Genomic DNA, 57,671 nt, shown 5'->3' on the forward strand with positions numbered 1-57,671 from the left:
TGAACTATCGGTTCAATAGTTTTTTCCTAACGAGTCGGATAGTTATTATTCAACGGAGCGGGCATCCGCGGTGCGGGCATCCGGCTGCGGATGCGATGCGGCGCACTGCGCCGCCGATGCGGCTCACGCGCCCTTGGCGAGCGGGAATTCGATGGTGACTTCGAGGCCCGGTCCCGGCGTTCTGTTACGCAGGCGCAGCGCGCCGCGATAACGCCCGACGAGCCGCTGCACGATGGCCATGCCGAGACCGGTGCCGTTCGCCTGCGTGCGCGCGGAATTGACACGATAGAACGGGCGTGTGACGAGCGCGAGTTGGTCTTCCGGAATGCCGGGGCCTTCGTCGACCACCGACAACTCGACGCGCGAGTGCGACACGCGCGTCTCCAGAATGACGTTCGGGATGCCGTCGCCGTCGCTCAGACCGTACTTGCGCGCGTTTTCCAGCAGATTGCCGACGACCCGCCGCATGTCGGTCTCGTCCGCCTCGATCACCGCCGAGGGCGCGAGGCGCGTGATGAGCCGCATGCTGTCTTCGCTTTGCATGCGCGCGGCGAGTTCGCTCGCGATCACGGACAGATCGACCGGCTCCGGCACGCGTTGCACCGGGCGCGCGTAGTCGAGGAACCGGCCGATGATCATGTCCATCTGCTCGATGTCGTCGACCATGGCGTCTTTCGTGCTCTGGTCGGACGGACTCATTTCCGTTTCGAGCCGCAGCCGCGCGAGCGGCGTGCGCAGGTCATGCGAGATACCCGCGAGCATCAGCGCGCGGTCGGCTTCCAGTTGCTCGAGGTCGCGCACCATCTGGTTGAAACTGCGATTGGTTTCGGCGGCTACGCCCATGCCGCGCTCGGGCAGCGGTTCGGGCGACTGCCCCGAGCCGACCTTGCGCGCGGCCATTGCGAGGCGGGCGAACGGCCGGTTCACGAGACTCGTGATGAAGGCCGCGCCGAAGAGCGACAGCGCGAGCGCGAACACGCCCCAGCCGGCCCACTGCAGACCTGTCGCGTTGTCGAGCTGATCGCGGTCGAGCGCAACCCAATAGTCGTCGTCGTCGATCTTGAAGCTGATCCAGACGCCGGGGATATCGTTCACGCTTTGCGCGATCACGGTGTCGTCGCCGAGACGGCCGCGAATGTCATGTTCGATCAGCCGGTTCAGCGACTCGTCGGGCTGCAGCTTGAACTTGTCGGTGGTTTCGCGCGGATACACGCGCACCCCTTCATTGCTTTCCAGGTCCTGCAGCAGGGCGCGCCGCAAGTCGGGATCGGAATAGAGGAGTGCGGTGCGCGTGAGCTTGACGATGGCGACGAGTTGCAGCGCCACGCGCTGTGCGCGCGGCTCGCGTTCGATCACCCGGAAGCTCTGGAACCAGGCAGCGAGACTGACCGCGATCAACAGCGCGATCAGCAGAAAGGTCCGCCAGAAAAGGCCGCCGAACGCGAGCGTCAGGAGGCGCCGGTCGATCCGCATGGGCCCTTCTTATCTGAAAACAAAAGCAGGAGGTGTGAACAAACTCAGGCTGCGCCGTCGGGAATGAACACGTAGCCAAGACCCCACACCGTCTGGATGAAGCGCGGGCTGCCCGGGTCCGGTTCGATGAGCTTGCGCAGACGCGAGATCTGCACGTCGAGGCTGCGGTCGAACACTTCATACTCGCGGCCGCGCGCCAGTTCCATCAACTTCTCGCGCGACAGCGGCTGGCGCGGATGACGCGCAAACACCTTGAGCACCGAGAACTCGCCCGTGGTCAGCGGAATTTCCTGGCCGGCCTTGGTGAGCGTGCGGGTCGCGAGATTGAGCGCGAACTCGCCGAACTCGAAAACTTCGGTCGTTTCGGACGGCGCGCCCGGCAACTCCGACGGCGACTGACGGCGCAGCACCGCGTGGATCCGGGCGACCAGTTCGCGCGGATTGAATGGCTTCGGCAGATAGTCGTCGGCGCCCATTTCCAGGCCGACGATACGGTCGACGTCTTCGCCCTTCGCGGTGAGCATGATGATCGGCGTGCGGTCATTGCTGCCGCGCAAACGCCGGCAGATGGACAGGCCGTCTTCGCCCGGCAGCATGAGGTCGAGCACTAGCAGATCGAAGCGCTCACGCACCCACAGCTTGTTCATGGACGGCGCGTTTTCGGCCACATACACGTTGAAGCCCTGTTCGCCGAGGTAGCGGCGCAGCAGATCGCGCAGGCGCGGATCGTCGTCGACGACGAGAATTTTCGAAGGGTTTTTGGTTTCCATGGTCGGCATCTTAGCGCGATTAGAAAGTAGTGCGCGGTTGCATCATTTATCGAGTTACAGTCAGTTACAAAATTTACCCGGCCTGTGGCACGGCGTAAAGCGGCGACAGTTAGACTCCTTTACTGAATGCGGCTGTTCGGTGGATACTTCACTCGACTAAAACCCACGCGCCCGGCTCGTTACCGGGTTTGTCACACGCATTTGAGGTAGCCGGTTGCCGCGCCACGAAGGGAACAACATGAAGGGAGGGGTTTGGCCGAATGTGCGCCTGAGCGTGATTGCACTGGCGGTTGCCGGTACGCTCGCAGGCACGTTGGGACCAACGCTCGCCCACGCCCAGCCTTCTGCCGACAGAGCTGCGAGCGAGCGCGCGCCCAGGCCCGGCACTTCAAAGGCAAACCGTCACAACTCCAGCACCGAGCGGCCGGCATCAGACGTGATGTTGCGCACCGCGGTTCCCCCCGATCTCGATCAGCGCCGTCGCGACGGACATATGACGCCGGACGAGCGTCGTTTGCTGAGGCAGCATATCGAAGACGCCGTGCGCGAGCTGTATAAGCGGTAAGCGCAGCACGGCGGCGCCCGCTGTCGTCTGCTGTCGTCCGCTATGTTATCTGGCGCGCCAGGCAATCCAGAGCTTGCGGATCGGCGTCAATGCAATGCGTTGATGCAGCACGTGATAACCGTCGCGCTCTATTTCCTCGAGCAACGCTAACGCGAGCGCGCCCTGCGCAAGCAGCGTACGCTGCGAGCGGCGCTCGCGTCCCGGCACCGCAGCGAGCGCGGCATGCAAGGCATCGCGCGCGCGCTTCGTCTGAAAGCGCATGAGCTCCGTGAACGCATCGGTATATTTTCGATTGATCAGGTCCGCGGCTGTCACATTGAAGCGCTGCATTTCGTCAATAGGGATGTAGATGCGGCCGTGGCGCGCATCGTTGCCCGTTTCCACCACGAGCTGCGCGAGCAGCAACGCGTCACCCAAGGGCGCAGACCAGGCCGGCGCCTGCGTGCCGTCTGTCGGCACGGCCTTGCTCGCCGCGCGCGCCACCAGCCCCGCGAACGTGCCGCCCACCGTCTGCACATAGCGTCGCAGGTTCGGGTAATCGAGGTAGCGCGCCTGGTCGAGATCCATCTCGAAACCGCTCAGCAGTGCCTGCAATGCCGGGTATTCGGCTTTCACGTCGGGCAGCGTGGCGGTGAGCGCTTTCGAAACCGGGTGCGTGGGCGCGCCCGAAGCGAGCGCGCCCAGTTCGTTTTGCCACCAGGCGAGCTTCGTGCGGCCAATGGCGGGGTCGCTGACTTCCTTAACCGTTTCCTCGAACTCGCGGCGCAGTGCGTACAGTGCGGTCAGGCGCGGTTGACTGGCTGCGGGCGCCTGGCGGAGCGCATAGTAAATGCTCGATCCTGGCGGCGCCGCTTTTTGCTGGCAATATTCGTCGAAATTCACGGCTTGGAATGTGGGGAAGGGCGGGCGATGAGCGCACGGCGTGCATGCGCGAAGCCGAAAATTGTAGCATCGGCGCAGGCGCCGCAGACGTGCGGCCGCATGCGTGGCAGTTGCAGACAAGCGCGAATCAATGCGTTAGAATCTCGCGCTTACGCTTTTGGGCGCGTACCTTCGGACGCCGCGCAGAGCATGCAGGACATCGGGCGAGATGCACAACGCTTGCCCGGCTGCGAGGGTGGCGAAATTGGTAGACGCACCAGGTTTAGGTCCTGACGCCCGCAAGGGTGTAGGGGTTCGAGTCCCCTCCCTCGCACCATTCATCTGTAGCGAAAAACCCCGTAAAGTCATTGGACTCGCGGGGTTTTTTGTTTGGCGGGCCCTCATCGCGCCCGTATCGCGAAGCTTGCTCAGGGTTGCGGCGCGGGCGGCGTGTCGGCGCCGCCGGGCAGGTCGGCCTGCGCGGCGCCTTCGAGAAAGCGCCGGGTCGATTCGAACGCCTGCAACATCTGATCGGGCCACGGCGTTTGAAGCATGACCGCCTGATGGTTTTCGAATGCCGACGACAACAGCTTCGCCAGTTCCGGCGAGCGCAGATGGCGCAGCAGCACGCTGACCGCAATCGCCGTCGCCTGGCTCGCGCCGGCCGTCTGGAGTTCCGAGGCGGTCAGCGCCGCGACCTGTTTGTTGATGTCCACTGAAACTTCCCTGAATAGATTGGATGACTGGAGTGGTGCGCCGCGCGGGTCGACGACCGCCCATAAAGCCGGGCCCGGGCCTGCTGCGGCGGGTCTCGAATTTTGACACGGTTGGCATGTCGGTGCGAAGGCAGTGGCGCGATCAAAGAAACGTAACGCCCGCATAATCGCGTGCCGTTCGCTCAAGTCATTGTTCCGGTAATAGCCGTTTGTGCCCACTTTGATTCGGCAGGCGATCCGGCGGATCCGCTCGATTAATCGGCGCGCATTAGTCGCATAATGGCCGATGACACGCCAGCAGTTGTCGACGGACGCGCGGCAAGACCGTATTTCAATTGGCGTCATTGCCGCCCGTTATGAGCTTCGAGCGGAGTGTCGCTCGAAAAGCCCGCGGCGCATGCTATTGTGCGCGCCGATTTGCGCTGCTTGCGACTGCGGTATTCGCGAATAGTCCGTGCGGGAGCGCCTTGCGATCAAACGATATCGCCGCACAAGACAATAAAAGAGGGTTGCGATGAGCGTGATATTTACCGTGCTGGGCGCTGTGGTCGGGCTGCTGGTTTCCTTGTCGAACGATATTCCGCTGGGGTATGGCGCATTCTTCGGCGCGGTGGCGGGGTTCGCGCTCGCACGCCTGCGCAGCAGAAAGTCGGCGAATGCCGCGCATCGGTCAGTGTCGACGCGTGGCGAATCGGATGCGCGTCGCGATCTCGCGAGCCGCGTCGAGTGGCTGGAGCGGGAGGTCGTTGCACTGCGCGGCGAGATTCGACAGTTGCGCGAAGCCGCGGGTATCGCTTCGGCAGACGGCGACGCGCCCGCGGCAGCGGCAGCAGCGCCGCCCGATCACGCTGCTGGCTTCGCGACGGTTCCCGACGCGGCTTTCGCGGCCGCCAGCAGCCATCCCTATGCCATCCCGCCGCAGGCGCCCGTCGAACTGCAGGCGCCAGTCGAACTGCAGGCGAGCGCGTCGGCAGCGCATGCATCCGCAAGCGTGGAGGCCGACGCATCGACTGACACTGATCGGCGAATTGAAGCCGGAACGTCGGCCGTGACGCCCGTCGCCACGCCGGCCCGCGCCGGGACCGCCGAGACTGTCGAAGCGCCCCAAGTCGCGCCTGCGCCCGCACCGCCGCGCGGCCCGGGCGTCGTCGAGCGCCTTGTCAAAGCAGGCCGCGACTGGCTCTTCGGCGGCAATACGGTGGTGCGCGTCGGCATGGTCGTGCTGTTCTTCGGCATCGCCTTCCTGCTCAAATATGCGGCCGACAACAGCCTCCTGCCGATCGAATTCCGGCTCGCCGGTGCCGCTCTGGCAGCGACGGCCTTGCTCGTGCTCGGCTGGCGTATCGGCGAGCGCCGCGGCGCGTACGGACTCGTGCTGCAGGGCGGCGGCGTCGGCGCGCTGTACCTGACCGTCTTCGCGGCAACCCGGCTGTACCCTCTGCTGCCCGCCGCCGCAGCCTTGCCGCTGATGATCGCGACCTGCGCCCTGAGCGCCTTTCTCGCCGTGCGTCAGAACGCGCCTTCGCTCGCGTTCATGGGCAGCGCCGGGGGCTTTCTCGCGCCGCTCCTGCTGTCTACAGGCGGCGGGAGTCATGTGATGCTGTTCAGCTATTACGCGCTGCTGAACGCGGGCATCTTCGCGATCGCGTGGTTCAAGGCGTGGCGCCCGCTGAATCTGCTCGGCTTCGTCTTCACGTTTTCGATCGGCGCGGCGTGGGGCGCGACGGCCTACCGCCCCGAACTGCTCCGCAGCACTGAGCCGTTTCTGATTCTCTTCTTCGTCATGTACGTGGGCATCGCGCTGCTTTACGCGGTGCGCCGTGAACTGACGCTTAAGCATTACGTCGACGGCACGCTCGTGTTCGGCACGCCGCTCGTCGCAATCGGCCTGCAGGCCGCGCTGATGAGAAACATCGAGTTCGGGCTCGCGTGGAGCGCCGTCGCGCTTGCGCTCTTCTATCTGGCGATAGCGGGTTGGCTTGCCCCGCGCCGCGCACGCCTTGGCATGCTGTTCGACTCGATGTTCGCGCTCGCCGTGATCTTCGCCACGCTCGCCGTGCCGCTCGCGTTCGCCGGGCCGACGACGAGCGCAACGTGGGCCGTCGAAGGCGCCGCGCTAGTGTGGCTCGCCGTGCGGCAACGGCGCCTTGTCGCACTCGCTTTCGGCTTGCTCATGCAACTGGCCGCTGCGGGCGCGTTTGCCGTCGGCAGCATCGTGCCGGCCGGTGATGCGGCCGCGCTGCCGGTGCTGAACGGCGCGTATCTGGCGACGGTGCTGATGGCCCTGGCCGGCGTCTTCACCGGATGGCGTTTGCATGGCCGCAGCGAAGCGGGCGACTGGCATGCCTCGCTGCCGCAACTCGGCGTGGTTGCGAGCCTGTGGGGGCTCGCGTGGTGGGTGGCGGGCGGACTCAATGAGATTCACGCGTACGTGCACAGCTTCGTGCCAAACGACCGTGAGCGTGTCGGCGCGGCACTGGCCGCGCTCTTTGCCGCGCTGAGCGCGTGGCTCGCTCATGGCGCGCGCCGCAAGCTGCGCTGGCCGCTCGCCGAATGGCCGGCGCTTCTACTCGTGCCTGTGCTGGCTGCGCTTACCGTCGGCCTTTTCGCCTTGGACATGAAGCCGGTCAGCGGCTATGGCTGGCTGGTCTGTCTGCTGGTCGCTGTGTCCGCCTACACGCTGCTATGGTGTCAGCAGCGGGAGGTCGGCGATCGCCTTCTTGCGCCGCTGCACACGCTGATGTTCTGGAGCGCCGGCGCGCTCGCCGCGCTCGAAGGCTACTGGGCGTTGCATGCCTACGTACCCGAAGGCGCGTGGAGCTGGAGCGCGTGGGCGTACGGCTTTGGCGCGTTGCTGTTGCTTCTGGCGGGCGCCGGGCAGCGTTTGCGCTGGCCCGTGGCGCGCTTCAAGCGCGCGTATCAGGTGTGGGCCGCGGCACCGCTCGCCGCGCTGCTGTGGGCGTGGAGCATCGCGAGCGTGACGAGCGACGGCAGCGCCGCGCCGCTTTTCTGGCTGCCGATTGTGAATCCGCTCGACGTGGCTCAAATCCTCGTGTTCGTGGCCGGCGCAGTGTGGCTGCGCCGGCTTCGCGCGCTCGGCGTGCAGTGGCATCCGCGCGCGCTCGATTACGCGGTGCTGGCCACCGTGTTCCTGTGGTTCAATGCGTTGCTGCTTCGCACGCTGCATCATCATTTCGGTGCGGCGTACGATATGGCGGCGGTGCTGGCGTCGTTCGGGCTGCAGCAGGTTTTCCTCGTCGGCTGGAGCGCGTTTGCATTTGCCGGCTTGTGGCTCGCGCGGCGCGACAGCATCGTGCGGCTGTGCGCGATTGCTTCGACACCGCTCGTGCTCGTGATGTGGCTCTGGACGTTCTACGCGAATCTGACGCAGGACGGCGGCGCGTCGGCGCGCCTGCCGTTGCTCAATCCGTTCGATCTCGTGCAGGCCGTGATCTTCGCGGTGGCCGCGCTCTGGCTCGTGCGCGTGCACCGTCTCGGCGTGCCGCTCGACGACTACCGGCTGCCGCTGCAGGTCGCGGCCGGCGCAACCGCTTTCATCTGGTTGAACGCGATGCTGCTGCGCACGCTGCATCATTGGATCGGCGTGCCCTACGAGTTCGAACAGATGTCGCAGTCGATGCTGGTGCAGGCGTCGGTCTCGGTCTTCTGGACGCTGTGCGCGCTCGCGACGATGATCTGGGCGACGCGGCGCGCGAGCCGGATCCTCTGGTTCATCGGCGGCGCGTTGCTCGGCGCGACCGTCGTCAAGCTGTTCCTGTTCGACCTGTCGCACGTGAGCGGCATCGAGCGGATCGTATCGTTTATCGGTATCGGACTGATGTTGCTGCTGATCGGCTACTTCTCGCCGTTGCCGCCCAAGCTGATGGTCGGGGAAACTGAACAATGAAGCATCTTCTGAAGGTGACGGGCTGGTGTGTCGCGCTCGTGTCCGCCTATGCCGCGGCGCCTGCCTGCGCCGAAGATTTCGCGCGGCGCTTTGCGCTCCAGCTCGACGAGGGCGCCGCCTACTACAGCGTGACGGTGCCGGCCGCGGTCTATGCCGCGAGCCAGCGCAACGATCTCGGCGACCTGCGCATCTTCAACGGCGCAGGCGAGCCCGTGCCGTACTCGCTCGAGGCGCCGCGCGAGCCGGCCCGCACGCCGCCGTCGCTGCATCCGGTCAGATGGTTCCCACTGCGGCCCGCTCCCGCGGGCCAGGCCGGCGCGCCGCTCGGCGTGACGATCGCCGCCGACGGCTCGCTGCGCGCAACCGCCGCGCCGCCCGGACGCGCGCAGCACGACACCGATCTGATCGACGCCGGCGCGGCGTCGCATGAGGGCCGCGCGAGCGCGCTGCTGGTTCATCTGCGCGACGACAATTACCAGGGGCGCGTGTCGGTCGAATCGAGCGACGATCTGCGCAACTGGCAACCCGCCGGCGACGCTCAACTGCTCAAGGTCAGCTACAACGGCAGCACGCTGAGCCAGGATCGCATCGAACTGAACGGCGCCCACGCGCGCTATTTGCGGCTGCACTGGCTTGACGGCGCACCGTTTCTGGAATCGATCGACGTGGAAGTGCAGGCGGCCGGCGCGGGGCGCGCGCAGCTCGCCGACAGCCGGCGCCAATGGCGCGAAGGCATCGTCGCGCAGGCGGGACCGAAGGCGGGCGAGTATTTCTTTTCGACGGGCGGCCCGTATCCCGTCGACCGCTTGCGGCTCGATTTGCCGCAGCCGAACACGGTGGCGCCCGCGGTCGTCTATTCGCGCGGCGAGCTGGGCGGCGCGTGGCGCGAGGTGTCGAGCGCGACGCTCTTTCGCCTGCATAACGGAGCGGTCGAACAGAACAGTCCTTCTTTGCAATTGACGCCTGATACGGACCGTCACTGGCGGGTGGTTGTCGATACGCGCAACGGCGGGCTCGGCAGCGGCACGCTGACCGTCGCGGCGGGATGGCAGCCGGCGACGCTGACTTTCGTCGCGCGCGGGTCGGCGCCTTTTACGCTCGGTGTGGGCAGTGCGTCAGCGGTGTCGACGGCCGTGGGCCTCGACGAGTTGCTGATGGGCGCGTCGTCCGTCATTGCGACGGCGCGCGTGGGAGAGGCGCTCGCGCTTGCACAGAACGGCAACGGGCTCGCGCAGGCCAATGCGGACGCTTACCGCCGCTATGTGCTGTGGGCCGCGTTGTTGCTGGCCGTCGGCTCGCTCGGGGTGATTGCATGGCGTCTTGCGCGAAGCGTGTCGCATCGCGTGCCGGCTGGCGACGGGTCCGGCGCGTCGGGCGTGTCGAGTGTGTCCGGGGCGATGGCGAGCGGCCCTGGCGAGACGGCGGCTGGGGCAACCGATGCAGTCCGCACTGCGAGTGCCGCGCCGCAGAACGCAGCGGCCGGTGGTACGGCGAGTGGGGCGAGTGCGGCGGGTGCAACACCAGCCGGACCTCAGCGCGACGGCAGCGACTGAACTGTATGCGCGCACAACCAACAGTGCGCGTCATGATGTGTTGATGAGCGAAGCATTGATCGCCGAACGCCGGCGCCGCCAGTCATGTTTCCGCTCGCACGCCTCGATTTCCAGTTCTCTTCGATGCCGTTATGCAGCCGCGCTTTACGCGTCGCCTCCGGTCATGGCTGCGATGACCTTATCGAGCGCCTCGCCTAGCGCGCGCTTTTCCTTTTCGTCCAGAGAATCGAACAGATCGCCGTTCCACTTGCGCGCGATCGGCATCACCTTGCGATAGAGCGCGCGGCCCTCGGCAGTGAGCGAGACGAGCACCACGCGGCCGTCTTCTGCGCTCGCTTCGCGTTTGACGAGTCCCTGCCGGATCAGACCTTCGGCGGCGCGACTCGCCTGGCTCTTGTCGAGATTGGCATGCCTTGCGAGCTCCATGATCGAAAACGGTCCGAACGATCCCACCGAGGCGATCACGCGAGCTTCCGGCAATGTCACGCCGAGCTTGTCCTGGTAACGCTCGCTGATACCGCGCTCAGCAAGCTTGTTGAGTACATGCAGACGATAGGTGAGGAGCTGTTCCAGGCCAGCTTTGGCGGAGTCCTTCATGGTCTTCCCGTGATGAGTGGCGCGGTTGTGGCGCTGTGATTGTTGCCGCAACCATGCCGCCGGGTCAACGCGCGCCGTATTTCAAACGCGTCAGTTGTTCGGCCTCATCCGCCAGGAGTCGCGCGGCGTCGCGAATCGCGAATTCAAGGGTGATCGGCCCGGGCGCCGGCGAGAAGCAGCCACTGAAATAGTCGGCAAGACGCGGCAGTGCGGCGGAGTCCACGGCGCCCGAAAGCAGCGTGGCCGGCACGCCTGCCGCCTGCGCATGACGGCAGGCAATGAAGGGTGCCTTGCCGTGCAGCGTTTGCACGTCGGAGCGTCCTTCGCCGGTAATGAGCCAGTTCGCGCCCGCGAGCGCCGCGTCGAGGCCGATCTGCCGCGCGACCGTTTCCGCGCCCGGCTCGAACTGTGCACCGAGCAAGTGCAGCGCGAAGCCGAGGCCACCTGCGGCACCCGCGCCGGGCAGCTCCCGCGCCGTGCGCCCGAGTGCTGCTTCGAGCAGATCCGCATAGCGGGCGAGGGCGGCGTCGATCGTCGCGACCTGGTCCGGCTTAACGCCTTTTTGCGGACCGAAAACAGCGGTTGCGCCGTGCTCGCCCGTCAGCGGATTGTCCACATCGGACATGCCGATGAAGTGCGCATCGGCGAGCCGCGCGTCGAGCTGCGACACGTCCACGCGCGCAACGCGCGCGAGCTGTTCGGGCGTGGGCTCGATCTCGTTGTCTTGGGCGTCGAACAGTTTCACGCCGAGACCTGCGAGCAGGCCCGCGCCGCCGTCATTGGTGCTGCTGCCGCCGAGCGCCACGAAGAAGCGCCGCACGCCGGCGTCGAGCAGCGCGCCGATGGCTTCGCCCATGCCGCGCGTGCTGCGCGCCTCGACCGGGACGCCCATTCCGACCGGGTCTGTAATGCCGACGACCTCCGCGGTTTCCACGATCGCGCTGCCGTCGGCGAGCACGCCCGCGAGCGCGTCCCGCACCGGGCCGGCCGCGCCCCGCACGCTCAGCGTGCGGCGCTCGCCGCCGCGCGTCAGCATGGCGTCGAGCGTGCCTTCGCCGCCGTCCGCCATCGGGCAGATGCGGACTTCGGCGTCCGGGCGGGCGCGCCGTACACCCGACGCGATCGCCTGTGCGACCTGCTCGGCGCTGAGCGAACCTTTGAAGGAATCGGGGGCGATGACGACGACAGGCGTGGACGGCGAATTCGGCATGATGTCTCTGAATGGTTGGAGTCGTGGCGAGAGGCGAAGCGGCCGGCGGTTAAAGCCGATGCGGCCGATACGGCCGATGCGGCGCGGCTGCGAGCGCGTTCGCTAGCTTATCAGCATGCCCACGCTGGCCCAATATGTCGAACGGCATAGCCGGCATCGTCATGTCTCGCGACGCATGCGGCAGGCGTTGCAAGGCAACGTGCGGCGAAATTGTCCGGGAAACGCAAAACCGCCAGAAAAACGGCCGGGAAACGCGTCTGAATGGGCCTGAATAGCGATAAAAACGCGCGCAGCCATCGAATCCCGGCTAGCTGCGCAAATAGTTTGCTAAAATATTCGGCTCTTTGGACCCAACCGTGCTGCCGGCGGCCTGCAAGCCCGCGGCGCAGGCGCGCAAAAGCGGCACGGAGAAGATAACTGAATTCGCTCGAATAATTTTAGGACGATTGAAGCCATGGCTAACGTTGTTGAAAACCTCGGCAAGCTCGAACGCCGCGTAACGATTTCCCTGCCGAAGGACGCCGTGCAGAAGGAAGTGGATTCGCGTATCCGTCAACTCGCGAAGAACGTGCGCATGCCGGGTTTCCGCCCGGGCAAGGTGCCGCTCAAGATGGTGACGCAACAGTATTCGGGCCAGGTGGAAGCGGAAGTGCTGAGCGACAAGGTCGGCAAGGAATTCTTCGACATCAGCCGCACCGAAAACCTGCGCGTCGCCGGCCAGCCGAGCTTCGCGCCGAAGACCGACGCCGCTGAAGGCGCCTACGCGTTCGACGCGACCTTCGAGGTGTATCCGGAAGTGAAGCTGGGCGACGTCGCCACGGCTGAAATCGAGCGCACCACGACGACCATCAGCGAAGCGGAAATCGACCGCACGTTGGAAATCCTGCGCAAGCAGCGCGTGCACTACCACGCTCGCGGCGAAGCCGGCGAGCACGGCGACGGCGGTGCGGACACGGCGGCGAACGAAGGCGATCGCGTCACGGTCGACTTCGTCGGCAAGATCGACGGCGAAGCGTTCCAGGGCGGCAGCGCCGAAGACTTCGTGTTCGTGCTGGGCGAAGGCCGCATGCTGCCCGAATTCGAAAAGGCAGCCGCGGGCCTGAAGGTCGGCGAGTCGAAGGAATTCGACCTCGCGTTCCCGGCCGACTATCACGGCAAGGAAGTGGCCGGCAAGACGGCGCAATTCACAATCACGATGAAGAAGATCGAGTGGCCGCATCTGCCGGAAATCGACGCCGAATTCGCGAAGTCGCTCGGCATTGAAGACGGCGATCTGACCAAAATGCGCGCCGAAATCAAAGACAACCTGGAGCGCGAAGCGAAGCGCCGCACTCAGGCTATCGTCAAGAACCAGGTCATGGACGCGCTCCTGAAGATCTCGGAACTCGACGTGCCGAACGCGCTGATCGAACAGGATCAGGAGCGCCTCGTCGCCATGGCGCGTCAGGATCTGGAGCAGCGCGGCGTGCCGAACGCTAAAGATGCGCCGATTCCTGCCGCTATGTTCAAGGAGCAGGCCGAGCGTCGCGTCAAGCTGGGTCTCGTTCTGGCCGAGCTCGTGAAGGCGAACAACCTGCAGGCAAAGCCCGAACAGATCCGTGCGGAAGTCGACGAATTCGCGAAAAGCTACGAAGACCCGAAGGAAGTCGTCCGCTGGTATTATTCGAACCAGCAACGCCTTGCTGAAATGGAAGCGTATGTCGTTGAAGCCAACGTCGTCGAATTCGTGCTGAGCAAGGCCAAGGTGACGGACAAGGAAGTGAGCTTCGAAGAACTGGCAAGCGCAACGGCGCAAGCGTAAGCGTCGCTGCAACGGCGTGCCGGCTGTCGGAGCGACGGCCCGCACGCCGTTTTTTTGTTCTGTGTTCTTACGCCGCGCGCTTGTGTCACTCATTTGTGTCACTCATTTGTGTCACTCATTTGTGTCACGTTTTGCGCGGTTTATGTGCACTTGAATACGGGCTGGTCGACCACACCTGTCTAGCATCGAATATCTAGAATATTTCCAGACAAGGATCCATTGCATGACCTTTCGCGCCCAAATGCTGGACACGTTGACCTCCCAGTCGTCCCGGGATCTCGAAGCGCAGGCGCTCGGACTGGTGCCGATCGTCGTGGAAACGAGCGGCCGGGGCGAGCGCTCGTACGACATCTACTCGCGTCTTCTGAAGGAACGCATCGTGTTCCTGGTCGGCGAGGTGAACGATCAGACGGCCAATCTCGTCGTCGCGCAGATGCTGTTCCTCGAAAGCGAAAATCCCGACAAAGACATCTATTTCTATATCAACAGCCCGGGCGGTTCGGTGTCGGCCGGCATGGCGATCTACGATACGATGCAGTTCATCAAGCCGGACGTGTCCACGCTGTGCATGGGGCTCGCGGCCAGCATGGGCGCGTTTCTGCTGGCGGCGGGCGCGAAGGGCAAGCGCTTTGCGCTGCCCAATTCGCGCGTGATGATTCACCAGCCGCTTGGCGGCGCACGCGGCCAGGCGTCGGATATCGAAATCCAGGCGCGCGAAATCCTGTATTTGAAGGAACGGCTGAATCATCTGCTCGCGCACCATACCGGCCAGCCTGTCGAGCGCATTGCGCGCGACACCGACCGCGACAACTTCATGTCCGGCGATGACGCCCAGGCCTACGGTCTCGTCGATCAGGTGGCGCACAAGCGTCCTTGATCGGCTACGGGTTTGCGCTAAATCGGGGCAAATCCGTCGCCGGGTCGGTTGTGAAATAATCAGGAGTCGTCCGAGCGCCTGCGGCAAACGCCGTCATCTTGCTCAGCCCGGCCGCGCCCAACTGCGTGGCTGGGGCAAACGGCGTATCATGTAATGGAGTGTCCGGAGGCTCACACATCTATGGCGGACAAAAAAGGTTCTAACAGCGAAAAGCTGTTGTATTGCTCGTTTTGCGGCAAGAGCCAGCATGAAGTCAAAAAACTGATTGCCGGCCCGTCGGTGTTCATCTGTGATGAATGTATCGACCTGTGCAACGAAATCATTCGCGACGAAGCGGCGGGTGCGGGTATCGAGGCGGGCTTGTCCAAGTCCGATCTGCCGGGTCCGCAGGAAATTCGTGAAATCCTCGACCAGTATGTGATCGGTCAGGAACGCGCGAAGAAAATTCTCGCCGTCGCGGTGTACAACCACTACAAGCGCCTGAAGCATCTCGACAAGAAGGACGAGATCGAGCTGTCCAAGAGCAACATCCTGCTGATCGGTCCGACCGGTTCCGGCAAGACGCTGCTTGCGCAAACGCTCGCGCGTCTTCTGAACGTTCCCTTTGTCATTGCGGACGCAACCACGCTGACGGAAGCGGGTTATGTCGGCGAAGACGTCGAGAACATCATTCAGAAGCTGCTGCAGAACTGTAATTACGAAGTGGACAAGGCCCAGCGCGGCATTGTCTATATCGACGAAATCGACAAGATCAGCCGCAAGTCCGACAACCCGTCCATCACGCGCGACGTGTCGGGCGAGGGCGTGCAACAGGCGCTGCTAAAGCTGGTCGAAGGCACGATGGCGTCGGTGCCGCCGCAGGGCGGCCGCAAGCATCCGAATCAGGACTTCATCCAGGTCGACACCACCAACATTCTGTTCATTTGCGGTGGCGCGTTCGACGGCCTTGAAAAAGTCATCGTCGATCGTACGGAAAAGACCGGCATCGGCTTCGGCGCGAGCGTGAAGAGCAAGCAGGACCGCGACGCGGGCGAGGTGCTGCGCGAAGTGGAACCGGAAGACCTGATCAAATTCGGCCTGATTCCCGAACTGATCGGCCGTCTGCCGGTGGTGGCCACGCTCGGCAAGCTCGACGAAGCCGCATTGATGAAAATCCTCGTCGAACCGAAGAATGCGCTCGTGAAGCAATATCACAAGCTGTTCAACATGGAACGCGTCGAACTGGAAATTCGCCCGGCAGCGCTGCAGGCAGTGGCGCGCAAGGCGATCCGCCGCAAGACCGGCGCGCGCGGGCTGCGCTCCATCCTGGAACAGGCGTTGCTTGACGTCATGTACGACCTGCCGCAAATGAAAGGTGTCAGCAAGGTCATTATTGACGACAATGTGATCGACGGCGACGGCAAACCCTTACTGATCTATGAAGACGCGCCCAAAGTCGCGGGTTCGAACTGATCGGCTTTCGGGTGCAGCAAAAAGCCGTTCATGGCGACGTGAACGGCTTTTTCGTTTATCGTGTGGTCAGAACGGTTGTTTTCACAATGGAGTCACTGAACCTTCGGAGTCACTGAACTTTTCCCACACGCGGAGGCTTGCAATATTTTCTGCTGGCCTCACCTATCGAACGAACTGATTCCACTCATGGGGAAATGAAATGTCAGGAACCCAACTCCTCCCGCAGGAACGCATTACGCTGCCGCTGCTCCCGCTGCGCGACGTAGTCGTTTTCCCGCACATGGTGATTCCGCTCTTCGTAGGCCGCCCGAAGTCGATCAAGGCTCTCGAAGCAGCGATGGAAGGCGGCAAGCACATCATGCTCGTCGCCCAGAAAACGGCTGCGAAAGACGAGCCGACCGAAAAGGACATGTACGAAGTAGGGTGTGTTGCTAACATCCTGCAAATGCTCAAGCTGCCCGACGGCACCGTAAAGGTGCTCGTCGAGGGTCTGCAGCGCGCGAAAACGCTTTCCATCGAAGAACAGGAAACGCAGTTCTCGTGCGAAGTCATGCCGCTCGAACCCGACCACGCCGACAGCGCTGAAACCGAAGCACTGCGCCGCGCGATCGTGTCGCAGTTCGACCAGTATGTGAAGCTGAACAAGAAGATCCCGCCTGAGATCCTGACGTCGCTGTCGGGCATCGACGAAGCCGGGCGTCTGGCCGACACGATTGCGGCACATCTGCCGCTCAAGCTCGACCAGAAGCAGCACATCCTGGAAATGTTTCCGGTTATCGAGCGTCTCGAGCACCTGCTCGCGCAACTCGAAGCCGAAATCGACATCCTGCAGGTCGAAAAGCGCATCCGCGGGCGCGTCAAGCGTCAGATGGAAAAGAGCCAGCGCGAGTACTACCTGAACGAACAGGTCAAGGCGATCCAGAAGGAACTCGGCGAAGGCGAAGAAGGTGCGGATCTCGAAGAGCTCGAGAAGCGCATCACCGCTGCGCGCATGCCTAAGGAAGCCAAGAAGAAGGCCGACGCCGAGCTCAAAAAGCTCAAGCTGATGTCGCCGATGTCGGCCGAAGCGACGGTCGTGCGCAATTACATCGACACGCTGATCGGCCTGCCGTGGCGCAAGAAGAGCAAGGTCAACAACGACCTTTCCAACGCGGAGCGCGTGCTCGACGAAGACCACTTCGGTCTTGAAAAGGTGAAGGAACGCATTCTCGAGTATCTCGCGGTCCAGCAGCGTGTCGACAAGGTGAAGGCGCCGATCCTGTGCCTCGTCGGGCCTCCGGGTGTCGGTAAGACGTCGCTCGGCCAGTCCATTGCTCGTGCCACGAACCGCAAGTTCGTGCGCATGGCGCTGGGCGGCGTGCGCGACGAAGCCGAGATTCGCGGTCACCGTCGTACCTACATCGGTTCGATGCCGGGCAAGATTCTGCAAAGCCTGACCAAGGTCGGCGTGCGCAATCCGCTCTTCCTGCTCGACGAAGTCGACAAGATGGGCCAGGATTTCCGCGGCGATCCGTCCTCGGCATTGCTGGAAGTGCTCGATCCGGAACAGAACCATACGTTCGCCGATCACTACGTCGAAGTCGACTTCGATCTGTCGGACGTGATGTTCGTGGCGACGTCGAACTCGCTGAATATTCCGCCGCCGTTGCTCGACCGGATGGAAGTGATCCGTCTGTCGGGCTACACGGAAGACGAAAAGGTCAGCATTGCGCAGCGTTATCTGTTGCCGAAGCAGAAGAAGAACAACGGCCTGAAGGACGGCGAAGTCGATGTGACGGAAACTGCCATCCGCGACATCATTCGCTACTACACGCGTGAAGCGGGCGTTCGTTCGCTCGAGCGTGAAGTGTCGAAGATTTGCCGCAAGGTCGTGAAGATGCTTCTGCTGAAGAAGGCGGAAGGCGCGGTGAAGGTGGACGGCAGCAATCTCGACACGTTCCTCGGCGTGCGCAAGTACGACTTCGGTCTGGCTGCGAAGGAAAATCAGGTTGGCCAGGTCACGGGTCTCGCGTGGACGGAAGTGGGCGGCGATCTGCTGACCATCGAAGCCGCCGTGATGCCGGGCAAGGGCAACGTGATCCGCACGGGTTCGCTCGGCGACGTGATGAAGGAGTCGGTCGAGGCAGCGCGTTCGGTGGTCCGCTCGCGTTCGCGTCGTCTGGGTGTCAAGGACGAGGCGTTCGAGAAGCAGGATATTCACATCCACGTGCCCGAAGGCGCTACGCCGAAAGACGGTCCTTCGGCAGGTATCGCAATGACGACCGCGCTGGTGTCGGTGCTGACCGGTATCCCGGTGCGTGCCGACGTCGCGATGACGGGCGAAATCACGTTGCGCGGCGAAGTGCTCCCGATCGGCGGTCTGAAGGAGAAGTTGCTGGCGGCGCACCGCGGCGGCATCAAGCTCGTGCTGATCCCGGAAGAAAACGTCAAGGATCTGACGGAGATTCCGGACAACGTGAAGAACGCGATCGAGATTGTGCCGGTCCGCTGGATCGACAAGGTGCTCGAACTGGCGCTCGAACGTGTGCCCGAAGCGTTACCCGAAGAAGAGGCGAAGCCGGCGTCGCCGGTAGCGGGCGAGGCCGGTAAGGACTCGGGCGCAACCGAGGTCGTGAAGCACTAAGCCTTCAGTCTTTGCTGCTCGACAAGAACCCGCGGTGTTGCTAGCCGCGGGTTTTTTATTGCAATTCGGGCGCCAACCATGTTCGACAAACTGTTGTCATGCGAGCAACGAAATGCCGCGCCGTAAGTTCGTTGTGCGCGCATCGAAAGCCCTGACACCCGCAGCGACGAATAGTCCGCGAGAATCCCTTCAAATCAGGCTCAACCCCGGTTGACACGGCGGTTTCGGCCAATTCTAATGACTCGGCCCGGCGTTGCCGCCGGCCACACGATGTCAGGCGCCGCACGCGCCGTTTCGGTTCTAAAACATTCTCGGGGGTAGGGATGAACAAGACGGAATTGATCGACCACATTGCGCAGCAGGCAGAAATTTCGAAAGCCGCGGCCGGCCGCGCGCTCGATGCAGTGATCGGCGGTGTAAAGGGCACGTTGAAGAAGGGCGGTTCGGTGACGTTGGTCGGCTTCGGCACGTTCGCGGTCGGCAAGCGTACGGCGCGTACGGGGCGCAATCCGCGCACCGGCGATGCTATCAAGATCAAGGCTGCCAAAGTTCCCAAATTTAGGCCTGGCAAAGCGCTGAAGGATGCGCTAAACTAACGGGCTTGCTGCTTGAGCAACTCGTTGCGGTTGATGCGCAGTTGTTGTGTTCCGGCTTTCACGGTTGGACCAAAACGCAGGCAGCAAGGTAGAAGCGTCAGCAGTCTGCGAAACGGGTGCTTAGCTCAGTTGGTAGAGCGGCGCCCTTACAAGGCGTAGGTCGGGAGTTCGAGCCTCTCAGCACCCACCATTCGTTTCGCGATGCGCTTGTTTCGGCACGTTGGAGAAGTTCATAAAAACCCGCACGGCTATTGGCTTTGCGGGTTTTTTGTTGTCACTTGCGCGAGCGATTATTGAGGGGCGGCGAGCGGACGTTAAGGCGAGGCGCAAAAATCCGGGACAACGAGCGTCGGATCGTCGGGCGCAAGTTGCCGTTTTACCTGCGAGAGAATTGCGGGGAGGCAAAAGTTGCGAACACGCGGCCCTTTCCGCTACAATTCTTTTTCGCCCTGATTTTTATAGCGATCAGGGTGAGCAGCAACTAGTAACAAGACGTGCAAGAAAACGTGCGCTTAAACGAAGAGTGAAGTGCGCACATTGAAGCGCAAGGAGTGGTAGTTCAGTCGGTTAGAATACCGGCCTGTCACGCCGGGGGTCGCGGGTTCGAGTCCCGTCCACTCCGCCAGTATCCTCGAAAGGCGAACTCCGGTTCGCCTTTTTTATTGCCCGCTGTTGTAAGATCGGGCGTTCTGTTTTTGGCACTCACGCATGCTCGATTTTTTCCGCAATCACAAACGCCTGATGATGTTCATGCTCATCCTCGTCATTGTGCCGGGGCTGGGTTTTGTGGGTATTCAGGGCTTTCGCGGCTTCTTTGACGAAAGTGCAAACGTCGCAAGCGTCAACGGTCACAAGATCACGCGGGCAGAGTACGACAACGCGATGCGTCAGCAGCTCGACCGCGCGCGTCAGATGCTCGGCGCGCAGTTCGACATCAAGGCATTCGACACGCCCGAGCGTCGCAGCGAAATGCTCGACGGCCTGATCGAACAGCGTGTGCTCGCCGATGAAACGCAGCGCCTGCACCTCACCGCGTCGGACGACGCCGTGCGCCGCGTGCTGCTGAACGACCCGGTCATCTCGTCGCTGAAAAAGCCGGACGGCTCGATCGACGTCGACCGTTACAAGCAGCTGCTCGCCATGCAGGGCATGACGCCGGACCAGTACGACGAGCGCGTGCGCTACAGCATTGCCACGCAGCAGTTGCCGGCCAGCATTCAGGGCAGCGCATTCACGTCGAAGACGCTGGCGCAGCACTTGACCGAACTCGCCGAGCAGCAGCGTGAAGTGCAGGGCATCGCTTTCCATCCGCGCGACTACGCCGCCAAGGTGCAGCCTACCGACGCACAGTTGCAGGCGTATTACGACGCGCACCGCAACGACTTCGCGACGCCGGCCACGGCCACGATCCAGTATCTGGTCATGTCGCCGGCCACGCTCGCTGCGTCCGTGCAGCCGAGCGACGCCGACCTCAAAAAATACTACGACGACAACATCGCGCATTACCGCACCGAAGGTCAGGTGCGCGCGAGCCACATCCTGATTGCGGCCCCGAAAGACGCGAGCCCGGCCGACAAGGCCAAGGCGAAGCAGAAGGCCGAAGAGTTGCTCGCACAGGTCAAGGCGCATCCTGATCAATTTGCTCAGATCGCGCAGCAGAACTCGCAGGATCCCGGCTCGGCTGCGAAAGGCGGCGATCTCGGCTACTTCGGCCGCGGCATGATCGCAGGCGGGCAGGCGTTCGACGACGCGGTGTTCGCGCTCAAGAAGGACGAAGTGAGCGGCATCGTGCAAACCGACTTCGGTTATCACATCGTCAAGGTGACCGACGTCAAGCCGGCAGTCACGAGGCCGTTTGACGAAGTGAAAGACCAGATCGGGCGCGACCTCAAGACGCAACTGGCAAGCAAGGCATTCAGCGACGACTCGGAAGGCTTCACGTCGATCGTCTATGAAAAGGCGAAGAGCCTTCAGCCCGCCGCCGATAAATACAAGCTGCAGGTGCAAACGGCCACGGTCACGCCACAGCCCGATCCGAAGCTGCCGCCCGACAGCCCGCTGAACAACGCCAAGTTCCTCGCCGCCGTGTTCGCGAACGACTCGGTCAACGCGCGCAACAACACGCAGGCCATCGACGTCGGCGGCAACACGCTGATCGCCGCGCACGTCACGGACTACAAGCCCGCAGCCGTGCCGCCGCTCGACGCGATCAAGGACGCAGTGCGCCAGAAAGTGATCGCGGTTCAATCGGACGAAGCCGCCCACAAGGACGGCCTCGCGAAGCTCGCCGAGTTCGAGAAGTCGAAGGCGACCACGGGCTTCTCGTCGCCGTTGAAGGTGTCGCGCAACGACGCGCAGGGCGTGCCGCCGGCTGCGTTGAGCGCGATCTATAAGGCCGATGCGCAAAAGTTGCCCGCCTATGTCGGCGTCGATCTCGGCGACGATGGTTACGCGATCTATCGCGTGAACGCGGTCGTCGCGGCGGCGCCGGTGGATCCGCAGCGCCTCGCCGCAGCCCAGCAGCAGATCGCGCAAGTGGAATCGCAGTCGGAAACGGAGGCCTACGTCAAGGCACTGCGCGCGCGTTCGAAGGTCAAGCTGTATGGCTCGCTCGAGAGCAGCGGCAACGCGCAGGCAGGCAACGAGTAAGCTTCACGCCGGCCTCCCAGTCGTCGGATCGGCCGGCGCATGCGACATACGCGTATTGCCACACACGAAAAAGCCCCGCATTTTGCGGGGCTTTTTCCATTCGGACTACCGTGGACATGAACGCCGGGCGCTCAGCGCCTCGAGGTTACAGGCATGAACTGATCGCGCTGGTGGCGTCGCTGCCCGCTGCGCCATTGGCGCGGAAGCCGACCCACGAGCCCTTGCCCGAGTACGAAGGACGCACGACAGCCGCCGCGCCGTTAGGCGGCTGCTCGCCGGGCACATACACGTCGACGGCCTGATCGTTAGCCATCGTGTCTTGCGAGACCACCTGCTTCTGCGAGCCGTCTGCCCACTTCTGCGCAATACAGGTTGCGACGGCCTTGGGCGGTTGCTGGCTCTGTCCAACAGATTGGACGCCAGCCGGCGGTTGAGCGGCGCAGGCAGAAATTGCCACAGTCAAAGCGATTAACGGTAGGTATTTCACGTTATCTCCTCAGAAGTCGCTCAGAATCGAGCCGGGTGCACGGGATTGCGAAAGCGCCGCAGGGCGCTTGCCGATCCGTGTTCCCGAGGTTTCGGAAACAAGCCGCCAGCGGCGTTTCAGCGCGGCGAACCTGTGCGAAGGAGTGGCTTCACAGCGGGCCACACGTTGTTGAGTAGCACTGGCTGTGCCTGCTGGGTGGGATGAATCTGATCCGCCTGGAACATCTCCGGCTTGTCGGCAATGCCCGCAAGCATAAATGGGACAAGCGGCACGCGCAGTTGCTTCGCGAGCTGGCCGTAAATGCCGTGGAACTTTTGAGTGTAGTCCGGGCCGTAGTTAGGCGGCACGTACATGCCGACGAGCACGACCTTCGCATGGCCTTGCTGCGCCTCTTCGATGATCGTGCGCAGGTTGTCCTCGGTCGTGGCGAGCGGCACGCCACGCAACGCGTCGTTCGCGCCCAGTTCGACAATCACGATACTCGGCTTCAAACGTTGCATGAGCGCGGGCAAGCGGGCTCGTCCGCCGCTCGTCGTGTCGCCGCTAATGCTGGCATTCGCAACGCTATAATCGATTCGCTCCTCGCTCAGGCGCTGGCGCAGCAACGCAACCCAGCCCGTGTCGCGTGGCAGGCCATATTCGGCGGAAATGCTGTCGCCCAATACGACGATGACGGGCTTCGCCGGTTCTGGCGTATTGGCGGCATGAGCCGCGAAGCTCGTCGAAACAAGGGCGGCGGTTAATACCAAAGAGCCGATTGCGGGCGACTTTGCTGCCCGAACGATTGCATTGGCGCGACGACGTTTGATAACGCGCACTTTCAACCTACGCTTCACCATGCTAAACAAAACTGATCCAGTCATTGAAGTGCGGGGTTTGTGCAAGAAGGTTAAGGATGCAACGGGCGAACTGACCATTCTCGACAACATCGACCTGGCTATTCAGGCCGGCAGCAGTGTCGCGATAGTCGGCGCGTCGGGATCGGGCAAGTCTACGCTGCTCGGCCTGCTCGCAGGATTGGACAGCGCGAGTTCCGGCTCGGTTCGGCTACTGGGCCGCGAACTCACCACTTTGAACGAAGACGAGCGCGCCGCATTGCGCAGCGGCTCCGTCGGCTTCGTGTTCCAGTCGTTTCAGTTGATGCCGCATTTGACGGCGCTCGAAAATGTCACGTTGCCGCTTGAATTGCAAGGCGGCATCGGCACGCGCGAAGCGGCACTGCGTGCGCGCCGGCTGCTCGAGCAGGTCGGCTTGGGGCAGCGCACCGGTCATTATCCGAAGCTGCTTTCGGGCGGCGAGCAGCAACGCGTTGCGCTGGCGCGGGCGTTCGTCACGCACCCTGCCATCCTCTTCGCCGACGAGCCGACCGGCAGTCTGGACGCCGCGACCGGTCACGCGGTGATCGACCTGATGTTCGAAATGAACCGCGCGAACGGCGCGACGCTGATTCTCGTCACGCACGACGTCGAACTGGCACGCCGTTGCGACACGACTGTCACGATCGAAGCGGGGCGTCTTGCCTGAATGAGCGGCTTGCTCGGGTGAGCGGTCATTAGGGAAACGGGCCGCGACCGGCCCGCTCCTGGCCCACGGCAGCGCGCAACGCTTGCCGAATGCGCCGGTCATGAGAGACCGGCGCATGACCGTCAAGACTTCAAAGCCGCACGCGCCCGCGCGATCAACGCGGACGTCGACGAGTCGTGTTTCTTGTCGTCGACACTCGTCGCCGTCAGGTCGGCTTCGACGACCTTGCCGAGGATCTTGCCCAGTTCGACGCCCCATTGATCGAACGGGTTGATATTCCACACCGACGCCTGGACCAGTACCTTGTGCTCGTACAACGCGATCAGGGCGCCCAGCGAACGCGCGGTGAGCGCTTCGAGGATCAAGGTGGTGGTGGGACGGTTGCCAGGGAAGACGAGGTGCGGCGCGAGTTCCGGCTTATCCGGACCGGCGACCTTTTTGGCTTCTTCGAGCGTACGGCCGAGCATCAGCGCTTCGCTTTGCGCGAAGCAATTGGCGAGCAGCTTCGCATGATGGCTCACGAGCGGATGCTCGGGCGTGAGCACAGCGACGAAGTCGATCGGCACGATAGTCGGGCCCTGGTGCAGCATCTGAAAAAACGCATGCTGGCCGTTCGTGCCGGGTTCGCCCCACGTCACCGCGGCGGTCGGATAATCGACCATGGCGCCGTCGAGCCGCGCCGACTTGCCGTTGCTCTCCATCTCCAGCTGTTGCAGATAAGACGGCAGGAAATGGAGCGCTTCGGAATACGGCGCGACCAGGTAGCTCTGCGAGCCGAAGAAGTTCCGATACCAGATGCCGATCATGCCGAGCAGCACCGGCAGATTCTTTTCCAGCGGGGCGGTGCGGAAATGCTCGTCCATGTCGTTGGCGCCCGCGAGCAGTTCGTCGAACTGCTGCGGCCCGATCGCGATCATGATCGACAGACCGACAGCCGACCACAGCGAATAGCGGCCGCCCACCCAGTCCCACATTTCGAAGACGTTCTCCTTCGCAATGCCGAATTTGACGACTTCCGACGGATTCGCCGACACGCCGACGAAGTGCCTGGCCAGCGCGTTCTCCGGACAGCCTTTTTCGAGGAACCAGTCGCGCAGCGAGCGCGCGTTGGTCATGGTCTCGAGCGTCGTGAACGTTTTCGAAACGATGATGGCGAGCGTCTCTTCGGGGTCGATCTGCTGCATCACGTTGTAGAGATCGGCGCCGTCCACATTCGACACGAAGTGCGTGGCGATCTCCGGCGCGGAGAGGTGATGCAGCGCGTGCACGACCATCTTCGGCCCGAGGTCCGAGCCGCCGATGCCGATGTTCACCACGTGGCGAATGCGCTTGCCGGTGTAGCCGGTCCACGCGCCGCTGCGCACCTCTTCCGCGAACGCGGCCATCTTCGCGCGCTCGGCCTCGACCTGCGTGTGAAACGGCGCGTTGGGACTCTTCGCGCGCAACGCGGTATGCAGCGCCGCGCGGCCTTCGGTGGGATTGACGACGTCGCCCGCGAACATCGCGTCGCGGCGCTTTTCGACGCCGGCTTCGCGCGCGAGCTGAACGAGGAGCTTCAGGGTTTCGTCGGTGATGCGGTTCTTCGAGAAATCGGCCGCGAGACCGCCGCCCGCGAACGCAAAGCGTTCAGCACGGGTCGGAGCGGGATCGTTCTCGGGGGCGAACCAGTCGCGCAGATGCGCATTGCGAATCTGTTCGTAATGCGCTTGCAGCGAGGACCAGGAGGGGAGCGAGTTCTGGGTCATAGCGTCCGTCTAACCAAGGGGCACGAAGAAAGGCGCGCGCGAAGCGCCGCCGAGGATGATGCAACGATGCTGTCGGAGCGAGGCCATACGGCCGCGTTCGCAGTGAAGTTTCCGATGCTGCCGCAGCCATGAGCGTTTTGCTTCGCCGGATTCCCGGCAATGCGCGGTGATTCGCCGCGCAGGGCATGAGCGACCACGGAGCACGCCAGACCTTCACAGCGGGTCACGCAGTCACTCAGTATAGCGGCGTTGCGTGACGGGCGGCAGGGCATTAGCCAGGCGCTATAAGACGCTTCGAGACGCTTCGCGGCCAGCGAGGCGCGAGACCGCTCACTGCGTTTTCGTGTTATTGCGCAATCGCGCTATCACTACCGCGCCGTCACGTTTGGGACGACGGATAGAACATGCGGTTCAGCAAGGTCCGCACCATCGGCGCAAGTTCGCCTGCCGTGAGTCCGGCGGGCCCATCGCCTTGCGCGCTCAAGGTGTCCGCGGCGAGCCCATGCAGATAGACGCCCGCGAGCGCCGCCTCGTAAGCCGGCAGGCGCTGCGCGAGCAGGGCGCCGATCATGCCGCCGAGCACGTCGCCGGTGCCGCCCGTGGCGAGCGCTGCATTGCCGGTCGGATTGATCGTCAGGCGGCCATCGGGAGCGGCGATCACCGTGCCCGTGCCTTTCAGCACCACCACGCCGGCAAAGCGTGCGGCGAGCGAGCGCGCGGCGTTCAGGCGGTCGCGCTGCACGCCGGCGGCGTCGGTGCCGAGCAAGCGCGCGGCTTCGAGCGGATGCGGCGTCAGCACGCACGGATCGCCTGCTGCGCCGCGCGCCGTGACGGCCGCCGCCAACGCCGCGTCTTTCGACATCAGATTGAGCGCGTCGGCGTCGAACAGCTTCGGCACATCCAGTTGCAGGACATCGCGCAGCACGCGTGCGGCGCGCTCGCCGTGGCCCATGCCGCAGCCCACCGCGAGCGCGTCCATTCGGTCGAGCGGCAGATCGTCGACGGGATGCAACATCAGTTCCGGATGAGGCGGGTCGTACGGCGGCGCGCCCGCGCCGACGAGCGCGACGTGAACTTTCCCCGCGCCGCTGAAGAGCGCCGCGCGCGCGGCGAGAATCGGCGCGCCGCACATGCCGGTGTCGCCGCCCACCACCGCGAGGCTGCCGAACGTGCCCTTGTTGGTCGCGAAATCGCGCGGCGGCAGGAAGCCGGCGAACAGTTCCGGCGCGTTCAGCCGGACGCTGGCGCGCGCCGCGCTGTCGACGCCGATCGGCGCGACCGTCACCGCGCCGGCAAGATCGCGGCCCTGCGCGGTGAAGAGGCCGGGCTTTGCGGCGATGAAGGTGACGGTGTGCGTCGCGCGCACGGCGGCGTCGCCGTTGCCGGCAATGGTGCCCGTGTCGCTGTCGAGACCGCTCGGCACGTCGAGCGCCAGCACGCCGCCGCTGCGCGGCCGCGCCGCGGTGCGTTGCGAGAGCCGCCGCGCGAGGTCCGCGAACACGCCTTCCAGCGGGCGCGTGAGGCCGATGCCGAACATGCCGTCGACAAGCCAGGTGTAACCGTCGAACGAAGCGGGCGGAGCCTCCTGGATCGCGACGCCGCACGCACGGGCCGTGTCGAGCGCCCAGCGGGCGTCGTCTGGCTTCACTGGGACCGGCATGCACAGTTCCACGGCGATGCCGGTCTTGTGCAGCTCCGCTGCGAGAATCAGCGCGTCGCCGCCGTTGTTGCCGGGGCCCGCAATCAGCCAGACGCGCTGCCGCGCTTTTTCGGTGGAGGTGTCGCGCGTGATCCGTTCCGCAAGGAAGCTCGCGGCCGCCTTGCCGGCGCGGTCCATCAGCGCGTGCGCGGGCAGCGCCGCCGCGGCTTGCGTTTCGGCGATCCGCAAGTCGGTCAGCGTCAGCAGCGGGAGGGCGCGGTTCTCAGGGCGAATCAGCGTCGGGGGCGTGAGGTCGGCGTGGGTCATGGCGAAGCATGGCAAGAAAGGGCGGGCGCGAGGAGGCAGGCGCGAAAGCCTGCGCAATCGCTATGGTAGTGCTGAAGGGCGCGCGGTGCCTGCATTGAAGACGCGTCCAAGCGCGTTAATAAGCGCGCATATAAGCGCCAGAGACGGCTCGCTCTGTCCGCCGCCGCTGCCTACGCGCTTGCGTGGAACCTGTCCGCCCGCAGCGCGGCCAGCGTGTCATCGGGCAAATCCGGCGTCCGGCCGCCGATCAGGTCGGCAATCAGCTTGCCCGCGCCGCACGCCAGTCCCCAGCCCGCGGGGCCGTGCCCAACATTGACGAAAAGCCGCGGATGCAGCGCGTTGCCCACCACCGGCAGCCCGTCCGGCGACAGCAGCTTGATGCCTTCCCAGGGCAGGGCCGCCGAAATGCGCGCGGCTCCCGGAATCCAGTCGTGCGTCGCCTGGCCGAGGAGCGCGAGGGCTTCCTTCGTCACCGCTTCGGCAAGCGGCCTGTCGAGCTGGTTCGCGGCCTGCAGCACGGCGCCGCCGGCAATGCGCAAGCGGTGATTCATCCGGCTGATCGTGATGCGCTTGACCGCGTCGACGATCGCCACGTGCGGCGCACATTCTTCATGCGCGATCGGCGCGACGAGCGTGTGAAGCCGCAGCGGATGGAGCGGCAGCCGCAAGCCGAGGCGCTCGAGCAGTGCGAGACTGCCTTGTCCGGCGGCGACGACGACGGCGTCCGCCTGGATCACGTCGACTTCGCGCGAGCGCGCCGCCGCACCCGGGCGCGACGCCAGTTCCACCGCGACGCGCTGACCTTCCAGACGAATCGCCGAGACTTCGCAGCCGAGCATGAACTGCACGCCGCCCTGGTTATCGAGCGTCTGCTTGATCAGTTTGGCGAAGAGCGGACAATTGGCGGTTCGCTCGTGATCGAACAGCACGCCGCCCGCGAATTCCGGCTCCGTGCGCACGGAATGCTCGTAGGCCGCACATTCGGCGGGCGTGAGCACATGATGCGGCACCTCGTGGCGCGCGAGCAGGCCGAACGCCGGCTGCAACTGTTCCCATTCCTCGGCGGAACGCACGAGGTACAACACGCCGCTCGCCTGTTCGAACTCGTAGCCAAAGCGCGCTTCCATATCCGCCATCGCCTCGCGCGACGCCTCGACGAGCGGGCGCAGCAAGCCATATTGGCGGCCATACTGGTCCTGTTCCTGCAAGACGGCCAGTTTCTTGACGAACTGGCGCGCCGGCCCGCTGAAACCGGGTTTGCTGATGACGCCGTTTTTCGCGTTCTGGCGGCTTGCCATGAAAGTCGGGCCGAACCAGACGTCGAGCGGCGTCGGCAGGACGGTGCCGCCGTGTCCATAGGTCGCGCCCTGCGCAACGGTGGCATGGCGTTCGACGACGCATACCCGGTGGCCGGCCGCGCGTAGCTGATAAGCGGTGGCGACGCCAGCAATCCCGCCGCCAATGACGATGACATCCATTCTTCTGATTCGATTTGCCGGGCGAGGCGCCGAGGCGTGATATGCGGTGCGGCTGCCGCTCGCGCGCTGCCACGCGTGCCTGAAACGGCGTCGGGCACGGCTCGCGACATGGGGCCGGCGGCAAGGCCGCGCCTTCTTCGCACCGATCTGATGAAAGGCCGAATGATAGCAGTCAACGACCGCGCGCGGTCATGCGCGCCGCGCGGCGCGCCACCGTCCGCGATGCGAGGCGGGCATCGGGCGGGCCGGCGAGGGCACAGCGAGGGCACGGGGGCGGCTTGGCCACGGCATGAGCGAGCACGCGGCAACGCCACCGCCAGGGCCGCTGGGAGGCCGTTCCCGGGGTATAATCCCGGACTTCCTTTCCGCCTCATGTCGCCATCACGCGCGACTCTTCGGCATCATTGAGCGACGCAACGTCAAGTCCATGGCCCACTTCTCGTGTTTCCCCGGCGCTTCGGCCCTTTCCGATTTCCGTCAAACCCGCCTGCTCGAAACGCTTACGCGCATCGACCCGAACATCACGGGCGTGCGCGGGCAATATCTGCACTTCGTCAACGCGCAAACTCCGCTTTCCGCTGAAGACACCGCGAAAATCGAGGCACTGATGCATTACGGCCACCCGCTCGAGGAAAGCAGGGAGCGCGGCGCCGCCGAAACGTTTCTCGTCGTGCCGCGCTTCGGCACGGTGTCGCCGTGGGCGAGCAAGGCAACGGACATCGCGCACCTGTGCGGGCTCACGCAGGTGCGCCGCATCGAGCGCGGCGTCGAGTACACGGTCACACTGAAAAGCGGCCTGCTCGGCGGCAAGAAGGCGCTCTCCGACGAAGCGCGCGAAGCCGTCGCCGCCGCCTTGCACGACCGCATGACCGAGAGCGTGGCACCGTCGCGCGATCACGCGCTGCATCTGTTCGACGAACTGCCAGCCAAGCCGCTGCAAACGGTCGACGTGCTGACCCGCGGCCGCGCCGCGCTGGAAGCCGCCAACTCGGAACTGGGCCTCGCGCTCGCCGACGACGAAATCGACTACCTCGTGGACGCGTTCACGAAGCTCGGCCGCAATCCGACCGACGTCGAACTGATGATGTTCGCGCAGGCCAACAGCGAACACTGCCGCCACAAGATCTTCAATGCGGAATGGACGATCGACGGCGAGAAGCAGGACATCTCGCTCTTTAACATGATCCGCAATACCGAGAAGCTGAACCCGCAAGGCACGATCGTCGCGTATTCGGACAATTCGGCGATCATGGCGGGCGGCATGGCCGAGCGCTGGTTCCCGCGCACGCCCGAGCAGCTCGGCGCGAACGAGTTGCCGCAGCACTATCGCCGCAGCGTCGAGCTCACGCACACGCTGATGAAAGTGGAAACGCACAACCACCCGACCGCAATCTCGCCGTTTCCGGGCGCCGCGACGGGCGCGGGCGGCGAAATCCGCGACGAAGGCGCGACCGGCCGCGGCGCGCGCCCGAAGGCGGGCCTCACCGGCTTTACCGTGTCGAACCTGGAATTGCCCGACGGCGTGGAAGCCTGGGAAAATGCGCGCGACGTAGCCGTCCCGGTTGGGCACCGCAATCCGAACGACGCCCAAGAGGCGTACGGCCGGCCGGACCGCATCGCTTCGCCGCTTCAGATCATGATCGACGGACCGCTCGGCGGCGCCGCGTTCAACAATGAATTCGGGCGGCCGAATCTGGGCGGTTATTTCCGCGCGTACGAGCAGAACGTGGCCGGGGTGGTGCGCGGCTATCACAAGCCGATCATGATTGCAGGCGGCATCGGCAATATTTCGGACCAGCACACGCACAAGCACGACTTGCCGGAAGGCTCGCTGCTGATCCAGATCGGCGGCCCGGGCATGCGCATCGGCATGGGCGGCGGCGCGGCGAGCTCCATGGCGACCGGCACCAACACCGCCGAACTCGACTTCGACTCGGTGCAGCGCGGCAATCCGGAAATCGAGCGGCGCGCGCAGGAAGTCATCAACGCGTGCTGGCAGCTCGGCGACAAGAATCCCATTCTGAGCATCCACGACGTGGGCGCAGGCGGCTTGTCGAACGCGTTTCCGGAAGTCGTGGACGGCGCGGGCAAGGGCGCGCTCTTCGATCTGCGCAAGATCCAGCTCGAGGAAAGCGGCCTGTCGCCGCGCGAAATCTGGTCGAACGAGGCGCAGGAGCGCTATGTGCTCGCCATCGCCCCGGCCGATCTGCCGGCCTTCGCGGCCATGTGCGAGCGCGAGCGTTGCCCGTTCGCCGTGATCGGCACGGCCACGGCCGAGCGTCAACTGAAGCTGATCGATCCTGAACTGAAGGACGGCAACGCGCACCAGCCGGTCGACATGCCGATGGAAGTGCTGCTCGGCAAGGCGCCGCGTATGCATCGCGACGTCACGCGGGTCGAGCCGACGCTGCAGCCGGTGGACGTGACCGCCATCACGCTGTCCGAAGTCGCGGTGAGCGTGCTGCGTCATCCGACGGTGGCGAGCAAGTCGTTCCTCATCACCATCGGCGACCGTTCGGTGGGCGGCACGACCGCGCGCGACCAGATGGTCGGCCCGTGGCAAGTGCCGGTGGCCGACGTCGCGATCACGACGATGGACTACGCGGGCTTTCGCGGCGAAGCCATGACCATGGCCGAGCGCACGCCGCTCGCCGTGATCGACGCGCCGGCGTCGGGCCGGATGGCGGTCGGCGAGGCGGTCACGAATATCGCGGCCGCGCCGATCGCGTCGCTCGACAAGCTCAAGCTGTCGGCGAACTGGATGGCCGCCTGCGGCGCGCCGGGCGAAGACGCGGCGCTTTATGACACGGTCAAGGCAATCGGCATGGAGCTGTGCCCGGCGCTCGGCATCAGCATTCCGGTCGGCAAGGACTCGCTGTCCATGCGCACGAAGTGGGAAGACCGCGGCGTCGCGAAGGAAGTCGTCGCGCCGGTGTCGCTCATCATTTCGGCATTCGCGCCCGTGGAAGACGTGCGCCGCCATCTCACGCCGCAACTGCGCCGCGCGGGCGGGGCGGACGGTGTGGGCGATTCGGTGCTCATCGCCATCGATCTGGGCCGCGGCAAGCATCGCCTTGGCGGCAGTATCCTCGCGCAGGTCACGCAGCAGATCGGCGACACAGTGCCGGATATCGACGATCCCGAAGATCTGAAGCGCTTCTTCAACGCCATCCAGTCGCTGAACGCAAACGGCAAGCTGCTCGCGTACCACGATCGCTCCGATGGCGGCCTGTGGGCGACCGTCTGCGAAATGGCGTTCGCGGGTCATGTGGGCGTGTCGCTGAACGTCGACATGCTGGTGCTCGACCCGCACCACGAGTCCGATTACGGCGACGCCAAAGACTGGGCGAAGCAGACGAGTGGCCGTCGCGAAGACCGCACGATCCGCGCGCTCTTCACCGAAGAACTGGGCGCCGTGATTCAGGTGCGCGCGGCCGACCGCGACGCGGTACTCGGCGCGTTGCGCGAGCATGGCCTGTCGGCGTGCTCGCATGTGATCGGCAAGACCAACGACCGCGATGTGATCGAGGTGTATCGCGACGCGAAGAAGGTGTATGAGGCGCCGCGCGTCGAGCTGCATCGCGCGTGGAGCGAGGTGAGCTGGCGCATTGCGCGTCTGCGCGACAACCCCGCCTGCGCCGACGCCGAATACGACACGCTGCTCGACGCCGCGGATCCCGGCATCACGCCGGTGCTGACGTTCGATCCTGCGGAAGACGTCGCCGCGCCGTACATCGGCAAGAGCGCGCGTCCGCGTGTCGCGATTCTTCGCGAGCAGGGCGTGAACTCGCATCTGGAAACGGCCTATGCATTCGACCGCGCGGGCTTCGACGCGCACGACGTGCACATGAGCGACCTGCTCGCGGGCCGGGCCAACCTCGCGGATTTTGCGGGCGCGGTGGCGTGCGGCGGCTTCTCGTACGGCGACACGCTCGGCGCGGGCGAGGGCTGGGCGAAAGCGATCCGCTTCAATGCGCAGCTGGCCGACATGTTCGCGGCGTTCTTCGGCCGCAAGGACACGTTCGCGCTCGGTATCTGCAACGGCTGCCAGATGATGAGCAGCCTCGCGTCGATGATTCCGGGCGCAGACGCCTGGCCGAAGTTCACGCGCAACAAGTCGGAAAAATTCGAAGCGCGCTTCTCGCTCGTGCAAGTCGAGGCGTCGCCGTCCATTTTCTTCGCTGGCATGGAAGGCTCGCGCATTCCGGTCGCGGTCGCGCACGGCGAGGGTTATGCGGACTTCTCGCAGCAGGGGGATGCATCGAAGGTCGCGGTGGCAATGCGCTATGTCGACCACCGCGGTCAGGCAACGGAGCTCTATCCGTTCAACCCGAACGGGTCGCCGGACGGCATCACGTCCGTTACGACGCCGGACGGCCGCTTCACCGTGCTCATGCCGCACACCGAGCGCGTGCATCGCGCGGTGCAGATGAGCTGGCACCCGGAAGGCTGGGGCGAGGGCGCCACGGACGCTAGCCCGTGGCTGCGTGTGTTCCAGAACGCGCGACGCTGGCTGGGCTGATCAGCGGGCAATAAGTGTGCAATAAGCGGCAATAAGCGAGGGGCAGGCTGCTGTGCGACACAGCGGCCTGTCATACGCGCCCACAGCGCCATGCAGTGCAAAGCGCCGCGCCCGCAGCTTTCCCGCAAAACAAAAGCCGCCCTTAGGCGGCTTTTGTTTTTTGAAGCGGCGATGAGACACGCTTACTGGATCTTCGCGTTCTTGCGCAGACCTTCCTCGAACGCCTGCAGCTTTTCCTGCTGGATCTGCTGCACGATTTGCGGGCGCACCTGTTCGAGCGGCGGCGGCGTGATGCTGCGCACGTCGTCGACGCGGATGATGTGCCAGCCGAACTGCGTATGCACCGGCGTGTCGCTCATCTGGCCTTTCTGCAGATGCGTGGCCGCGTCCGCGAATTCCGGCACATAGGCCTTCGGATCCGACCAGTCCAGGTCGCCGCCGTTCTTGCCCGAGCCCGGATCCTTCGAATATTGCTTGGCCAGCTCTTCGAAGCTCGCGCCGCCCTTGATCTTCGCGATCAGATCTTTGGCCTGCTGCTCGTTGTCGACGAGGATGTGGTGCAGGTGATACTCCTTGCCGCCCGCGTCCTTGATCAGCGCGTTGTAGCGGGCGGTGACTTCCGCGTCGGTCGGCGCATTCTTCTTCACGAAGTCTTCGATCAGCGCACGCAGCACGACGGTTTGCTGAGCCACGGCGACTTGCGCCTTGATGTCCGGACGATTCTGCAAACCGCGGCGCAGCGCTTCCTGCATCAGCACTTCGCGATTCACGAGCTCTTCGCGCACGGCCATCTGCAATTGCGGCGTGTTCTGCTGGCCTTGATGAACCAGTTGGTCGATCAGCGCGTCGGCGCGAGACTTGGGGATCGGCGTGCCGTTCACCACGGCGATGTTCTGTGCGAATGCAGGTGCAGCCGCGAACGCAGCCAGCAATACCCAAAGGCGGGTTTTCTTCAAGGTCATCGGAAGTTTTCCTAGCGGGACAACAAAGCGAATTCTTCGGGCGTGTAAGCCGTGATTGCAAGGGCATGAATGCCGCGCTGCATGGCATCGGCCAGCGCATCATACACCATGCGATGCCGCGCCACGCGGGGCTTGCCGGCGAATGCGGCCGCCACGATCGTGACACTGAAATGGCCGCCCGCAGCCGCGCCCGCGTGGCCTGCGTGCTGCGCGCTGTCGTCGGTGATACGGATCGACGCGATGGGCGCGAGCGCGGCTGTGAGACGCGCCTCGATCAGCGCCGCGCGCTCGGCAGTGGTGGCGTGCATGAACGCGTCGCTCATGTCATTCCTCCTTCATGTACTTCGACAGCCACAGGCTTTGTCCGACGATAAACACCACCAGACAGCCCGTCGCGCCGAACAGTTTGAAATTGACCCACTGATCTGTCGTGTAGTTGTACGCGACGAACAGGTTGAGCAGGCCGAGCAAGACGAAGAAGATCGCCCAGATCACGTTCAGCTTGCCCCAGATCGCGTGCGGCAGCGTGATCTGCTTGCCCATCATTGCTTCGATCAGGTTCTTGCTGAAGGCGAGTTGCGAGACGATCAGCACGACCGAGAACGCCCAGTAAAGCACGGTCGGCTTCCACTTGATGAAGGTGTCGTTATGCAGCACGAGCGTCGCGCCGCCGAATACGGTGACGACGCCAAGGCTCACCCACAGCATCGGGTCCACCTTGCGGTGGCGAAAGGCCACCCACGCGATCTGCACCAGCGTGGCGACGATCGCCACTGCCGTCGCCGTGAAGATGCCCCACACCTTGAAGGCGACGAAAAACAGGATGATCGGGAACAGATCGAACAGGAATTTCATTTCTGGACGGGAACTCGGAGAGTGGGTCGGAGGGGCAACGGTGCAGTGCGGAAGACCAAAAAGCGCTGGGGGCAAAAGCCGCCCGCGCCCGACGGGCGGCGCCTGGCGGTGCATCTCTCGTGACCTGGGACGCACGACGTGACTCGACTCGCTTGCCCCGGGCTTCGCCCGTAAGCCGAGCGGGCCGATGCATGCCGCCGGGTGCGCGGCGCACCGGCGCGAGGCGCGACGTCCGGACGGCTCGCCGCTTACTGCCGCCGGCCGCCAGCCGCCCGTCGAATCCCGCCGTCAGTGCAGAGCGCTGCCTTACTTGGGCTCGAATTGTAACGCAGCCGAATTGATGCAGTACCGAAGCCCCGTCGGTGCCGGACCGTCCTCGAATACATGCCCGAGATGCGCGCCGCAGTTCTTGCATTGCACCTCGATGCGCAACATGCCGTGCGAGCGGTCGGTTTTTTCGGCGATCACCTCGCCGTTGATCGGCTTGAAGTAGCTCGGCCAGCCGCAGCCGGCGTCGAACTTGGTGTCCGATTCAAAGAGCGGCGTACCGCAACAGACGCAGTCGTACACGCCGCGTTCCCAGTGATCGTGATAGCGGCCGGTGAACGGGCGCTCGGTGGCCGCGTGGCGCGTCACCTGATATTCGATGTCGGAAAGCTGCGCGCGCCACTCGGCGTCGTCTTTCTGCACCTTGGGGGCGTCGTGCTTGAGGTCGTCGGGATTATTCATGGTCGGTTCCTGTCTCATGCTTGTGTTGGGAGCGTGCCCGGCGCGTCAGGACGAGCAGCTCACTTCGAGCGAGTTCGCCCAGTCGGGCGGCAAGCCGGCAAAGGCTTCGTGCTCCGGCTGTTCGTCGAACGGACGGCGCAGCACGGCGGCGAGGCGCTCCACTTCGGAAAAATCCTTCTCTTTCGCGCGGCGGATTGCCGTTTCCGCCAGATGATTGCGAAGGACGAATTTGGGGTTGACCCGGTTCATTGCAATGGCGCGCGCGGCGTCGTCGCGTGTTTCGTGGGACAGCCGCGCGCGGTAGTCGTTCGCCCATGCGTCGAACGCGGCACGGTCGAGAAACAGATCGCGCACCGGCGCGTCGCCGCTCGCGTCGTGCTTCGACAGGCGCGCGAGGTTGCGAAACGTCAGCGTGAAATCCGCACGATTGGCGTGCATCACGTCGAAAAGGCGGTTCGCGAGCGCCGCATCGCCTTCGCGTGCGTCTTCCAGCCCGAGCTTGGCGAGCATGCGGCGCTCGAGCGCGGGGCCGAAGCGGTCCTTGAAGCCGGCGAGCACCTGCTGCGCGTCTTCGATCGATTTGTCGCCGCGCACCGTGTCCTCGTACCGTTCCCCGAGCAGCGGCAAGAGTCCTTGCGCGAGGCAAAAGAGATTCCAGTACGCAATTTGCGGTTGCATCCGGTAGGCATAACGGCCCTGCGAATCCGAGTGATTGCAGATATAGCCGGCGTCGAAGCCGTCCATGAAGCCGAACGGACCGTAGTCGATCGTCAGACCGAGAATCGACATGTTGTCGGTGTTCATGACGCCGTGGCAAAAGCCCACTGCCTGCCATTCGACCATCAGGTCCGCTGTCGACATCACCGCTTCGTTCAGCAACGCGAGGTACGGATCGTCGGCTTCGCGGCAATGCGGATAGAAACGCTCGATCACATGGTCGGCGAGCGCGCGCAACGCGTCGGTGCGGTCATTCGAATAGAAGTGCTCGAAGTGCCCGAAGCGCACGAAGCTCGGCGCGACGCGCGTGACCACCGCGGCCGTCTCGATCTCCTCGCGCCGCACCGGCTGGTCCGAGCCGATCACGCAGAGCGCACGCGTGGTCGGAATGCCAAGATGATGCATCGCCTCCGAGCACAGGAACTCGCGAATCGACGAGCGCAGCACCGCGCGGCCGTCGCCCATGCGCGAGTAGGGCGTGCGCCCCGCGCCTTTCAGCTGCAATTCGTAGCGCCGGCCCTCGTGTTCGACTTCGCCCAGTCCGAGCGCGCGGCCGTCGCCGAGCTGACCCGCCCATACGCCGAACTGATGTCCCGAATAGACCGACGCGTAGGGCAGCGCCTCGGACGGCCACTCGCGCGTCGCGTTACCCGAAAACAGTTCGGCGAAGCCCGGGTCGGTTTCGAGCCCGGGCTCTAATCCGAGCATCGCTGCGGTGTCGGCCGAGAAACCTACGAGGTACGGCGCGTTGAGCGGCGCGGCCGGCAGGCGCGTGAGAAATGTGCTGCCGAGCCGCGCGAACGCGTTGTCGGCGGTGTTGAAAAGAGCTTCGGAAAGTGCCGCCAGAGGCCCCGACAGGCCTGCAATGCTTGGGGAAAACGACATGTTGAGCGCCTCACTATTAACCGATATTGTAAGTCCGCACCCGCGGCGCTGCTGGCAAGCCGGCGGTGCCTTGTCCTGCGGGCCGTGCGTGGCGATGCGCGAGGACGCGCGGGCGCGCTTGTCGACTGCTTCAGCAATTTCACTGCCGCGGCGCTGTTTGGCGAACGGCGCTCATCCGGTTCGCATTCCCCGAAAAGCACAAGGCGAGGAGACGACTCTTTATGACGATGCCGCTGCTTGGCCAGATGATGGACGTGCCCCTCACCGTGTCGTCGCTGCTTGCGCATGCCGCGCGGCATTTCGGCAGCGCCGAGATCGTGTCGCGGCGCATTGAAGGCGACATCCACCGTTACACCTATCGGGACTGCGAACAGCGCGCGAAGCAGCTTGCGCAGGCGCTGATCGCGCTCGGCGTTCAACCCGGCGAGCGCGTCGCGACGCTCGCGTGGAACGGCTACCGGCATCTCGAAACGTATTACGGTACGACCGGCTTCGGCGCCGTATGTCACACGATCAACCCGCGCCTCTTTCCGGACCAGATCGCCTACATCGTCAACCACGCCGACGACGCCTACGTGCTGTTCGACACGACGTTCGCGCCGCTCGTCCACGTGCTCGCGCCGCAGTGTCCGAAAGTGCGCGGCTGGATCGCGCTCGCAGACGAGGCGCATCTGCCCGCCATGCAAACGTCCGCGCTGAGCTACGAAACGCTGGTGAACGCACAGGACGGACGGTTCGAGTGGCCGCTCATCGACGAGCGAGAGGCGTCGTATCTCTGCTATACGTCGGGCACGACCGGCAATCCGAAAGGCGCGCTGTACTCGCATCGTTCGACCGTGCTGCATGCGTTCGGCGCCTCCTTGCCCGATGCCATGGGCCTCTCCGCGCGCGACTCCGTGCTGCCCGTCGTGCCCATGTTCCACGTCAACGCGTGGGGCATTCCGCACGCCGCGCCGCTCACCGGCGCGAAGCTCGTGCTGCCCGGCAAGGACCTCGACGGCAAGTCGCTCTTCGAACTGATGGAAAACGAGCGCGTCACCTATTCGGCCGGGGTGCCGACCGTCTGGCTCGGCCTGCTCAACTATCTACGGGAGACCGGCTCGCGCTTTTCGTCGCTGGAGCGCACGGTGATCGGCGGTTCCGCGTGTCCGCCCGCGATGCTGCGCGCCTTCGTCGACGACTACGGCGTGCAGGTCATTCATGCGTGGGGCATGACGGAGATGTCGCCGCTCGGCACGCTGTCGAAGCTCACGTGGGAACAGTCGCAGCGGCCGGTGGCCGAGCAGCGCAAGCTGCTGGAAAAGCAGGGCCACGCGCTTTACGGCGTCGACATGAAGATCGTCGGCGACGACGGTCAGGAACTGCCGTGGGACGGCGTCGCGTTCGGCGATCTGTATGTGCGCGGACCTTGGGTGATCGACCGGTATTTCCGCAAGGACGACTCGCCGCTCGTGGACGGCTGGTTTCCGACCGGCGACGTGGCGACCATCGACCGCGACGGCTTCCTGCAGATCACGGACCGCTCGAAAGACGTGATCAAGTCGGGCGGCGAATGGATCAGTTCGATCGACGTCGAAAACGTGGCGATTGCGCATCCGGCCGTCGCGGAAGCCGCGTGCATTGCATGCGCGCATCCCAAATGGACGGAACGGCCGCTCCTTGTCGTGGTCCGGCGCGCGGGACACGAGGTGACGCGGGAGGAACTGCTCGCCTTCTACCAGGGCAAGGTCGCCAAATGGTGGATTCCCGACGACGTCGTGTTCGTCGACGAATTGCCGCATACGGCCACCGGCAAGCTGCAAAAGCTCAAGCTGCGCGACATGTTCCGCGACCATGTGCTGCCGTCCGCGCTGGAAGAACGCATGGATCAAGGAGGCTGCCCGCTCGCCAGGGGAAACCCTGCCTGACGATAAATTGAACGATCGTGCTTTTCTGTGTATTCTGCCTGCTGACACGGGAGCCGCCGACCTAAGCTGAAGGCGAGGGTCGGCGCAGTCGGGCTGGACGGCTCGACGGATCACGAGCGGCGCGCGCAGCGCCGCCTCATCTCAAGGATGCGATGCATCGCACGGAGGCAGGCAGATGGCAGTGGACTACACGACTCATGACGGCGTGGCCGTCATCACGCTGAACAATCCTCCGGTCAACGGCCTTGGGCTGTCGACGCGCGCGGGAATCGTCGAAGGCATCGAGCGCGCCGAGCGCGACCCGGCCATTCGGGCCATCGTGCTGACGGGCGCGGGCAAGGCCTTCTCGGGCGGCGCGGACATCACCGAATTCAATACGCCGAAAGCGACGCAGGAGCCCACGCTCGCCACCGTCATCAAGATCGTGGAAGGCAGTGCGAAGCCGGTGGTGGCGGCCATTCACAGCGTGGCCATGGGCGGCGGCCTCGAACTCGCGCTCGGCGCCCACTACCGCATCGCCGCGCCGGGCGCGCAGATCGCGTTGCCCGAAGTGAAGCTCGGCATCCTGCCGGGCGCGGGCGGCACGCAGCGCTTGCCGCGCGCCATCGGACTCGAAGCCGCGCTCAACATGATCGTGTCCGGCGCGCCGGTCGATTCGCAGAAACTCGCCGGTTCGGGCCTTTTCGACGAACTCGTGGAAGGCGATCTCGCCGAAGCGGCGCTTGCGTTCGCGCGCAAGGTCGGCGCACAGGCGGGCCCGCACCCGAAAGTGCGCGAGCGCAAGATCGACCATCCGAACGCAGAGGGCTTCATCCAGTTCGCGCGCAACAGTGTCGCGGCTGTCGCGAAGCATTTTCCGGCGCCGCTCAAATGTATCGACGCGGTGGAAGCGGGCGTCAAGCACGGCTTCGACAAAGGCCTCGCGTTCGAGCGTGAGTGCTTCGTGGCGCTCGTGCAAACGCCCGAGAGCCGCGCGCTGCGTCATGCGTTCTTCGGCGAACGCGCGGCGAGCAAGATTCCCGACGTGCCGGCCGATACACCCGTGCGCGAGATCCGCCGGGTCGCGGTGATCGGCGCGGGCACGATGGGCGGCGGCATCGCGATGAACTTCGTCAACGCGGGTATTCCGGTGACGCTGCTCGAGATGAAGCAGGAAGCGCTGCAGCGCGGCCTCGCCACGATCCGCGGCAATTACGAAGCGAGCGTGAAAAAGGGCAAGCTCAAAGCCGAAGCGCTGGAAGCGCGCATGGCGCTCATCACGCCCACGCTCTCCTACGACGCTCTGAAAGACGCGGATCTGATCGTGGAAGCGGTGTTCGAGGAGCTCGGCGTGAAGGAGCAGGTGTTCCGGCGTCTTGACGAAATCGCGAAGCCGGGCGCCATTCTCGCGTCCAATACCTCCACGCTCGACGTGAACCGGATCGCCGCGTTCACCAAGCGTGCGCAAGACGTGGTCGGCATGCACTTCTTCAGCCCGGCCAATGTGATGAAGCTGCTGGAAGTGGTGCGCGGCAAGGAGACCGCGAAGGACGTGCTCGCCACCGTCATGAAACTCGCGAAACAGATCCGCAAGACGGCGGTGGTGTCGGGCGTCTGCGACGGCTTTATCGGCAACCGGATGATCGAGCAGTACATCCGCCAGGCGCTCTTCATGCTGGAAGAGGGCGCGCTGCCCGCGCAGGTGGATCGCGCCATCGAGAAGTTCGGCTTCGCGATGGGACCGTTCCGCATGAGCGATCTGGCGGGCAACGACATCGGCTGGGCCATCCGCAAGCGCCGCTATCAGGAACAGCCCGATCTGCATTACTCGAAGATCGCCGACCGCCTGTGCGAGACGGGGCGCTTCGGCCAGAAAACCGGCGGCGGCTGGTACGACTACGTGGCGGGCGAGCGCACCGCGCGCCCGTCGACACTCGTCGACGACATGATCGTCGCCTACTCGAAAGAAGTGAACACGGAACGCCGCAAGATCGGCGACGACGAAATCGTCGAGCGGCTCGTGTTTGCGCTCGTGAACGAAGGCGCGAAGATTCTCGAAGAAGGCATTGCGTCGAAGGCGTCGGATATCGACATGGTCTATCTGACCGGCTACGGCTTTCCGCTGCATCGCGGCGGGCCGATGCTGTACGCGGACACGGTCGGACTTTACAACGTCGAGCGCGCGATCCGCCGCTATGCCGCGCAGCCGAACGGCGACGCGTGGCAGCTTGCCGCGAGCATCGCCGAACTCGCGGCAGCGGGCCGCGGCTTTAACGGCTGAACCGGCTGAACCGACGTAAGCGCCGCTTACTACGAACGACTCAGGTGGCGCTTCTTTGCATTGCCGCGCATCGACGCGCGCGCCACCATCGACACTGAATGAACACGCAGGAGATTCGTATGACCGACGCCGTAATCGTATCGACCGCTCGCACCGGGCTCGCCAAATCGTGGCGCGGCGGTTTCAACATGACCCACGGCGCGACGCTCGGCGGCCACGTGACGAAAGCCGCCGTGGAGCGCGCGAAGGTCGATCCGGCGCGCATCGAGGACGTCATCATGGGCTGCGCGAATCCGGAAGGCGCAACGGGCATGAACATCGCGCGGCAGATCGCCTTGCGCGCCGGCTTGCCGGTCAGCGTGCCCGGCATGACGGTGAACCGCTTCTGTTCGTCCGGACTGCAAACTATTGCGCTCGCCGCGCAGCGGGTGATTGCCGGCGAGGGCGACGTGTTCGTCGCGGGCGGCGTGGAATCCATCTCCTGCGTGCAGAATGAGATGAACCGCCACATGATGACCGACAGCTGGCTCGCCGAGCACAAGCCGGAGATTTACTGGTCGATGTTGCAGACCGCGGAGAACGTCGCAAAACGCTATGCCATTTCGAAGGAACGTCAGGACGAATACGGCGTGCGCTCCCAGCAGCGCGCGGCGGCTGCGCTGGAGGCCGGCCGCTTCAAGGACGAGATCGTGCCGTTGACCGTGCTCGCGGGCGTCGCCGACAAGGCGACCGGCCGCCTCTATACGAAGGAAGTGACCGTCAGCGGTGACGAGGGCATTCGCGCCGACACCACCCTCGAAGGCGTCTCGAAGATCCGCACCGCGCTGCCGGGCGGCGTCATCACCGCGGGCAACGCGAGCCAGTTTTCCGACGGCGCGTCGGCCTGCGTAGTGATGAACGCGAAGCTCGCCGAGCGCGAAGGGCTGCAGCCGCTCGGCATTTTCCGCGGTTTCGCCGTGGCCGGGTGCGAGCCGGACGAAATGGGCATCGGCCCGGTGTTCGCGGTGCCGAAGCTGCTGAAACAGGCCGGCCTGAAAGTGGACGACATCGACTTGTGGGAACTGAACGAAGCGTTCGCCGTACAGGTGCTGTATTGCGCGGACAAGCTCGGCATCGACCATGACCGGCTGAACGTGAACGGCGGCGCGATCGCGGTGGGGCATCCGTACGGCGTATCCGGCGCGCGGCTCGCCGGGCACGCGCTGATAGAAGGCAAGCGGCGCGGCGCGAAGCTCGTCGTGGTCACCATGTGTATCGGCGGCGGGCAGGGCGCGGCGGGTCTCTTCGAAGTGGCGTGATCACGGCAGGGCGCCACCTGCCGTCGGCAAGCTCAGTGTGCCCTGGTCGATGAAACGCGTGGTGCCGAACGGGCCGCCCGCGAGCTTGCCGCGCAGGACATACGGAACCTGCCCCGACTCCGCGGCGCCGGCGAAAGCAAAGGCCTGACGCACCGCGGCGAACGCAGGCACCGTCAGCGGCACGTTCAGCACCGTTTCGCCGAAGCGCGGCACGGTGCCGCTCTGATCGCTCACGCCGCTCGCGAACGATTTGCCGTTCAGGTCGAGATCGAGCGATACGCCGTTGAAGCTGACCGCCGAGTCATTCGGATTCTGCACCCGCAGCTTGACGTTAAAGCGCATTTCGAGACCCTGGCCTTCGAGGGGTTCGATGCCGGCCACGTTCACGCGCAGCGGATCGCCGCCGAATAAGCCGGCGCATGCGGTGAGCGTCAGCGCAAACGTAACGAGAGCGCACCACACGGCCGTACGGCGGAGGCTCGCACTGAACAACATGCGGACGAAGGACATGACCGGCACCTCGAAGAGCGGATAGGGTCATGCATTGTAGCGGGCGGCCTGCCGCGCACCGAAGCGCGTCAGGCGGCGCGCCGCAGCGTCGCTCTGACCAATGCGGCCAACTGGCGCGCGACATGGCCGGGCAGCAAGCGGCTTTTTGCGGCGCTCTGCGACGCTTGCAGCGCGAAAGCCACCGCTTCCGCGCGCGCCGCGCTGATCGACACCACGCCGCGTTGCGGCAGCACGAAGCACTGTCCTTCGCGCAGCATGATCGCCGTGAACGGAACAGCATCGCAAAGCCATGCGAGCGAGTGGTCGCGGAACGCGAGCTGCAGATCGCCTTCCACCGCGACCACGGCGCTGCGGGCACGCAAGTCGTGCAGGGCAATATGGCCGGCGGCGAGGCGGCATACATTGAGGGTGGCGCGAGACATGGTGGTTTCCTTCGGTACCGTTTGCATGCCACCCAGCTTATTGACGTGGCTTCGGTGAAAACAGCCGCAGCCGGCCATCATCTGAACCGGTACAAGACGGTGGTTTCACGTGCTGTATCGGTCGAAATGGAGGCCATGTGTATCTGTCGCTGCGCGTGGACCGTGCGCACCATCGGCGCATGAGCCGATCAGCGCACACAGCAGCACGAAGGCCAACACACTCGCCAGTACACAGCCAACAGCAGCGTCAACCCAAACGCCGACACCACCGCCCATGCAAGCGCACACCCTCAAGCCCGGCAAGCCGCCGAACGATGCCCCAGCGGACGAGCCGCTCTATCGTCAACTGGCGGCCCAGTATCGCCGCGCGATCCGTCATGGCGTACTGCGTCCCGGCGAGCGCATGCCGTCGATGCGCGCCTTCATGCAGCGTCACGGCGTGAGCCTCGCGACGGCGACCGAGAGTTATCGCGTGCTCGAACGTGAGGCGCTGATCGAGGCGCAGCCGCGCTCCGGTTACTTTGTGCGCGCATTGAAAGGCGCCGCCTTGCCGGCCGCGTCCGAACCGGACCTGGCGAGCGTGCCCGGCGCCGCGCAGTTCGTCGGCATCCACTCGACCATTTCGGCGATCGTCTCGCAACTGCAGCGCTATCCGGAGGCATTCAACCTGGGCGGCGCGACCGCCTCGTCCGATCTTTATCCGACCGATGCGCTGCAAAAAGCCGCGCTGCGCGCGTTGCGCCGGCGGCCCACGCTGCTCACCGCCGCCGGTGCCGAGCAGGGCGACCCGGCGTTGCGCGGAATCATCGCGCGCCGTGCGCTCGACGCCGGCATTCCGATCGGCGCCGACGACATCATCATGACGCACGGCGGCATCGAGGCCGTCAATCTGGCGCTGCGAGCGGTCACGCAGCCGGGCGACACCGTCGCCGTCGAGTCGCCGTGCTTCTTCGGCTTGCTGCAGGCGCTCGAAAGCCTCGGGCTGCGCGCGCTGGAAATTCCGGCGAGCCCGAGCACCGGTCTTGCCATCGAGGCGCTCGACTTCGCGTTGCACACGCATCCCGACATCAAGGCCGTGGTGGTCGTGCCGAATCTGCAGAATCCGCTCGGCTGCGTGATGCCCGATTCGCACAAGGCGAGGCTCGTGGAGCTGTGCGCGCGAGCGGGCATCGCGCTGATCGAGGACGACCCGTATCGCGAACTCGTCGACAGCGCGAAGCCGCTGCGCTCGCTGAAGGCCTGGGACACGGACGGCACCGTGATTCATTGCACCTCGTTCAACAAGACGCTCGCGCCCGGCATGCGGGTCGGCTGGATCCATGGCGGGCGCTGGCATCCGCGTATCGGCATGCTGAAGTTCGCGCAGTCGCGTCACAACGAGCAGTTGTCTCAGGTCGTGCTCGCGGAGTTTTTGGAGACGAACGCCTATGAGCGGCACCTGCGGCGCTTGCGCGAGCGTTTGAGGCTGCAACGCGAGCGGATGGCGGCGGCGCTTGCGGCGTCGTTTCCCGAGGGCACGCGCTTCACGCCGCCCGCCGGCGGCATCTTCTTCTGGGTCGAGCTGCCGCCCACGGTGTCGTCGGCCGCTTTTTTCGACGCGGCGCTGAAAGAGGGCATTCGCGTGATGCCCGGCACCGTGTTTTCCAACGCCGGCCGCTTCGATCACTTCATCCGCCTCAGCTGTCCGAGCACGGACCTCGATCTCGCCGACGAAGCGCTGCGCCGGCTCGGGCGGCTCGCGACCGCGATGGCGGCGCGCGCGTCCACGCGGGCCGCGTGAGCGCAATCGGGCTTCGGCGCGCGCGGATCTGCTCGCCGGCTGTAACGCCGCCGGCCGCAAAGCCGACGTCTGCCCGTCACCGCGAAACGCCACAGCGGGTATCATTTCTGCTCTTGCGGCACGGTGCGCCGCGCGCGTGAAGCCCGCCGCACCGGCGGCTCATTCGCGCATCTTCGCCGTGCCCGCACATCGAGACAAGGAACACTGAAAGCCGCAATGACCGATTCACCTTCATCCGCCGCGGGCGGCGCGTCGCTGCCCGAGAGTCCTTTTGTCGACCGGCTCGGCGCGCAACTCGTGTCGGCAGCGGACGGCGCGAGCGAAGTCGTGCTGTCCCTGTTGGCGGAGCACATGAATACGTGGGACGTCGCGCATGGCGGCGTGACCATGACGCTCGCCGACGTGGCGCTGGCCATGGCCGCGCGCAGCCTCGCGGGCGACGGCGTCGGCGTCGTCACCGTCGAAATGAAGGTCAACTTCATGGAGCCGGGCCGCGGCGAACTGCGCGCGAGCGCGCGCGTGCTGCACCGGTCGACCACCATGGCCTATTGCGAAGGCGAAATCCGCGACAGCGAGGGACACTTCGTCGCGAAGGCGCTCGGCACCTTCAAATATATGCGCCGCCTCGCCGTGGGCCGCGATGTGACGCGTCAGCGTCTGCGCAGCGACCCGTCGGCGAAACCCGGTCCCAGCGACGGTTAAGCACACGCGCCACAACAGAGCAAGCGGCCCATCCGCAACCCAAGGAGACGATCGACATGCCACAGATCAACCGCCAGTTCGTGCTGGCTTCGCGTCCGCAAGGCGCCGTCACGCCCGGCAACTTCCGCCTCGTCGAAACGCCGCTCGCGCCGCTCGCCGACGGCGAAATCCGCGTGCGCAATCACTACCTGTCGCTCGACCCGTATATGCGCGGCCGCATGAACGACAGCAAGTCGTACGCGCCGCCGCAGCCGCTCGATGAAGTGATGATCGGCGGGACGGTCGGCGAAGTGGTCGAGTCGAAGAATTCGAAGTTCGCGGTCGGCGACAAGGTCGTCGCGATGTTCGGCTGGCAGGAGTACGGCACGTCGAACGGCGCGGGCGTGCAGAAAGTCGACGACACGCATGTGCCGCTGTCGGCTTATCTCGGGGCGATCGGCATGCCGGGCGTGACCGGGTGGTACGGCCTGAACCGCATCATTGCGCCGAAGGCGGGCGAGACCGTCGTCGTCAGCGCGGCGAGCGGAGCGGTGGGCAGCGTGGTCGGGCAACTGGCGAAGCTGGCCGGCGCGCGCGCGGTGGGCATCGCCGGCGGCGAAGAAAAGTGCCGCTATGTGGTGGAGACGCTCGGCTTCGACGCGTGTGTCGACTACAAGGCCGGCAATCTGTATCAGGACCTGAAGGCGGCGACGCCCGACGGCGTCGACGGTTGTTTCGAGAACGTCGGCGGCGAGGTGCTCGACGCGACGCTCGCGCGCATGAACCCGTTTGGCCGCATCGCGCTATGCGGATACATCGCGGGCTACGACGGCCAGCCGGTGCCGCTCAGGCACCCGTCGCTGATACTGACGCAGCGCCTCTCCGTGCAGGGCTTCATCGTGAGCGAGCATATGGATGTCTGGCCGGAGGCGCTCAAGCAGCTCGGCACGCTGGTCGCGCAGAAGAAGCTGCAGTATCGGGAGAGCATCGCACAAGGGCTCGATGCCGCGCCCGAGGCGTTTATCGGCCTGCTCAAGGGCAGGAACTTCGGCAAGCAGCTGGTCAAGCTGATCTGAGCGAGCCAGCGACGCGGCTCGGCTCGGCGAGCGAGGCGCCTGTTGCGCCGCCCATCGAGCCGCGTAGGCAAGCGAGCGTGGACAAAAAACAGCTCATCACGGAGTCGACGGATGTTCGAAATTGTAGGGAAGGTCGCGGTCATCACCGGCGCGGCGAGCGGCTTTGGCGAGGCGTTCGCGCACAAGGCCGCGGCGCTGGGCATGAAGCTCGTGCTCGCGGACGTGAACGCCGACGCGCTGGCACAAACCGTCGAAGCGTTGCGCGCAGCCGGCGCCGAGGCGATCGGCGTGCCTACCGACGTGTCGAGCGCGGCGCAGGTCGAGGCGCTCGCCCACGCCGCGCTCGACGCATTCGGCAGGGTCCATCTGCTGTTCAACAACGCGGGCGTGGGCGCGGGCGGCTTCCTGTGGGAGAGCTCGGCGAACGACTGGGCGTGGGTGTTCGGCGTCAATGTGATGGGCGTCGCGCACGGCGTGCGTGTGTTCGCGCCGATCATGCTCGCGCAGAACGAGCCGGCGCATATCGTGAACACGGCGTCCGTGGCAGGTCTTTTATCGCCGCCCGCAATGGGCGTGTACAACGCGTCGAAACACGCCGTGGTGTCGCTCACCGAGACGCTTTATCACGACCTGCAACTCGCGCAGGCCGGGCGCGATGCGACGAGCGTAGTCGGCTGTTCGCTGCTGTGTCCGGCCTTCGCGCCGACCGGCATTGCGCATGCGGAGCGCGCGCGGCCCGCGGAGCTGCGCAACGACAACCAGCCGACGCGCTCGCAGATCGCCGCCGGCAAGCAATTGCAGCGCGCCGTGCGAGCCGGCAAGCTGAGCGCGGCCGAGGTCGCCGGGCTCACCTTCGACGCCATCGCAAAACGGCGCTTCTACATCGTCACGCACCCGGCCATCATGGCGACAGTCAGGCTGCGTCACGCGGATATCGAGCAGTTGCGCGATCCGACCGACCCGATGTCGCTGAAGCCGGAAGTCACGCGCGCGGCTGCCGACTGAAGCCGATGCCGCGCTTGACACTGCACATGACACGGCACCTGACACCGCGCGCCATGCCGCGCGTTTTTTCAACCTCCCGCGCCTCTTCGCCGTTTCACCTCACATGCCCTTGAATCCGAAGATCGAGCAGGTGCTCGACATGATCGCGCGCGCCAAGCGCCCGAAGCTCCACGAGATGACGCCGCAAGCGGCGCGCGCGTCGTACGAGAAAAGCGCGCCGATTCTCGAGATCGCGAGCGCGCCGATGTTCGCCGTGGAAGATCTGCGCATCCCGACCCGCGACGGCGCGACGATCGGCGCGCGCCTTTACCACGCGCAGGCGCCGAGCTGGGCCGAGCCCACCGCGGCGCTCGTCTACTACCACGGCGGCGGCTTCACCGTGGGCAGCGTGAATACGCACGACGCGCTTTGCCGGATGTTCGCGCGCGACGGCAAGTGCGCGGTGCTCTCGGTGGATTACCGGCTCGCGCCCGAACACAAATTCCCGACCGCCGTCGACGACGCTTTCGATGCGCTCGCCTGGCTGCACGGGCACGCCGCGGAATTCGGCATCGACCATGAACGGCTCGCGGTGGGCGGCGACAGCGCGGGCGGCACGCTCGCGACGGTCAGCGCCGTGCTCGCGCGCGACGCCGGTATAGCACTCGCGCTGCAGTTGCTGATCTACCCGGGCACGACCGGCTATCAGCAGACCGATTCGCACTCGCGTCTCGCCGACGGATTTCTGCTCTCGGGCGAGACGATTCAATGGTTCTTCGAGCAGTACGTGCGCGGCACGCGCGATCGCGACGACTGGCGATTCGCGCCGCTCGACGGCACGCGCGGCGCACCGGATTTCAGCGGCCTCGCGCCGGCATGGATTGCGACCGCCGAATACGATCCGCTGAGCGACGAGGGCGACGCCTATGCGGACAAACTGCGCGCCTTCGGCAACGCCGTGACGCTTACGCGCTATCCCGGCATGATTCACGAGTTCTTCAAGATGGGCGGCTTCGTGCCCGAGGTCGCGCGCGCGCATGAGGATGCCGCCGCGGCATTGCGCGCGGCATTCGGCGTGGATTGAAGGATCAGGCGATGGCGCGCTCGACGTTGAACGCGAAGCTGCGTTCGAAGTCGCCGGGTCGCACGACGCGGTGCGAGCCGTTGTCGTCGCTGCGCTCGGCCACCGCCACGCTGACCATTTCGCCGTTGGCGACGACTCGCAGCGCCGTCGTGCCGCGCGTTCCGTACTCGGGCGTTTCGATGAATGCCGCCGACAGCGCCCGTTCGCGCTCGAGCGGAATGCCGGTGGACGGCAGCTCGGCATCCGGCGCGACGCGCGGGTCGCGCATCAGGTCGATCAGACGCTCGAGCGGCGGCATCGCGTTGCGTGCGAGCAGCGCGCCCAGCTCGCCACGCTTTTTGACGAGTTTCGGCCACGCGGTGTCGAGAATCGCATTCGAGATGCCGTGCGTGCCCGGCGCGAGCAGCGCGGGCGCGAGATTCGCGCGATTGCAGTACCAGGCAAGTTCGCGACGCGTCCAGTCGCCGACGAGCAGATTGAAACCGTTGTAAATGTCGCCGGTTCGCGCGACGCGCTGCAGATAGGCGAGCGGCGTCTCGTGTTCAGCGGCGCTGTCGCTGCGATTGTGGTTGCCATTCCCCCCGCCGTTCGCCGCGGCGTTTCCGCCCACGAGCCAGTCGCTCACGAGCGTGCCGCGGGTCGGTGCATCGGCGCGCATTTCGTGCGGTGCCCGATAATTGGTGAGCGCGGCAAAGCGGCCGTCGCGCGACATGCCGAGCCACGTGCCGCCGCCCACCAGATCGCGGCCGGCCAGCACGCCCCGGGCGTCGTCCCACCAGCCGATCGGCTGAGCCGTGCGCCGGAAGAATTCGTCGCGATTCGCGGCTAGCGTGAACAGTGGGCCGTCGAGCGCATCGGGTCGCCAGTCGAACACGATCAGGCACATCGGGGATGTCTCCGGTTTATTGGATCGGAAAGTCGCGTCTGAACTTGCGGTCTAGCTTGCGTCAGATCGCAAGGGCGAACAGCAAACCAGGCGAGGGCGCCAGCGAAAAGCGGCGCATGCGTCGACCGCAACTCGCCGCTGGGGTGGGTACGGCGAGGCGCCGCTCAAACCTCGGTCGGCAGGCCGTAGGGCAGCGCGAGAAAGCGCAGCGCCGGGCCGTCTGCGGCGCCCAGATGCACGGAGCCGCCTTCCAGCGCCGCGAGCTTGATCTCCACGAGCACATCGACGCCGCCGTCCCGCGCCGACGCGGCGTTCACCACGATGCCGCAGGGCTGGCCCGGGTCGTCGGAGTGAAAGAGTTCGGCGCCCGCCTTCACGCTATCCAACTCGCCAGCCACGGTGGCGAGCGAGGTGCGCCGCTTGATCGTGCCGCGGTACTGGCTGCGCGCCACCACTTCCTGGCCCGGGTAGCAGCCCTTCTTGAAGTTGACCGCGCCGAGCACGTCGAAATTGACCATTTGCGGCACGAACTGCTCGACCACCGGCTGCGTGATGCGCGGCTCGCCCGCACGAATGTCGAGCCAGTCCCACACCGCCGGCGACACCTGTTTGAGCTTTTCGCCGAGCGCGGGCAACTGCGCTTCGATTTGCGCCTTCGGCCCGATCCACAGATAGCGCAGGCGCTCGCAGGCGTCCGGCACGCGAATCAGCGAGCCCGCCGCGCCGTCCACCTTCACGTGGACGCCGTCCGGCAGCGCGTCGAACACGCCGGAGAGCGCCTTGCGCACGTCGCCCGCGAGACCGATCACCGCCAGCTCGCCGCTCGCATCCGCGAGTTTTGCCTTGGCGCGCAGGATGAACATGGAGAGCCGCTTCTGCACCGCCGCCTGCACGTCTTTCGAGACCAGCAGACGGATCGCGTCGCCGCTGCGCCAGGTCAGGAAGGAGGCCAGCAGGCGGCCCTTTGCCGAACAGTAGCCCGCGAGGCGCGCGTTGGCGGCATCGAGGTGCTGCGTGTCGTTCGTCAACTGACCGTGCAGGAAGCTCGCGGCGTCGTCGCCCGTGGCGTCGATCACGCCGAACTGCGTGAGCACTGCGTAGGCGCCGTGCTGGAGGACGGCGTCGAACTCATCGGCTGAGGGGCGCGGGAGCACCGGCAGCGCCGCCGCGGCCGGGCTCGACGGGGCGCCGGCCGCGGGGGTGCCTGAAGCTGCGCCTGCGGGGTTGCCTGCGAGGTTGCCTGCGGCGTTGCCTGATTCAGTAGCGAGCGGTGTGTTCATGGATTCCGGGAACAGTCAATTCTGACTTTGGCTAAGGCAAACAAGTATTATATGCAGTCCAACCCAGTCACGTTTTCATGTCCCTCTTCAAGAAATGTTTGATCGCCGGTTCGACTGTCGTCGTGCTGGCCGCAGCCGCGATTGCTGGCGGATACCACTGGGCCACGAGCCCGCTCGAGCTGAATCCCGCGCAACTCGACGTCACCGTTAAGCCGCACAGCAGCCTGCGCAGCGTCACGTTGCAGCTCAATCGCGGCGGTGTGCCGGTCGAGCCCGAACTCTTCGTCATCATGACGCGGCTCCTCGGCCTGCAAAGCGAACTGAAGTCGGGCAATTACGAGTTCAAAACCGGTGTGACGCCGTACGAAGTGCTGCAGAAAATCGCTCGCGGCGACGTCAACGAATACGTGGCGACCATCATTGAAGGGTGGACGTTCAAGCGCATGCGCGCCGAGCTCGATGCGAACCCGGCGCTCAGGCACGACAGCGTCGCCATGAGCGACGCGCAGCTGATGAGCGCGATCGGCGCGCCCGAGGCGTCGATCGGCAACGGCGAGGGGCTGTTTTTCCCGGACACCTATCTGTTCGACAAGAACACGAGCGACCTCGACGTCTACCGCCGCGCTTATCGTCTGATGCACGCGCGGCTCGACGAGGCATGGCTCGCGCGCGCGCCGAACCTGCCGTACCGAACGCCATATGAGGCGCTCATCATGGCGTCGATCATCGAAAAGGAAACCGGCAAGAAATCCGACCGCGCCATGGTGGCCGCTGTGTTCGCGAACCGCCTGCGCGTGGGCATGCCGCTGCAGACGGACCCCACCGTGATCTACGGCATGGGCGAGGGCTACACCGGCCACATCCGCAAGAAGGACCTGCAGACGGACACTCCTTACAATACCTACACCCGCATGGGCCTGCCGCCCACGCCGATCTCGCTGCCCGGCGTCGCCTCGCTGCAGGCGGCGATGAACCCGGCGCAAACGAGCGCGTTGTACTTCGTCTCGCGCGGCGACGGCAGCAGCATCTTTTCCGACACCCTCGGCGATCACAACAAGGCCGTGGACAAATACATTCGAGGGCAATAAATGGCGCGCGGCAAATTCATCACGTTCGAAGGCATCGACGGCGCCGGCAAGACGACGCACCTGGCCTGGTTCCGCGAGCGGCTCGAGCAGAAAGTGGCGGCCACCGGCCGCTCCGTCGTCATGACGCGCGAGCCGGGCGGCACGCCGCTCGGCGAGCAGATTCGCGAGATCGTGCTGCATCAGAAAATGGATCTGGAAACCGAGGCGCTGCTGATGTTCGCGCTGCGCCGTCAGCATCTCGCCGAAGTGATCGAGCCGGCGCTCGCGCGCGGCGACTGGGTGCTGTCGGACCGTTTCACCGACGCCACGTTTGCCTACCAGGGCGGCGGGCGCGGGCTGCCGCGCGACAAGCTGGAAACGCTGGAGCGCTGGGTGCAGGGCGGCTTCCAGCCGGATCTGACCGTGCTGTTCGATCTCGCGCCGGAAATCGCCAACGAACGGCGCAGCGCGGCGCGCGACCCCGATCGCTTCGAGAGCGAATCGGCGGCATTTTTCGAGCGCACGCGCGCCGAATATCTGCGCCGCGCGGAAGAAGCGCCTTACCGTTTCGCTATCATTGACTCTTCGCAGAGCATTGCGCGCATTCAGAAACAGCTTGAAGAGCTGATGGTAAGCCTTTGATTATCCGCTGATATAACAGCGGTTCATGGTCAACGAAAAGCTCGCGCAACGCACGAGACAACGCTCTCAACAGTTTGATTTTAAAGACGAATAATGATTTATCCGTGGCAAGCCGATGACTGGAGCCGCCTGCAACAATTGCGCGGCCAGTGGCCGCATGCGCTGCTGCTGCACGGCCAGGCGGGCATCGGCAAGCTGCGCTTCGCGCAGCACCTCGCCCAAGGCCTGCTGTGCGAGGACCGGCGGGAGAACGGCGAGCCCTGCGGCGCGTGCGTCGCGTGTAACTGGTTCGCGCAGGGCAATCATCCCGACTACCGTATCGTCGTGCCCGAGGCGCTGGCCGCCGAGGCCGGCCTCGGCAACGGCGCCGAGGACAAAGCGGAAAAAGCCGACGGCGACGAGGGCAAGAAAACGCGCGCCCCCAGCAAGGAAATCAGGATCGAGCAGATTCGCGGCTTGCTGGACTTCGTCGGCGTGGGCTCGCACCGCGGCGGCGCACGGGTGGTCGTGCTGTACCCGGCCGAAGCGCTGAACGTCGCGGCGGCCAACGCGCTGCTGAAGACGCTGGAGGAGCCGCCCGCGGGCGTCGTGTTCCTGATGGTGTCGGCACGGATCGACCGGCTCTTGCCCACTATCATCAGCCGTTGCCGCCAATGGCCGATGAGCCTGCCGGCGCCGCAAGCCGCCACCGAATGGCTTGCCGCGCAAGGCGTGGAAGAGGCACCGGCGCTGCTCGCCGAGGCGGGCGGTGCGCCGCTCACCGCGCTCGCGCTTGCCAGCGACGAAAACCGCGCGTTGCGCGACTGGACGCTCAAGCAACTGGCCGCGGGCCCGCAGTGCGACGCCTTCGCCTGCGGCGAGGCGCTGCAGAAGCTGCCGGTCCCGCTCGTGCTCGGCTGGCTGCAGCGCTGGATGTACGATCTGCTGGCTCAGCGCACCGCCGGTGCGCCGCGCTATTTTCCGCAGGCGTCGGCGGCATTGACGCGTTGCGCGGCGCAGGCCGACGCCAGCGCGTTCGCGCGCTTCATGCGGACCGTCACGCGGCAGCGCGCGGTCGAGAATCATCCGCTGAACGCGCGGCTCGTGTTCGAGGAACTGTTTCTCGGCTACCGCGAGTTGTTTGCATGACGCGGCGCAGCCCGGCCCGCGTCGCTTTCATCTTTCTCCGTCAGCCGTCCTTCATTCAAACGCCGACAGCACCATGAGTCTTTCTTACCGCGATGCCACGCTCGACGATCTGCCCGCCATCGTCGCCATCTACAACTCGACGATCGCCTCGCGCCAGGTGACCGCCGACCTGGAACCGGTCAGCGTCGAAAGCCGGGTGGCGTGGTTTCATGCGCACGGGCCGCAGAAACGCCCGCTGTGGGTCGTGGAAGACGCCGAGGAGCGCGGCCGCGTGATCGCATGGCTCAGCTTTTCGGACTTTTACGGCCGCCCGGCCTATCAGCGCACCGCCGAAGTCAGCATCTATCTGGACGAACGCGCGCGCGGCAAGGGCCTCGGCAAGCAGATGCTGGCGGCCTCGCTCGCGGTGGCGCCGGCGCTCGGCATCGACACGGTGCTCGGCTTTATCTTCGGCCACAATGAGGCGAGCCTGCGGCTCTTCCGCGGGTTCGGCTTCGACACGTGGGGGTCGCTGCCGCGCGTGGCCGTGCTGGACGGCGTGGAGCGCGATCTGGTCATTCTCGGCAAGCGGCTCGACGCGCCGCGCGCAGCCGGCTGACCGCCTCACGCATCCCATTGCAGGACATCACTATGTTTGTCGATTCGCACTGTCACATCAATTTCGAAGGACTCGCCGACCGCCTGCCGCAGGTGCTCGAAAACATGCGCAGCCACTCGGTCACGCACGCGCTGTGCGTGTCCGTCGACCTGGAGACGCTGCCGTCCGTGCTCGATATCGCGAGCCGGCACGAGAATGTGTACGCGTCCGTGGGCGTGCATCCGGACCACGAGCACATGCGCGAACCGAGCGTCGCCGAACTGGTCGAGCTCGCCAAGCATCCCAAAGTGGTGGCGATCGGCGAGACCGGCCTTGACTATTACCGTCTGGAAGGCCGCTCGATCGCCGATATGGAATGGCAGCGCGAGCGCTTTCGCACGCATATCCGCGCGGCGCACGCGACCGGCAAGCCGCTCATCATCCATACGCGCGCGTCGTCGGACGATACGCTGCGCATCATGGCCGAGGAGCGCGCGAGCGAGCCGGGCGGCGTCATGCATTGCTTCACCGAGCCGTGGACGGTGGCCGAGCAGGCGCTTGCACAGAATTTTTACATCTCGCTGTCGGGCATCGTCACGTTCAAGAGTGCGACCGACGTGCAGGACGTGGCGCGCCGCGTGCCGCTGGAACGGCTGCTGATCGAGACCGATTCGCCATACCTCGCGCCGGTGCCGTATCGTGGCAAACCCAATGAACCTGCGTACGTGAGTTATGTCGGACGTTTCATCGCGCAGCAACGCGAGATGACGGACGCGGCGCTCGCCGCCGCGACGACGCAAAATTTCTTCCGCCTTTTCAAGCTTCCCGCGCCTGTTGGCGCCTGAAGAAGGTGCTAAAAATCAATAGGATAGGGCCGAGCCCTAAAGTAAAACATGATGAATGATTCGACGTTGACTCACGCACCGCACACCGCAAGCACCCAAGCCTTGGTGGGCTCCTCGATCCGCCGCGGCTTCTCGCGCGTGGCGCTGGCCGCGACTCTCGCGTGCGCCGCGCTGAGCTCGCTGATCGCCGCGCCGGCTGTGGCCGCGCCGATCGACTCGCTGATCAAGTCGGTCAAATTCGACGATGTCGACGGCGTCAAAAAACTCCTCGCCAAGGGCATGGACCCGAACAGCGTCGACAACCAGGGCATGCCGCTCCTCGTGCTCGCCGCGCGGGAGAAGTCCGACAAGGTCGGCGCCGTGCTGCTTGCGAATCCGAAGACAAACATCGAGATCGAGGACAAAGCCGGCGAAAACGCGATGATGATGGCCGCGCTGAACGGCGACCTCGACTTCGTCAAGCAGTTGATCGCCAAAGACGCCGAGGTCAACAAGAAGGGCTGGGCGCCGCTGCACTACGCTGCCGCGAACGGCCACGACGACGTCGTGAAACTCCTGCTCGACCATTCCGCCTACGTGGACGCCGGCTCGCCGAACGGCACCACGCCGTTGATGATGGCCGCGCGCGGCGGCCATGTGTCGACGGTGAAGCTGCTGCTCGACAACGGCGCGGATCTGACCGTGAAGAATCAGATCGGCATGACGGCGCTGGATTTCGCGAAGACCTACAAGGAGCCGGACGTGGTCGAGGGCCTGAGCGCCCGGCTGCAGCAGATGCAGCAGAAGTGACGCTGGCGCAGAGGCTCTACGCGGTTTGCGCCGCTTCCTGCCTCAATGCGCTGCCCGAAGTTGTCCGAACTCATCGCCTGCACTTATTGGCTGAAGATAGCGGCTGCCGCCTGCTGCCGCAGGCTAAAACAGTGCAGAATGACGACTTTGGCGCGCCTTGCGCGCGCCGTCCGATGCGGCAACAGACCGCCTGATAAACGACCCTGGAAAGGAACACCATGCTGCGGGCCTTGATTTTCGCCAGCGCGTTTGCCGTACCGTTGTCGGCGGCCGCGTTTACGGGAGGTGACCTCAACAAGCTGTGCACGAAGACCGACGTGGCGTCGCGCAGTGCGTGCGCCGCCTATATCGAAGGCGCCGCCGACGGCATCTTCAATACGATCGACGCGATCGGCGGCACCACCGGGCCGCGCGTCGGCCAGTACTTCTGCTTGCCGCAAGATGCACGTTCGGCGCAACTGACGGATGCGGTGCGCAAGTACATCGCCGAAAATCCGATCGTGGCGGGCTACAACGCGAGCACGGCGATCTCGCTCGGGCTCGGCAAGGCGTTTCCCTGCAAAAGCGGAAATTGATGTAAGTTAAGGCGCGCCGGTCGGCGGGTACCTGACAATTCCTGGTACTTGCTGCCGGTACCGCGCGCGGCCGGCAACCGTTCAGCGTGTTCTTCCACGCATGTGTGCCGATTAGTCTGACCCGTGCGCTGTATGTGCCGTATCTGCCGCATGTCGCGCACACATTCAACAGAAGCCGGCGCACCGCCGTTCGCGGTCGCGGCCGGCTCAAAAGCGGGGCGCATGATTTGACTGGCGAGCGCGTCGAGCGCGCTTCGCCGCGCTCACGAGAGGCGCCGCCCGGTTTGATCTCGGGGCGCACATCACTTCTGTGTCGGCGCTACGCGCTGCCGGCCTGTCCCTATTCAAGCGAGGAGGAAA

The 57,671-nt window shown here is 65.0% G+C and carries 46 protein-coding genes and 3 tRNA genes; 29 read left to right on the top strand and 20 right to left on the bottom strand.

The annotated features are described in order from the left end of the window. Positions 1-123: 123 nt before the first annotated feature. Both HV711_RS14020 and ompR read right to left on the bottom strand, forming a co-directional pair. Positions 124-1,473, bottom strand: coding sequence for an ATP-binding protein (locus tag HV711_RS14020; RefSeq protein ID WP_035477698.1), 1,350 nt, complete (start codon positions 1,471-1,473; stop codon positions 124-126). A gap of 44 nt (positions 1,474-1,517) precedes the next feature. Further along, entirely contained in the window at positions 1,518-2,252 is a 735-nt protein-coding gene (gene ompR, locus HV711_RS14025) for an osmolarity response regulator transcription factor OmpR (protein WP_006048917.1), read from the bottom strand. Between the two features lie 229 nt (positions 2,253-2,481). Between ompR and HV711_RS14030 the strand changes: the two genes are divergently transcribed. Then, positions 2,482-2,808: a hypothetical protein gene (locus HV711_RS14030; RefSeq protein ID WP_013588375.1), complete on the top strand. Its 327-nt coding sequence runs from the start codon at positions 2,482-2,484 to the stop codon at positions 2,806-2,808. 45 nt (positions 2,809-2,853) lie between these two features. On the opposite strand, the gene HV711_RS14035 is transcribed toward HV711_RS14030, so the two are convergent. Next, positions 2,854-3,690, bottom strand: a complete 837-nt coding sequence (locus HV711_RS14035) for a squalene/phytoene synthase family protein (protein WP_013588374.1) — start codon at positions 3,688-3,690, stop codon at positions 2,854-2,856. Positions 3,691-3,919: 229 nt separating this feature from the next. Here HV711_RS14035 and HV711_RS14040 point away from each other — a divergent pair. Then, positions 3,920-4,006: transfer RNA gene (locus HV711_RS14040), tRNA-Leu, on the top strand. Between the two features lie 91 nt (positions 4,007-4,097). Here HV711_RS14040 and HV711_RS14045 read toward each other — a convergent pair. Then, the gene (locus tag HV711_RS14045) at positions 4,098-4,385 is read right to left on the bottom strand and encodes a hypothetical protein (RefSeq protein WP_035477696.1); all 288 of its coding nucleotides are present in this window, start codon (positions 4,383-4,385) and stop codon (positions 4,098-4,100) included. A 514-nt stretch (positions 4,386-4,899) separates the two neighbouring features. On the opposite strand from HV711_RS14045, the gene HV711_RS14050 reads away from it, so the two are divergent. Beyond that, on the top strand, positions 4,900-8,292 hold the full coding sequence (locus HV711_RS14050) for a DUF2339 domain-containing protein (RefSeq protein ID WP_035477695.1): 3,393 nt from the start codon (positions 4,900-4,902) through the stop codon (positions 8,290-8,292). Next, positions 8,289-9,845: a DUF3999 domain-containing protein gene (locus HV711_RS14055; protein ID WP_035477693.1), complete on the top strand. Its 1,557-nt coding sequence runs from the start codon at positions 8,289-8,291 to the stop codon at positions 9,843-9,845. Before HV711_RS14050 ends, HV711_RS14055 begins: the two co-directional genes overlap by 4 nt. A 144-nt stretch (positions 9,846-9,989) precedes the next feature. Here HV711_RS14055 and HV711_RS14060 read toward each other — a convergent pair whose 3' ends face one another. Then, the gene (locus tag HV711_RS14060) at positions 9,990-10,442 is read right to left on the bottom strand and encodes a MarR family winged helix-turn-helix transcriptional regulator (protein ID WP_035477692.1); all 453 of its coding nucleotides are present in this window, start codon (positions 10,440-10,442) and stop codon (positions 9,990-9,992) included. A 64-nt stretch (positions 10,443-10,506) separates the two neighbouring features. Beyond that, positions 10,507-11,652, bottom strand: coding sequence for a glycerate kinase (locus HV711_RS14065; protein WP_013588369.1), 1,146 nt, complete (start codon positions 11,650-11,652; stop codon positions 10,507-10,509). Positions 11,653-12,106: 454 nt separating this feature from the next. Between HV711_RS14065 and tig the strand changes: the two genes are divergently transcribed. The 8 genes from tig (at position 12,107) to HV711_RS14105 (ending at position 21,650) form a co-directional block, all read left to right on the top strand. Beyond that, complete coding sequence (gene tig, locus HV711_RS14070) at positions 12,107-13,453, top strand: trigger factor (protein ID WP_035477691.1); 1,347 nt, start codon at positions 12,107-12,109, stop codon at positions 13,451-13,453. A 223-nt stretch (positions 13,454-13,676) separates the two neighbouring features. Next, positions 13,677-14,330, top strand: coding sequence for an ATP-dependent Clp endopeptidase proteolytic subunit ClpP (gene clpP, locus HV711_RS14075; RefSeq protein WP_006048927.1), 654 nt, complete (start codon positions 13,677-13,679; stop codon positions 14,328-14,330). 180 nt (positions 14,331-14,510) lie between these two features. After that, positions 14,511-15,782 carry an ATP-dependent Clp protease ATP-binding subunit ClpX gene (gene clpX, locus HV711_RS14080; protein WP_013339179.1) on the top strand — a complete coding sequence of 424 codons (1,272 nt, stop codon included), beginning with the start codon at positions 14,511-14,513 and terminating at the stop codon, positions 15,780-15,782. Positions 15,783-15,981: 199 nt separating this feature from the next. Then, positions 15,982-18,405 (top strand): endopeptidase La, encoded by a 2,424-nt coding sequence (lon, locus tag HV711_RS14085; protein WP_013588367.1) that lies wholly within the window; start codon positions 15,982-15,984, stop codon positions 18,403-18,405. Positions 18,406-18,728: 323 nt separating this feature from the next. Further along, the gene (locus tag HV711_RS33945; RefSeq protein WP_006048930.1) at positions 18,729-19,001 is read left to right on the top strand and encodes an HU family DNA-binding protein; all 273 of its coding nucleotides are present in this window, start codon (positions 18,729-18,731) and stop codon (positions 18,999-19,001) included. Positions 19,002-19,115: 114 nt separating this feature from the next. Continuing rightward, positions 19,116-19,191, top strand: a tRNA-Val gene (locus HV711_RS14095). Positions 19,192-19,549: 358 nt separating this feature from the next. Beyond that, positions 19,550-19,626: transfer RNA gene (locus HV711_RS14100), tRNA-Asp, on the top strand. Positions 19,627-19,709: 83 nt separating this feature from the next. Beyond that, a complete protein-coding gene (locus HV711_RS14105) occupies positions 19,710-21,650 on the top strand; it encodes a SurA N-terminal domain-containing protein (RefSeq protein WP_035477690.1) in 1,941 nt (646 codons plus the stop codon). A gap of 145 nt (positions 21,651-21,795) precedes the next feature. On the opposite strand, the gene HV711_RS14110 is transcribed toward HV711_RS14105, so the two are convergent. Both HV711_RS14110 and HV711_RS14115 read right to left on the bottom strand, forming a co-directional pair. Further along, positions 21,796-22,137 carry a hypothetical protein gene (locus HV711_RS14110; protein ID WP_013588365.1) on the bottom strand — a complete coding sequence of 114 codons (342 nt, stop codon included), beginning with the start codon at positions 22,135-22,137 and terminating at the stop codon, positions 21,796-21,798. A 116-nt stretch (positions 22,138-22,253) separates the two neighbouring features. Next, entirely contained in the window at positions 22,254-22,976 is a 723-nt protein-coding gene (locus HV711_RS14115) for an arylesterase (RefSeq protein ID WP_035477688.1), read from the bottom strand. On the opposite strand from HV711_RS14115, the gene HV711_RS14120 reads away from it, so the two are divergent. Next, a complete protein-coding gene (locus HV711_RS14120) occupies positions 22,975-23,661 on the top strand; it encodes an ABC transporter ATP-binding protein (protein ID WP_028363180.1) in 687 nt (228 codons plus the stop codon). The two genes, HV711_RS14115 and HV711_RS14120, sit on opposite strands and share 2 nt — an antisense overlap. A 122-nt stretch (positions 23,662-23,783) precedes the next feature. Here the strand turns inward: HV711_RS14120 and pgi are convergent, their stop codons facing one another. The 3 genes from pgi to HV711_RS14135 all read right to left on the bottom strand — a co-directional run bounded on the left by pgi (position 23,784) and on the right by HV711_RS14135 (position 28,850). Beyond that, positions 23,784-25,406 (bottom strand): glucose-6-phosphate isomerase, encoded by a 1,623-nt coding sequence (pgi, locus tag HV711_RS14125; protein ID WP_035477685.1) that lies wholly within the window; start codon positions 25,404-25,406, stop codon positions 23,784-23,786. A 379-nt stretch (positions 25,407-25,785) separates the two neighbouring features. Next, positions 25,786-27,372 carry a bifunctional ADP-dependent NAD(P)H-hydrate dehydratase/NAD(P)H-hydrate epimerase gene (locus HV711_RS14130; RefSeq protein ID WP_035477684.1) on the bottom strand — a complete coding sequence of 529 codons (1,587 nt, stop codon included), beginning with the start codon at positions 27,370-27,372 and terminating at the stop codon, positions 25,786-25,788. A 170-nt stretch (positions 27,373-27,542) separates the two neighbouring features. Further along, on the bottom strand, positions 27,543-28,850 hold the full coding sequence (locus HV711_RS14135) for an FAD-dependent oxidoreductase (protein WP_035477683.1): 1,308 nt from the start codon (positions 28,848-28,850) through the stop codon (positions 27,543-27,545). Positions 28,851-29,277: 427 nt separating this feature from the next. Here HV711_RS14135 and purL point away from each other — a divergent pair, with 427 nt between their 5' ends. Then, positions 29,278-33,372: a phosphoribosylformylglycinamidine synthase gene (gene purL, locus HV711_RS14140; RefSeq protein WP_035477682.1), complete on the top strand. Its 4,095-nt coding sequence runs from the start codon at positions 29,278-29,280 to the stop codon at positions 33,370-33,372. A gap of 182 nt (positions 33,373-33,554) precedes the next feature. On the opposite strand, the gene HV711_RS14145 is transcribed toward purL, so the two are convergent. The 5 genes from HV711_RS14145 to HV711_RS14165 all read right to left on the bottom strand — a co-directional run bounded on the left by HV711_RS14145 (position 33,555) and on the right by HV711_RS14165 (position 37,520). After that, positions 33,555-34,334: a peptidylprolyl isomerase gene (locus HV711_RS14145; RefSeq protein WP_013588358.1), complete on the bottom strand. Its 780-nt coding sequence runs from the start codon at positions 34,332-34,334 to the stop codon at positions 33,555-33,557. A gap of 11 nt (positions 34,335-34,345) precedes the next feature. Continuing rightward, entirely contained in the window at positions 34,346-34,657 is a 312-nt protein-coding gene (locus HV711_RS14150) for a BolA family protein (RefSeq protein WP_013588357.1), read from the bottom strand. Between the two features lies 1 nt (position 34,658). After that, positions 34,659-35,189: a septation protein A gene (locus tag HV711_RS14155; protein WP_013588356.1), complete on the bottom strand. Its 531-nt coding sequence runs from the start codon at positions 35,187-35,189 to the stop codon at positions 34,659-34,661. 306 nt (positions 35,190-35,495) lie between these two features. Continuing rightward, positions 35,496-35,918, bottom strand: coding sequence for a peptide-methionine (R)-S-oxide reductase MsrB (gene msrB, locus HV711_RS14160; RefSeq protein WP_013588355.1), 423 nt, complete (start codon positions 35,916-35,918; stop codon positions 35,496-35,498). 45 nt (positions 35,919-35,963) lie between these two features. Next, on the bottom strand, positions 35,964-37,520 hold the full coding sequence (locus HV711_RS14165; RefSeq protein WP_035477681.1) for a protein adenylyltransferase SelO: 1,557 nt from the start codon (positions 37,518-37,520) through the stop codon (positions 35,964-35,966). A gap of 221 nt (positions 37,521-37,741) precedes the next feature. Between HV711_RS14165 and HV711_RS14170 the strand changes: the two genes are divergently transcribed. The 3 genes from HV711_RS14170 to HV711_RS14180 all read left to right on the top strand — a co-directional run bounded on the left by HV711_RS14170 (position 37,742) and on the right by HV711_RS14180 (position 42,985). After that, positions 37,742-39,427 (top strand): 3-(methylthio)propionyl-CoA ligase, encoded by a 1,686-nt coding sequence (locus HV711_RS14170; protein WP_035477680.1) that lies wholly within the window; start codon positions 37,742-37,744, stop codon positions 39,425-39,427. Between the two features lie 175 nt (positions 39,428-39,602). Then, positions 39,603-41,687 (top strand): 3-hydroxyacyl-CoA dehydrogenase NAD-binding domain-containing protein, encoded by a 2,085-nt coding sequence (locus HV711_RS14175; protein WP_035477678.1) that lies wholly within the window; start codon positions 39,603-39,605, stop codon positions 41,685-41,687. Between the two features lie 119 nt (positions 41,688-41,806). Next, positions 41,807-42,985 carry an acetyl-CoA C-acyltransferase gene (locus tag HV711_RS14180; protein WP_035477676.1) on the top strand — a complete coding sequence of 393 codons (1,179 nt, stop codon included), beginning with the start codon at positions 41,807-41,809 and terminating at the stop codon, positions 42,983-42,985. On the opposite strand, the gene HV711_RS14185 is transcribed toward HV711_RS14180, so the two are convergent. Both HV711_RS14185 and HV711_RS14190 read right to left on the bottom strand, forming a co-directional pair. After that, positions 42,986-43,495, bottom strand: a complete 510-nt coding sequence (locus HV711_RS14185) for an LEA/WHy family protein (protein ID WP_035477674.1) — start codon at positions 43,493-43,495, stop codon at positions 42,986-42,988. It abuts the gene before it with no gap. A gap of 68 nt (positions 43,496-43,563) precedes the next feature. After that, the gene (locus HV711_RS14190) at positions 43,564-43,917 is read right to left on the bottom strand and encodes a hypothetical protein (RefSeq protein WP_035477672.1); all 354 of its coding nucleotides are present in this window, start codon (positions 43,915-43,917) and stop codon (positions 43,564-43,566) included. Positions 43,918-44,191: 274 nt separating this feature from the next. Between HV711_RS14190 and HV711_RS14195 the strand changes: the two genes are divergently transcribed. The 5 genes from HV711_RS14195 to HV711_RS14215 all read left to right on the top strand — a co-directional run bounded on the left by HV711_RS14195 (position 44,192) and on the right by HV711_RS14215 (position 49,522). Continuing rightward, the gene (locus tag HV711_RS14195; protein WP_035477670.1) at positions 44,192-45,697 is read left to right on the top strand and encodes an aminotransferase-like domain-containing protein; all 1,506 of its coding nucleotides are present in this window, start codon (positions 44,192-44,194) and stop codon (positions 45,695-45,697) included. A 216-nt stretch (positions 45,698-45,913) separates the two neighbouring features. Next, positions 45,914-46,399, top strand: coding sequence for a PaaI family thioesterase (locus HV711_RS14200; protein WP_035477668.1), 486 nt, complete (start codon positions 45,914-45,916; stop codon positions 46,397-46,399). Between the two features lie 56 nt (positions 46,400-46,455). Beyond that, a complete protein-coding gene (locus HV711_RS14205; RefSeq protein WP_013588346.1) occupies positions 46,456-47,454 on the top strand; it encodes an NADP-dependent oxidoreductase in 999 nt (332 codons plus the stop codon). Between the two features lie 111 nt (positions 47,455-47,565). Next, complete coding sequence (locus HV711_RS14210; protein ID WP_035477666.1) at positions 47,566-48,459, top strand: SDR family oxidoreductase; 894 nt, start codon at positions 47,566-47,568, stop codon at positions 48,457-48,459. A 103-nt stretch (positions 48,460-48,562) separates the two neighbouring features. Further along, on the top strand, positions 48,563-49,522 hold the full coding sequence (locus HV711_RS14215) for an alpha/beta hydrolase (protein ID WP_013588344.1): 960 nt from the start codon (positions 48,563-48,565) through the stop codon (positions 49,520-49,522). 4 nt (positions 49,523-49,526) lie between these two features. Here the strand turns inward: HV711_RS14215 and HV711_RS14220 are convergent, their stop codons facing one another. Together HV711_RS14220 and ygfZ are read right to left on the bottom strand one after the other, a co-directional pair. Then, positions 49,527-50,408 carry an NRDE family protein gene (locus HV711_RS14220; protein WP_013588343.1) on the bottom strand — a complete coding sequence of 294 codons (882 nt, stop codon included), beginning with the start codon at positions 50,406-50,408 and terminating at the stop codon, positions 49,527-49,529. A gap of 164 nt (positions 50,409-50,572) precedes the next feature. Beyond that, the gene (ygfZ, locus tag HV711_RS14225; RefSeq protein WP_035477664.1) at positions 50,573-51,688 is read right to left on the bottom strand and encodes a CAF17-like 4Fe-4S cluster assembly/insertion protein YgfZ; all 1,116 of its coding nucleotides are present in this window, start codon (positions 51,686-51,688) and stop codon (positions 50,573-50,575) included. 77 nt (positions 51,689-51,765) lie between these two features. Here ygfZ and mltG point away from each other — a divergent pair, with 77 nt between their 5' ends. From mltG to HV711_RS14260, 7 genes are all read left to right on the top strand, one after another. Then, positions 51,766-52,776: an endolytic transglycosylase MltG gene (gene mltG, locus HV711_RS14230; RefSeq protein WP_013588341.1), complete on the top strand. Its 1,011-nt coding sequence runs from the start codon at positions 51,766-51,768 to the stop codon at positions 52,774-52,776. Next, a complete protein-coding gene (tmk, locus tag HV711_RS14235) occupies positions 52,777-53,397 on the top strand; it encodes a dTMP kinase (protein WP_035477661.1) in 621 nt (206 codons plus the stop codon). 93 nt (positions 53,398-53,490) lie between these two features. Next, entirely contained in the window at positions 53,491-54,525 is a 1,035-nt protein-coding gene (locus HV711_RS14240; protein WP_028363160.1) for a DNA polymerase III subunit delta', read from the top strand. A 73-nt stretch (positions 54,526-54,598) separates the two neighbouring features. Beyond that, a complete protein-coding gene (locus HV711_RS14245; RefSeq protein ID WP_035477659.1) occupies positions 54,599-55,123 on the top strand; it encodes a GNAT family N-acetyltransferase in 525 nt (174 codons plus the stop codon). 32 nt (positions 55,124-55,155) lie between these two features. Further along, positions 55,156-55,947, top strand: a complete 792-nt coding sequence (locus tag HV711_RS14250; RefSeq protein ID WP_035477658.1) for a TatD family hydrolase — start codon at positions 55,156-55,158, stop codon at positions 55,945-55,947. 48 nt (positions 55,948-55,995) lie between these two features. Beyond that, complete coding sequence (locus HV711_RS14255; RefSeq protein WP_035477656.1) at positions 55,996-56,736, top strand: ankyrin repeat domain-containing protein; 741 nt, start codon at positions 55,996-55,998, stop codon at positions 56,734-56,736. Positions 56,737-56,954: 218 nt separating this feature from the next. Then, positions 56,955-57,311 carry a Rap1a/Tai family immunity protein gene (locus HV711_RS14260; RefSeq protein ID WP_013588335.1) on the top strand — a complete coding sequence of 119 codons (357 nt, stop codon included), beginning with the start codon at positions 56,955-56,957 and terminating at the stop codon, positions 57,309-57,311. Positions 57,312-57,671 lie beyond the last annotated feature (360 nt).

Origin of the sequence: Paraburkholderia phenoliruptrix (assembly GCF_902859825.1) — a bacterium.
Taxonomy (GTDB): Bacteria; Pseudomonadota; Gammaproteobacteria; order Burkholderiales; family Burkholderiaceae; genus Paraburkholderia; species Paraburkholderia phenoliruptrix.

Bases quoted from the DNA above. Each gene is read 5' to 3' on its own strand.
- pgi (WP_035477685.1), bottom strand. From the start codon at position 25,406: ATGACCCAGAACTCGCTCCCCTCCTGGTCCTCGCTGCAAGCGCATTAC.
- HV711_RS14135 (WP_035477683.1), bottom strand. From the start codon at position 28,850: ATGGATGTCATCGTCATTGGCGGCGGGATTGCTGGCGTCGCCACCGCT.
- HV711_RS14250 (WP_035477658.1), top strand. From the start codon at position 55,156: ATGTTTGTCGATTCGCACTGTCACATCAATTTCGAAGGACTCGCCGAC.
- HV711_RS14105 (WP_035477690.1), top strand. From the start codon at position 19,710: ATGCTCGATTTTTTCCGCAATCACAAACGCCTGATGATGTTCATGCTC.
- HV711_RS14030 (WP_013588375.1), top strand. From the start codon at position 2,482: ATGAAGGGAGGGGTTTGGCCGAATGTGCGCCTGAGCGTGATTGCACTG.
- HV711_RS14185 (WP_035477674.1), bottom strand. From the start codon at position 43,495: ATGTCCTTCGTCCGCATGTTGTTCAGTGCGAGCCTCCGCCGTACGGCC.
- HV711_RS14215 (WP_013588344.1), top strand. From the start codon at position 48,563: ATGCCCTTGAATCCGAAGATCGAGCAGGTGCTCGACATGATCGCGCGC.
- HV711_RS14060 (WP_035477692.1), bottom strand. From the start codon at position 10,442: ATGAAGGACTCCGCCAAAGCTGGCCTGGAACAGCTCCTCACCTATCGT.
- mltG (WP_013588341.1), top strand. From the start codon at position 51,766: ATGTCCCTCTTCAAGAAATGTTTGATCGCCGGTTCGACTGTCGTCGTG.
- HV711_RS14220 (WP_013588343.1), bottom strand. From the start codon at position 50,408: ATGTGCCTGATCGTGTTCGACTGGCGACCCGATGCGCTCGACGGCCCA.
- HV711_RS14210 (WP_035477666.1), top strand. From the start codon at position 47,566: ATGTTCGAAATTGTAGGGAAGGTCGCGGTCATCACCGGCGCGGCGAGC.
- HV711_RS14260 (WP_013588335.1), top strand. From the start codon at position 56,955: ATGCTGCGGGCCTTGATTTTCGCCAGCGCGTTTGCCGTACCGTTGTCG.
- HV711_RS14165 (WP_035477681.1), bottom strand. From the start codon at position 37,520: ATGTCGTTTTCCCCAAGCATTGCAGGCCTGTCGGGGCCTCTGGCGGCA.
- HV711_RS14115 (WP_035477688.1), bottom strand. From the start codon at position 22,976: ATGGTGAAGCGTAGGTTGAAAGTGCGCGTTATCAAACGTCGTCGCGCC.
- tig (WP_035477691.1), top strand. From the start codon at position 12,107: ATGGCTAACGTTGTTGAAAACCTCGGCAAGCTCGAACGCCGCGTAACG.
- HV711_RS14245 (WP_035477659.1), top strand. From the start codon at position 54,599: ATGAGTCTTTCTTACCGCGATGCCACGCTCGACGATCTGCCCGCCATC.
- clpP (WP_006048927.1), top strand. From the start codon at position 13,677: ATGACCTTTCGCGCCCAAATGCTGGACACGTTGACCTCCCAGTCGTCC.
- HV711_RS14240 (WP_028363160.1), top strand. From the start codon at position 53,491: ATGATTTATCCGTGGCAAGCCGATGACTGGAGCCGCCTGCAACAATTG.
- HV711_RS33945 (WP_006048930.1), top strand. From the start codon at position 18,729: ATGAACAAGACGGAATTGATCGACCACATTGCGCAGCAGGCAGAAATT.
- HV711_RS14150 (WP_013588357.1), bottom strand. From the start codon at position 34,657: ATGAGCGACGCGTTCATGCACGCCACCACTGCCGAGCGCGCGGCGCTG.
- HV711_RS14175 (WP_035477678.1), top strand. From the start codon at position 39,603: ATGGCAGTGGACTACACGACTCATGACGGCGTGGCCGTCATCACGCTG.
- HV711_RS14190 (WP_035477672.1), bottom strand. From the start codon at position 43,917: ATGTCTCGCGCCACCCTCAATGTATGCCGCCTCGCCGCCGGCCATATT.
- ompR (WP_006048917.1), bottom strand. From the start codon at position 2,252: ATGCCGACCATGGAAACCAAAAACCCTTCGAAAATTCTCGTCGTCGAC.
- HV711_RS14170 (WP_035477680.1), top strand. From the start codon at position 37,742: ATGACGATGCCGCTGCTTGGCCAGATGATGGACGTGCCCCTCACCGTG.
- HV711_RS14120 (WP_028363180.1), top strand. From the start codon at position 22,975: ATGCTAAACAAAACTGATCCAGTCATTGAAGTGCGGGGTTTGTGCAAG.
- HV711_RS14255 (WP_035477656.1), top strand. From the start codon at position 55,996: ATGATGAATGATTCGACGTTGACTCACGCACCGCACACCGCAAGCACC.
- ygfZ (WP_035477664.1), bottom strand. From the start codon at position 51,688: ATGAACACACCGCTCGCTACTGAATCAGGCAACGCCGCAGGCAACCTC.
- lon (WP_013588367.1), top strand. From the start codon at position 15,982: ATGTCAGGAACCCAACTCCTCCCGCAGGAACGCATTACGCTGCCGCTG.
- HV711_RS14180 (WP_035477676.1), top strand. From the start codon at position 41,807: ATGACCGACGCCGTAATCGTATCGACCGCTCGCACCGGGCTCGCCAAA.
- tmk (WP_035477661.1), top strand. From the start codon at position 52,777: ATGGCGCGCGGCAAATTCATCACGTTCGAAGGCATCGACGGCGCCGGC.
- HV711_RS14020 (WP_035477698.1), bottom strand. From the start codon at position 1,473: ATGCGGATCGACCGGCGCCTCCTGACGCTCGCGTTCGGCGGCCTTTTC.
- HV711_RS14205 (WP_013588346.1), top strand. From the start codon at position 46,456: ATGCCACAGATCAACCGCCAGTTCGTGCTGGCTTCGCGTCCGCAAGGC.
- HV711_RS14130 (WP_035477684.1), bottom strand. From the start codon at position 27,372: ATGACCCACGCCGACCTCACGCCCCCGACGCTGATTCGCCCTGAGAAC.
- HV711_RS14195 (WP_035477670.1), top strand. From the start codon at position 44,192: ATGCAAGCGCACACCCTCAAGCCCGGCAAGCCGCCGAACGATGCCCCA.
- clpX (WP_013339179.1), top strand. From the start codon at position 14,511: ATGGCGGACAAAAAAGGTTCTAACAGCGAAAAGCTGTTGTATTGCTCG.
- HV711_RS14155 (WP_013588356.1), bottom strand. From the start codon at position 35,189: ATGAAATTCCTGTTCGATCTGTTCCCGATCATCCTGTTTTTCGTCGCC.
- msrB (WP_013588355.1), bottom strand. From the start codon at position 35,918: ATGAATAATCCCGACGACCTCAAGCACGACGCCCCCAAGGTGCAGAAA.
- HV711_RS14200 (WP_035477668.1), top strand. From the start codon at position 45,914: ATGACCGATTCACCTTCATCCGCCGCGGGCGGCGCGTCGCTGCCCGAG.
- HV711_RS14065 (WP_013588369.1), bottom strand. From the start codon at position 11,652: ATGCCGAATTCGCCGTCCACGCCTGTCGTCGTCATCGCCCCCGATTCC.
- HV711_RS14055 (WP_035477693.1), top strand. From the start codon at position 8,289: ATGAAGCATCTTCTGAAGGTGACGGGCTGGTGTGTCGCGCTCGTGTCC.
- HV711_RS14145 (WP_013588358.1), bottom strand. From the start codon at position 34,334: ATGACCTTGAAGAAAACCCGCCTTTGGGTATTGCTGGCTGCGTTCGCG.
- HV711_RS14050 (WP_035477695.1), top strand. From the start codon at position 4,900: ATGAGCGTGATATTTACCGTGCTGGGCGCTGTGGTCGGGCTGCTGGTT.
- purL (WP_035477682.1), top strand. From the start codon at position 29,278: ATGGCCCACTTCTCGTGTTTCCCCGGCGCTTCGGCCCTTTCCGATTTC.